Source organism: Nocardia sp. NPDC005745 (assembly GCF_040630775.1).
Classification (GTDB): domain Bacteria; phylum Actinomycetota; class Actinomycetes; order Mycobacteriales; family Mycobacteriaceae; genus Nocardia.
In genome coordinates, this window is the sequence record NZ_JBEXYF010000018.1 from 1 (window position 1) to 57,671 (window position 57,671).

25 protein-coding genes, 1 tRNA gene and 1 pseudogene (1 of these 27 running past the window's edge) are annotated in these 57,671 nt (G+C 68.7%); 15 read left to right on the forward strand and 12 right to left on the reverse strand.

The features are described 5' to 3' along the window. The 7 genes and pseudogenes from ABZ420_RS20000 to ABZ420_RS20030 form a co-directional block, all read right to left on the reverse strand. Nucleotides 1-328: pseudogene (locus ABZ420_RS20000) on the reverse strand (transposase); the annotation flags it as partial. 65 nt (nucleotides 329-393) lie between these two features. Next, nucleotides 394-1,425, reverse strand: coding sequence for a hypothetical protein (locus ABZ420_RS20005; protein ID WP_357124644.1), 1,032 nt, complete (start codon nucleotides 1,423-1,425; stop codon nucleotides 394-396). 198 nt (nucleotides 1,426-1,623) lie between these two features. Then, nucleotides 1,624-3,999 carry a hypothetical protein gene (locus ABZ420_RS20010; protein WP_357124647.1) on the reverse strand — a complete coding sequence of 792 codons (2,376 nt, stop codon included), beginning with the start codon at nucleotides 3,997-3,999 and terminating at the stop codon, nucleotides 1,624-1,626. Nucleotides 4,000-4,347: 348 nt separating this feature from the next. Further along, nucleotides 4,348-5,739 (reverse strand): hypothetical protein, encoded by a 1,392-nt coding sequence (locus ABZ420_RS20015; protein ID WP_357124650.1) that lies wholly within the window; start codon nucleotides 5,737-5,739, stop codon nucleotides 4,348-4,350. Then, nucleotides 5,736-6,821 carry a site-specific integrase gene (locus ABZ420_RS20020; RefSeq protein ID WP_357124653.1) on the reverse strand — a complete coding sequence of 362 codons (1,086 nt, stop codon included), beginning with the start codon at nucleotides 6,819-6,821 and terminating at the stop codon, nucleotides 5,736-5,738. Before ABZ420_RS20020 ends, ABZ420_RS20015 begins: the two co-directional genes overlap by 4 nt. Further along, the gene (locus ABZ420_RS20025) at nucleotides 6,818-7,276 is read right to left on the reverse strand and encodes a hypothetical protein (protein WP_357124656.1); all 459 of its coding nucleotides are present in this window, start codon (nucleotides 7,274-7,276) and stop codon (nucleotides 6,818-6,820) included. The genes ABZ420_RS20020 and ABZ420_RS20025 overlap by 4 nt, the downstream gene beginning before the upstream one ends. 109 nt (nucleotides 7,277-7,385) lie before the next feature. Further along, nucleotides 7,386-7,470, reverse strand: a tRNA-Leu gene (locus tag ABZ420_RS20030). Between the two features lie 1,003 nt (nucleotides 7,471-8,473). On the opposite strand from ABZ420_RS20030, the gene ABZ420_RS20035 reads away from it, so the two are divergent. The 3 genes from ABZ420_RS20035 to ABZ420_RS20045 all read left to right on the forward strand — a co-directional run bounded on the left by ABZ420_RS20035 (nucleotide 8,474) and on the right by ABZ420_RS20045 (nucleotide 11,743). Then, nucleotides 8,474-9,391 (forward strand): hypothetical protein, encoded by a 918-nt coding sequence (locus tag ABZ420_RS20035; protein ID WP_357124658.1) that lies wholly within the window; start codon nucleotides 8,474-8,476, stop codon nucleotides 9,389-9,391. Between the two features lie 1,342 nt (nucleotides 9,392-10,733). Then, nucleotides 10,734-11,096 (forward strand): hypothetical protein, encoded by a 363-nt coding sequence (locus tag ABZ420_RS20040; protein WP_357124661.1) that lies wholly within the window; start codon nucleotides 10,734-10,736, stop codon nucleotides 11,094-11,096. After that, the gene (locus ABZ420_RS20045; protein WP_357124664.1) at nucleotides 11,093-11,743 is read left to right on the forward strand and encodes a hypothetical protein; all 651 of its coding nucleotides are present in this window, start codon (nucleotides 11,093-11,095) and stop codon (nucleotides 11,741-11,743) included. The genes ABZ420_RS20040 and ABZ420_RS20045 overlap by 4 nt, the downstream gene beginning before the upstream one ends. A gap of 46 nt (nucleotides 11,744-11,789) precedes the next feature. On the opposite strand, the gene ABZ420_RS20050 is transcribed toward ABZ420_RS20045, so the two are convergent. After that, nucleotides 11,790-13,223, reverse strand: coding sequence for a hypothetical protein (locus ABZ420_RS20050; protein ID WP_357124667.1), 1,434 nt, complete (start codon nucleotides 13,221-13,223; stop codon nucleotides 11,790-11,792). 129 nt (nucleotides 13,224-13,352) lie between these two features. Here ABZ420_RS20050 and ABZ420_RS20055 point away from each other — a divergent pair, with 129 nt between their 5' ends. The 3 genes from ABZ420_RS20055 to ABZ420_RS20065 all read left to right on the forward strand — a co-directional run bounded on the left by ABZ420_RS20055 (nucleotide 13,353) and on the right by ABZ420_RS20065 (nucleotide 14,663). Continuing rightward, the gene (locus ABZ420_RS20055) at nucleotides 13,353-13,556 is read left to right on the forward strand and encodes a hypothetical protein (protein WP_357124670.1); all 204 of its coding nucleotides are present in this window, start codon (nucleotides 13,353-13,355) and stop codon (nucleotides 13,554-13,556) included. 435 nt (nucleotides 13,557-13,991) lie between these two features. Next, nucleotides 13,992-14,468 (forward strand): LysM peptidoglycan-binding domain-containing protein, encoded by a 477-nt coding sequence (locus ABZ420_RS20060; RefSeq protein WP_357124673.1) that lies wholly within the window; start codon nucleotides 13,992-13,994, stop codon nucleotides 14,466-14,468. 9 nt (nucleotides 14,469-14,477) lie between these two features. Continuing rightward, nucleotides 14,478-14,663 (forward strand): LysM domain-containing protein, encoded by a 186-nt coding sequence (locus ABZ420_RS20065; RefSeq protein ID WP_062970460.1) that lies wholly within the window; start codon nucleotides 14,478-14,480, stop codon nucleotides 14,661-14,663. 214 nt (nucleotides 14,664-14,877) lie between these two features. On the opposite strand, the gene ABZ420_RS20070 is transcribed toward ABZ420_RS20065, so the two are convergent. The 3 genes from ABZ420_RS20070 to ABZ420_RS20080 all read right to left on the reverse strand — a co-directional run bounded on the left by ABZ420_RS20070 (nucleotide 14,878) and on the right by ABZ420_RS20080 (nucleotide 16,441). Continuing rightward, a complete protein-coding gene (locus ABZ420_RS20070; RefSeq protein WP_357124676.1) occupies nucleotides 14,878-15,207 on the reverse strand; it encodes a DUF3140 domain-containing protein in 330 nt (109 codons plus the stop codon). A gap of 4 nt (nucleotides 15,208-15,211) precedes the next feature. Next, nucleotides 15,212-15,430, reverse strand: a complete 219-nt coding sequence (locus ABZ420_RS20075; protein ID WP_357124678.1) for a DUF2945 domain-containing protein — start codon at nucleotides 15,428-15,430, stop codon at nucleotides 15,212-15,214. 141 nt (nucleotides 15,431-15,571) lie between these two features. After that, entirely contained in the window at nucleotides 15,572-16,441 is an 870-nt protein-coding gene (locus ABZ420_RS20080) for an NAD(P)-binding domain-containing protein (RefSeq protein WP_357124681.1), read from the reverse strand. A gap of 140 nt (nucleotides 16,442-16,581) precedes the next feature. Between ABZ420_RS20080 and ABZ420_RS20085 the strand changes: the two genes are divergently transcribed. From ABZ420_RS20085 to ABZ420_RS20110, 6 genes are all read left to right on the forward strand, one after another. Further along, nucleotides 16,582-16,941, forward strand: a complete 360-nt coding sequence (locus ABZ420_RS20085) for a helix-turn-helix domain-containing protein (RefSeq protein WP_357124684.1) — start codon at nucleotides 16,582-16,584, stop codon at nucleotides 16,939-16,941. 172 nt (nucleotides 16,942-17,113) lie between these two features. Next, nucleotides 17,114-38,527: an SDR family NAD(P)-dependent oxidoreductase gene (locus ABZ420_RS20090; protein WP_357124687.1), complete on the forward strand. Its 21,414-nt coding sequence runs from the start codon at nucleotides 17,114-17,116 to the stop codon at nucleotides 38,525-38,527. Next, the gene (locus tag ABZ420_RS20095) at nucleotides 38,524-50,679 is read left to right on the forward strand and encodes a thioester reductase domain-containing protein (protein ID WP_357124690.1); all 12,156 of its coding nucleotides are present in this window, start codon (nucleotides 38,524-38,526) and stop codon (nucleotides 50,677-50,679) included. The genes ABZ420_RS20090 and ABZ420_RS20095 overlap by 4 nt, the downstream gene beginning before the upstream one ends. Continuing rightward, the gene (locus ABZ420_RS20100) at nucleotides 50,676-52,601 is read left to right on the forward strand and encodes a thioesterase domain-containing protein (RefSeq protein WP_357124693.1); all 1,926 of its coding nucleotides are present in this window, start codon (nucleotides 50,676-50,678) and stop codon (nucleotides 52,599-52,601) included. The genes ABZ420_RS20095 and ABZ420_RS20100 overlap by 4 nt, the downstream gene beginning before the upstream one ends. A gap of 15 nt (nucleotides 52,602-52,616) precedes the next feature. Next, a complete protein-coding gene (locus tag ABZ420_RS20105; protein ID WP_040867020.1) occupies nucleotides 52,617-53,033 on the forward strand; it encodes a hypothetical protein in 417 nt (138 codons plus the stop codon). An 88-nt stretch (nucleotides 53,034-53,121) separates the two neighbouring features. After that, the gene (locus tag ABZ420_RS20110) at nucleotides 53,122-53,847 is read left to right on the forward strand and encodes an NAD-dependent epimerase/dehydratase family protein (protein WP_357124696.1); all 726 of its coding nucleotides are present in this window, start codon (nucleotides 53,122-53,124) and stop codon (nucleotides 53,845-53,847) included. Here ABZ420_RS20110 and ABZ420_RS20115 read toward each other — a convergent pair. Next, the gene (locus ABZ420_RS20115) at nucleotides 53,825-54,553 is read right to left on the reverse strand and encodes a polyprenol monophosphomannose synthase (protein WP_357124699.1); all 729 of its coding nucleotides are present in this window, start codon (nucleotides 54,551-54,553) and stop codon (nucleotides 53,825-53,827) included. The genes ABZ420_RS20110 and ABZ420_RS20115 overlap by 23 nt on opposite strands. 113 nt (nucleotides 54,554-54,666) lie before the next feature. Between ABZ420_RS20115 and gmd the strand changes: the two genes are divergently transcribed. The 3 genes in view from gmd to ABZ420_RS20130 are tightly spaced (at most 1 nt apart) and all read left to right on the forward strand, a layout consistent with a single transcriptional unit that may run on beyond the window. Beyond that, complete coding sequence (gene gmd / locus ABZ420_RS20120) at nucleotides 54,667-55,692, forward strand: GDP-mannose 4,6-dehydratase (protein ID WP_357124702.1); 1,026 nt, start codon at nucleotides 54,667-54,669, stop codon at nucleotides 55,690-55,692. Continuing rightward, complete coding sequence (locus tag ABZ420_RS20125) at nucleotides 55,689-56,942, forward strand: class I SAM-dependent methyltransferase (RefSeq protein ID WP_357124705.1); 1,254 nt, start codon at nucleotides 55,689-55,691, stop codon at nucleotides 56,940-56,942. The genes gmd and ABZ420_RS20125 overlap by 4 nt, the downstream gene beginning before the upstream one ends. A 1-nt stretch (nucleotide 56,943) precedes the next feature. Beyond that, nucleotides 56,944-57,671: the 5' portion of a GDP-mannose 4,6-dehydratase gene (locus ABZ420_RS20130; protein WP_357124709.1), read on the forward strand. Its footprint extends 220 nt past the window's final position; 728 of the gene's 948 nt are visible here — the first part of the coding sequence; the start codon lies at nucleotides 56,944-56,946; its stop codon lies off the right edge, out of view.

Below are 57,671 nucleotides of genomic sequence, written 5' to 3' on the forward strand. Positions count from 1 at the left end.
TTGACCTGCAAAAGCATGCCCACCGCCCGCCGCTTGGCCGCCGGGCCTAGAAGTTTCCCCGAGCGATCTCCCGCAACGCGTCTTTCTCCAGCTCGGCATCAGCCAGCAACCGCTTGAGCCGGGCGTTCTGCTCCCGCAACTCCTTGAGCTCTTTGGCGGCGTCGGTGTCCATTCCGCCGTACTGGCGCCGCCAGTTATACAACGTGGCCGCAGAGATCCCCAGCTCAGCGGCGATCTCCTCGCCCGAAGCCCCGGCGGCAGCCAACTCGTCGGCACGGCGCAGCTTCCGTACGATCTCTTCCGCGGAATGCCGCTTACGTCCTGCCATGGTTCTCAGTGTCCCTTCTGGCCCCTCACCAGGGCCAACAGGACTCTAAATCCGGGCGGTCTCATTCACCTGGGACAGGCCACCACCAGTTGGTCGAATGGGTCGGTGGTGGTATCGAGCTGGCTGAACTTCCGGATGGCGACGGAAAGAGAGTTCTTCACGGCGCCTGGTCGTTTCACCTCGGTGTTCGCGAGGAGGTCGGTCAGCGCGTCGATCGCCGCGCCTTCAGTGCCGGTGAGCCGAACAACCCGGCGCACCACGGATGGTCTTTTGTCGTCGATAAGCATCGAAAGCCGGGCCGGCCAGCGGGTGATCGGTGTACTTGCCCCGGCGACTTCGTAGGTGGACTGCACGGTGGCGCCGGTCAGAAGGCAGATGGCAAGGACGAACCTGTCCAGTTTGGTGCGCAGCTCCCGGTCGGAGTGCGACTCGGAGCTGGTGACTGTAGCGGTGGCGACAAGTAGGGAGTTCGGTGGCCGGAAGACCCTCGGCGGGCGTCTTTTCCACGCGTGTTCGGCGTCGGGAATCAGTCGGCGAATCCGTGCGTCGAGCATGCGATTGTCCGGTTCGATGGTGATATCGCCGATCTGGATCTTCGCACTGTTCTCTGTCGTGAGGTGCGAGACTACGCGGGTCACCACGAAGTTGTAGGACGCGCCGGCGAGCACGGACACGAGCTCGTCGATCGCTTCGGCGACCGGGGAACCATGAGGGTCGTATGGCGTGCCGCCGTCGCCGCCGTAGGTCGCGTGCATCGAGCACAAGTAGATGCAGTGTTCCAGGAAGCTGTGGATCCACAGCGAGATGGTGAGCTGGTGCGCCCGGTTGTCATCTTCACCCGGTTCGAATGCTGCTGAGAACTCGGTGCCGATGGCATGAGTGAGCGCCGAGTACTGCGGCAGCTGCTCCAGGCGTCTGGCATCGAAGTCGATGTGCGCTTGCAAGCGTCGATGCCCGGAAGAGGTGGGGATCGCATTGTCGGCGAGGAGAACGTCGAATGCCGCGACAACAAAGCGGCGCGCGGCATCTCGCGTAAGGGGAGCGCTCACAACGACATTCGTACCAGCCTCCTTCGTGTCCGCCCGTCCCGCTGCCATAACCTCCTGTCGGTCGGACCGAGCCGGCCCGAAAGGGCCACGATTCGAAGACGCGCAACACCGCGGTGTCCGAGAGGTGGCAGCGGCGAACCTGCTCTGGGCTTACGGACGCGAATCCAATGTCGGGTACCGGCCAGAGGAGTGGTAACTCAAAAACACCCCGAACCCAGTTGGTATTCGTCGCCGCTACGCCGATCGTTACATGCCGACACACCGAAACCACTGGAGCCCGCGGTTTACGGAGGGCTCTTCCTCGGTCGTCATCCGCCACGAACCTGTGTCGGGAACGCGTTTCCACGATGGTGAGTTCCGAAGGAGGGCTGCGGGAACGGTGGAAGCCACCTGCATCCCGGTGGGGCGCTCGTAGATTACGGTCGAGCCTGTTTCGATCATCCAACGGCCACCAGCGATCGGCGGGTCGGATGTCTCTATGTAGATCTCGACTGGGACGCGCAGGTAGGTGGGGCCGGATTTCGCGTGAGCGCGTTTGCCGATGGTGCTGGCGGACGATCGCGCGCGCTGCGCGTACACCTCAGGCCATCTGCTGTGATCGCGGTCGCGGGTCTCGGGCATGGCGCGCATGCCGCGCGCGGATCTGCCCCGTGCTGTGGGCGCAACCGCCACGGCACCCGGCGTGGTCACGAGGGTCGGGCGGTCCGCCCCCTGGTCGTTCCCGGGTCGGGGTCCGTCGGACGCCGCGGTGGCTGTGCAGAGGTTGAGGTTTCTTCTTGCCTCGGCTCGGTGGAGCACGGTGGCTGTGCCGGTCGGCCGCTGCTGCACGGCCACGGCGCGGAGTTGAGGGTGGCAATGGTCGGGTCCGGTGTGCTGGTTGAGCCAGTGTTTCCAGGCTGCGCGGTGTTGGTGGTGGCGGGTGAGGCGTTCGATGCGCCGGTGGTGGAGGCCGTGCGCGTGCGTGATGTCGTCGAGGCTGGTTGTACCAGGATGTAGGCGTCCGTGGGTATGGGTGACCAGGCCGGCGGTGGTCAGGACGGCCAAGGCGTTGTACCCAGCGCTCGGGCTGACGCAGGCCGCGGCGAACACATCGGCTGGAGTGGTGAGCCCCGCGCGGGTGACGAGTTCGTACAGTCCTCGGCAGTGCAGGCCGAGGAATGACCAGGCGGGATGGACGGGTTCCACTCGTGCGCGGCTGATTTGAGCCTGGTCGGGGCGGATGGGGTGGACGCCGTGGTGTGGTGTGACCAAGGCGTAGCGGTCGGCGAGTAGTCCTTGGCCTGGGCGGATGCGGAAGATCGGTGCGCCGGGTAGTTCGCGCAGTTCCCGTAGCACGCCCCATACGGTGGATTCGGGCAGGTCGCCTGCGGCCAGGGACAGGGATCGGCCACCGAACTCGACGACGGGCACGCCACGTGCGATCTGCCCGCTGACCGCGGAAGCCCATGCCAATGCCTGCAGCACCGCCAGCACGGTCCACCGTCGCGGGGATCGCGGCCACTGCGCGTGCACCCACAGCGTCGCGGCCGCCAGCCACCGCTGCTGTAGGTGTGCCGCCGAGCGGGGCTCGGGTGAGCCCCCTGTGTCTTTTGTATTGTGCGCCACTGACAGGAATGCGGGGACGGTGCGTTCGGCCCACCGGCAGACGGAGATCCAATCACGGTGCATCGCTGCGTCGCCGCCGTGGCCGTAGCGGTGGTAGGCGTCGGCGAACCCGCGCCAGCTGCCACCAGCGCCGGGTAGCTGCGCGCGCACGTCGAGGTAGGAGTAGCCGCGCACGACCGCGGCGGCGAGCACGGATTGGCGTGCGGCGGAGCGATCCAGCCGGCCCGCGCGCGTGATCCAGCGGCCATCAGCGGGCGTAGCGCCGTCGCGCGCGAAGGCTTCGACGGTGGCGGAGATCGGGCCTTGGCGGCGGTATTCCGCGCGCAACCGCGCGCGCTCGCCTTCGCCCTCCCACAGCTGCATGGCGTGCGCGGTCCGGTCGGCTGCGCACGATGCGCGCGGTGTCGCGCGCGCATCGTGCGCGGTGTTCGCGTCGTGCGCGGTTCTGGCCAGCAGGTGGTGTAGTCGGGCGACGAAGCCGGGCGCGGATCGGGTGGTGAGGGTGTCGATGGCGTCGTCGAGGCTGCCGTCACTGCCGTCCAGGCGGCGGTATCCGCCTTGCTTGCAGCGTGATCCAGGCGGGGTGATGCAGCCAGTGACCGGGTTGAGCATCGGTGTGATGTCCAGGCTGGGCGGCCGCGCAGCGAGCAGCCGGACGAGGGATTCGGCCTGGACGAGGTCGAGGGTGACTCCGAGGGGTAGGGGGATGAGGATGTGGCGGCCGCCGCTGGTGGAGCAGTCGGTGATCGCGCGGCCGCCGGCTTCCCGAATCCAGCCCAGGCAGCGGTGGACGTCGCGTTCGACCGCAGCGGTGCCGTCGCGGGCGCTGTCGAAATCCAACGCCAGCAGTCGGGCGCGGCCGTCACGATAGATCGGCACCGCCGCAGGCTGGTCGGGCAGCTTTCGGGTCAGAGTCCGGGCGTGGTTGTTGTAGCGGCCGAGGGTGGGGTTCCACAGGCGCATCGAGCGGCGTGCGGCCAGCAGGGGCGCCAGCCGCATGAACACCGCACGCGCCACGGCGTCATCGGTGCGATCGTCAATGGTTGTGCACGTAGGTTTTTCGGGCGCAGCGGGTAGCTCGGCTTCAGTGGAGTGTGCGTGGTCGCCGCTGCGATCGGCAGCGGTTGATGACGTGCGCAGGTGTGAGCTACCTTGGGGGTGCTTGGCATCAGCAGCCTTCAGGGTTGTGTTGTTGGTAGTGCCCTCAGCCGCTAACTGGGGGCGCTACGCGTTTTTCGGGAGTTGTGAGTCGACTGGTCAAGCCGACTCCAGCGGCGAGTCTGTAGTGGCGTCCTTTCTGGTTCCGGAACTAGTGCGTGTTCAGGCGGGGTGTGGTGCCTGCGGGCACTGCTTGGAAACTTCGGGCTAGGCCGCAACCCCCTGGTCGGTGGTGGTGGGGTCGAAGCCCAGGGATTCAGCGCGGGCGATGATGCGGTCGACGGTGGAGCGCGCCCACGGCGAGGAGGTGATCGCGCTCATCTCGGTGGCGATCCGGTTGGCGTTGAGGCCTTGGGCAGCCAGCTGCAGAATGGCCACGATCTGCGGCGCGGGCTTCTGCACGAGTTTGCGCAGCACCAGCTGCTCGGCGATCTCACCGCACGAGCTGACCGTCACCGCTGTCGTGATGCCCCCGTCAGTTTGTGGTGTTGCTTCAGCGGGCGGTTGAGATGTCGACTGCTCAGCGAACCCGGGGGAGATAGCGACAGCGGTTGCCCCGCTCCGGCCTGGCGGTGTGAAACCCGCCGATTCGGATCCAGCGGCGGTCGTCGTGGTCGCCGACGCGGGATATGCCGGTCTCGCTGGCACGGCCATCGGCGACAGTGCCGGCCGATTAGAAGCTACGGCGCGATCCGCAGAGCCGACACCGCCGTCGGATGCAGAAGATTCGTGCGCGGATGTTTCGGTGCGGCGGGTGGCAAGCGTGGCGATCATCTCGGCGTTGCGGGCGGTGAGCCATGCGTGCAACCACATCAACACCACCACCATGATCGGGGCGACGGAGTATTCCGCGGCGCGACCGAGATCACCAGCAGCCAGGTGCGGGCCGCTGTTGAGTCCGACCGTCGCGGTCAGCAACACCGTCTCGATCACCACGATCTTGGTGCGCTGCACGGTGATGCCCAGGCGTGCAGCGGTGGCGGCCTGGGCCATGATCTCGAGGATCGGCACCGAAATCATCGCCTCGATACCGAAACTCAGCGCCCACAACAGCCACCAGCTCACCTCCCCGCTCGCGCCGTCGGGGGTCAGGTTGCGGCCGACGTTGACCGCCGACCAGAGCAACCCGATGGCCATGACCGCCCGCAGCCGCCACGACGAGCGGGTCGCGCGACGGTGCAGCATCCCCTCCAGCGCATCAGGATTGGTTTCGCGCCGCCGCTGTGCGCGAGCGCGCCGGTGCCAGCGTTGCTCGGCGGCGTCCTCACGCTCGATCGCAGCCGAGGTGCGGCGGTCACGCTCTGCATCGGCCAGTTCGGCACGGAACACGCGTTTGCGCTGGCGGCGCTGCTTGGCGCGCATCCACACACGCAGGGCCCGTTCGGCGGCGATCTCCCGTTCGCTGTGCACGTCATACAGCGCGCTGTGTCCCTGCCAGGGCAACTGTTCCTCAGCCAGCGCGACACGCCGTGCCAGATCCGTCGGCATCACCCGGTCGCCGCGGCGAGACCACCATCGTCCGGACTCGACCACGAATTCTTCCGGCCGATCGGATGACTCGTTGGACGCGGCCGCAGCGGAGTGGAGACTACTGGTCATCGTGCGCCCTCCAGAGCAGGGATGTTCGCCGAACCGCTCCTGGCCCGATCCGAGCTGGGTGGTGTTGTGGCCAAAGGATGGGGTTCGCCGGTGAGGTGAGCGATGGCGGCGGCGACTTCGTTGATGGTGGCGGTGGTGTAGATGCCGGTGGTGCCGCTGCCGTTGTGGGAGTGGCGGGCGAACTCGCTCGCTACGGCCGGGCCGTAGTGGCGTTCGACCCATGTGGTCGTGATGTGGCGTAGCCAGTGAATCGAGATGCCGTGAGAATGAACCCACGGCAGGTGGCGGCCGAGGCGTTCGAACAGGCCGTTGTATCGGCGGCGGGTGATCGGTTTCCCGTTGCGTGCGCGCAGCAGCTGCTCGTTCGGTGCCGCGCCACGCTGCTCGGCGTGACGGCACAACGCGCGCATCAGGGTGGGGGAGACCGGCTGCCACAACTGAGTGCCGCCCTTTTCCCGCAGCAAGATCAGCGACTGCACCGGGTCCAGGTCCTGCGGCCGCAACGCCAGCGCCCCACCACGGCGGCATCCGGTCTCGGTGTGCAGCCGCAGCAACAAGGTATCCAGCTCCGGATCGTTGCCCGTGGTCGCCGCGACATGAACGATCTGCGCGAGCAGATCGCTCTGCAACGCACGACGATTCGAGCGGGTGCGCTTCGGCTTGGTCAACCGGACCGCAGGGTTGTCGCGCGGGTCGATCACCTGGTTGTCCTCGGCGTGTTTGTACAGCCGCCGCAACGCATCGATCACGTGACGGACCACGTCACGGCCTCCGCGGTCGCTGCGGCGGATCACCCGTTGTGCGCGGATCGCCTCACACAACCCCTGCAGATCCGCGGTCGTCGGCTCGTCCAGGCGCCGCTGCGCCCACCCGGGCTGGGCGAGGATCTTGTTCCAATATGTTTGATAGTGGTTGCGGGTCAGCCCGGTGGGCATTGCCGCCAGCACCGTCGGGATGTACTCGGCGAAAGCCGGAACAGCTCGGGGAGATTCGGCGCGTGCGGTCAGGTCGTCGACGCTGAGCCCGAGACGGTCCATCATCATCTGCACCGTGGCGATGTCGGCGTCGGTGCGCGTGCTCATTGCCCGGCTCCTTCGCAGAAGCGGCGCGCCAGGATCTCATCCACCACGTGCGCGGGATACACCACCAGCAGCGCCTGCTCGGGGTCGGCGGCCAGCAGGACCCGGTCGTGGATGCGGATGCCCGCGCTTCGACGGATCGCTGCCGGCAGCGGAAGGTGGCCGTGTTTGGTGATGCCGCGGCGGCCGAAGCCGGGGCGGGTGATCACGATCAGCCCGCCGCAGATCCGCCACGACAACTGGTCACCGGGACGCCAGTCCAGCGCGGTGAGAACGGTCTTGTCCACGACGTGGCCGTTGGTGTCGACCGGGCGGATGCTGTGCACGGCCGTCCGCTGCGGCGGTTGCTCGACATTCCCCAGCGGCAGTCCCGGCACACCGGGCATGGTGTCGAGGCCACCGCCGACCGTGGCCAGTGCGAAGGAGGGTACGACCGGAATGAGTGTGTCATCGGTCACACTTTTCACCCCCCGAAGGGGTAAACTCGCAGGTCGCGGGGGTGATCCGAGGGTGGGTGTCCAGGCTGTGCCCGGACACGATTTCTGAGGCATATTTGCCACGTTTTTGTGTCCGGAGGGGGACTTGAACCCCCACGCCCGATAAAGGGCACTAGCACCTCAAGCTAGCGCGTCTGCCATTCCGCCACCCGGACCGGTGTGCTCAGCAAGATTATCGGATCGCTCCGCGTGGACCAAATCGCGGCTGGGCTTGCGGATTCTCGAACGAGTTGGGATGGGTTGGTCGGACCATCATCCGGTGACGGCGGGAGCTCCATGTGGCGCTGTTCGACTGGGTGCGTGATCGGCATGTCGGGCTATGTGACGGAGCGGCTGGCGTGCGGGGCTAGCGCTGCTCGATCGCACGGACTAGGGCACCGGGCGTGACGGGTATGTCGTCCGCGGGATCTCGCCGATCGGACCCTTGTGCTGCCGATCTGCGGCAGGCCGCGCTCGGCCGTGTGTGGCGGCAGTACGGAAGCGGCCGGAGAAATCTCGCCGGGATGCGGCATGGACGCTAATGGTCGAGGCTGTGGGAGACGGAGTTACCAACAGTAAGCGGACCGTAGTCCGATTGTCGAACCGCCCGATGACATAGACCGGCAGTGGCAGTGCCGCGTGTCGCCGGCATCATGGACTGACTTCAGTGGGGGACTGGCCGCGGTACGGGTGCACGAGGTGTCGCATCTGCTGCGCGACTACCACGGTTGGGACCGGCCACCCGCTCGGCGGTCCGCGTCGCCGGTGCGGGCAATCACTAGATCTATGGCAGGCCGGTTCGGCGCTCGGTCGGGGTGCCGGGGTGCCGGGGTGCCGGGGTGCCGGGGTGCCGGGAATGGTGTTGCCGAGTTTGTCGCGAACGCGACCTCGACGCTCATCGGCACATCGGTATCGGTCACCGACACCCAACTGGGCGGCGCGTGCCTGGAAGTGATGGCCCCATCCCGCGTCTCGGGCGGACGGCGCGCGGCCTCGAATAACACCGGAGAGTCGCGGAAATACCTAGGCCTGCAACATGGATGCGAGATCGACGGATCGCCGGCATTGGGCTCATGGCAAATCGGCATGAGTTATCCACACGCACACAACACGTTTCGGTGGCGTCGCGCATCATGGTGATGACCACGACCCAACACGAACGTGCGGAGCGGTGAGCACATGCCCACGACGGATAACCTGCTGTACGGCGGTACACGCTGGGACGAGCGCGGCCAGTGGTGGTATGAGCTGATCCGCGGTGACGGATCGGCCGAGCGCGTGCCCGGTCTCGGTACACGCTTGGCGTTCCGGGTCCGCGACACGGCGCGATATTGCCTGGGATATCTTGGATTCGGCAGTTTCCCGGGGCGGCGAGCGTGTCCGGATTCCGCACAACTTCCCAGCGGCCGGCGGTGCCCGCATTGCCGAGCGCGGGAAGGGTGGGCGGTGGTGCATACCCACCGCGGACCGATCTCTGCCCTGCCCGAGCAGATCCGTGATTACGTGTCGCAGCCCCACCATCTCTATATCGCCTATTTCGGTGACGGACTGGCCAAGGTGGGCACGGCGTCGGCGGTACGTCGGCATCGCCGCCTGTACGAACAGGGCGCGCTCGCCGCCCGATTCATCGCCGACTCACCGGATGGCTTGCATGTTCGCGAACTGGAGCGGGTGGTGTCGGCACAGGCCGGATTCCGGCAGGCCGTCGGCAGCGCGGCGAAGACTCGTGTACTGACCAAGCCGCTGGCTCCGTGGGCGGCAGTGGAGGCCGCAGTGGCCGCCGCAGCCTCCGACGCGCTCGCTGTGCTGCCCACCGGGACGATGCGCACCGGAACGACCTGGTCGGGTGGCGGCGAGTTCTATCGCACAGTGGCGGAGCGGGGCCGCTACGCGACCGTCGTGGATTTCGGCGGGGTGATGCCGGGGGAGTACGTCCTCGACGCGGTGACTGCGCACGGGCACACCATCGCTTGCCGCGACGGATCCGATTCCGGAGAATTATTGCTGGTCAACGACAGTCAGCTCATCGGGCGGCGTATCGAGCTCGACGAGTCGATCACGGTCGGGTCCGTTGCCGCGCAGACGAGCTTGTTCTGAGGCCTCCAGGACCTGACTCGAGCGAGTGGAGCGTTCCCCTCGATCACGGAGCTGTGGGAATGGATCAAGTCGAGGCGGGGTGGGTGAACCACGGGTGCTCGATCATCGGCCCTGCCTCGCGACCGTGGGGGAGAGCCGGGCAGCCCCATGGTCTCGTTGTCGCAAGGCACATCCTGCACACGACCTCGGCAGCGTCGCGAACACAGCTTGATCGCCGCATCGAAGCCCTGATGGCGCGGATCGCGCACCGTCGATCGTGCCGGTCAGGAACGGCAATGAACGGGTCGCGGCTGGGCCCGCCGCTGCCGGGGATGTCCACCACCACGGCGTTGTCGGCGAGGGGTGTGAGGTGCAGATGAGTAGCCGGTACTCGATCTCTCAAAGCCATGGGTCACACGCTCGCCTCAGCGGACGGCGCGTCAGCCGACCCGGACCGATGGCGAACTAGCACCGCGCGTGTACACGAGCGAACGGCGAATGCCAGCCAGTTGCCCGCCGTGATCGGTCAGCCCGAGACGGGCCGGGGAGAGTGCTGGCGTACCGAGTTACGGGGCTGCACTACGACCCAGAAATCCTCCTGTGCTGGCCAATCGGTGTGAGGCGATCCTCGCTGGAGCGGCCATCGAAGGGCAAGCCGTAGAGGATCGCAGGGAGACAGGTAGGTAGCTACTCGCGTCGCGAGGAAGATGTGCGCCCACACTCGACTGGATCCTCGAGGGCATACCGGCCTCGGGGGGAGGTGATCATGAGAAACGGCTCGCAAGCACTTCTCGTCGCGGTGGCCATAGCTGGCCTGTTCGGCGCCGTGCCGGTATCCGTCGCGGCACCGGAGCCGATTCCCACCGTGCCCGTCCCGCCCAGCACGGCGGGACCGGTGTGGCCGGTGAGCACGCCGACAGATAGCGCGCCGCCTTCGACTGGGGAAACGCAGACGCAGACCACCACCAAGACGCCCGATCCCACGGCCACGACGACGAGTCCTGAGCCGACAACCACTACGACCAAGCCGAATCCGCCGACCACAACAACCGAACCGCTCCGGACAACTGTGCGAACACCGAGTGCCGGCCCGACCCCCGGACCGTCCGAGAATTCCGCGCCCACGCTCGTCGCTCCGGCCACCGCGGAACTCGGCACCACTATCACCGTTCGGGGCGAGCGCTGGCCTTGTGACCTGGCGCGCGCCTTTCCGGACTGGTCCGAATCGGTGCCTGCCCAGGTACGAGGTGGTGTGTTCGATGTTCGCGTCGATGTGCCCGAAGGGGTCCGACTGGGTTCGCACTCCATTTCCGCCGCATGCGTCGGAGCCTCCCAGGGCCTTGCAGCGAGGACATCCATCGAGATGATCCCCGCGCGGCTGGTCACCACTACCGGCGACCGCGCGAACACGGAACCGCCCGGCGAGCGTCCACCGTCGCCGGGACAAGCCGAGGACAGTGATCGGAACACCGGCGTCGGCGACATACTCGGTCTCGGAGGGTTCCTACTCCTCCTCGGCGCCGCGGCGCTGGTTGTTCGCGGTCGCCGGAAACGCCCGAATGAGGCGTCGCGCAACAAGGATCCGCGTCTTCCGCAGGTACACGTGCGGGTGGTCGCGGATGTCCCCCCGATGATCCACGTTCGCCAGGTCACCCGTGCTCCGGACGTGCGGATACGGCTGCGGGCCTGCGAGCCGTGGCTGAACGTCAAGGAGGTGCTCGGATGACGAGTCCAGCGTCGATGAGTGCTCGGTCGGTTCTGTTCCACAACGCCCCGCACGATGTCGAGGTGGGTGAGCTGGCCGAGCGCCTGCACGAAAGGGGCGCCGAACGCTTGGCGCTGCGCCGGGCGCCGGGCGTGGCCCGGACACTGGGGGCGGTGGCGCTGCACGAGGTGGCCGAGACCGTCGATGGGCTGCTCGAGGTCGACCTGGGCAGTGTCGCGATCGGGGGTTGGCGCCGCTACGACCGGTTGCGCTCGGCGGCGATGCGTACCCGCGCCGGTGGAACCGAACAGGTCACGCTGTTCGAACACGAGATCACGCAAACCTACCGTCCGGGCTTGGAGGTCACCGTCGACGGAAATTCGGTCGGGGAGTTCACGATAGAACTCTGCGTCGCGATACTGCTCCAGCCGCTCGCCGCCACCGTCCGCAACGGAATGCTGGCGGCACTGGGCCCCGGTGACTGCACCGTGACGGTGTCGATCGGCGCGCCGGAACTCGGGCCGATCATGCGGCGCGAACGCAGACTGCACACGGCGACGATGATCGACCTTCGACGGCCCGTACCCCTCGTCGAGCTGCCTCCGACCTTGCCCGCCGGGCGCCTACCCACGGCGCGACCACCGCAAGCTCGGTGGGCCGGTGGGTGAATTCGACCGACTCCTCGCGGTGAGGATCTGCGCAGTGTGGCGGTGGCTAGGGCCGTGCACTCGCAGTTGTTTCCGGCCGTGAGGAACCGAGCCCGTTCACGCGTCTTCTACCCGAGGTTTGCTGCGGGGCGCGGATACGAGCGCCTCTACGTTGCCAGTTCCAGACGGGTACAAGCTCGGTATTCCCATCGAGAACGCGAACGAGAATGCGTATTTGATCGAGATCGATGCCCACGGGCGCCAGATGTTGGAAATACTGACCACCGGCCGATCCTGCCGGAGTGCGCGGGTCGACTTGGCTGGGCGGGAAGGCGATGAGCAGGTCGGTCGCCGTCCGGATACCGAGTTGACGCAGTTTCACCCGGGTTCTGGTGCCGGCGCGAACGCCGGGGCCGAGACTACCGCCGAGTTGCGCGGTCCAGCTGGGATCTTCGGTGGAAGGGTGGGACGACGGCTTGTCACCGAAGCGCAGGGAGCGCCGGCGTTCGTGCCGTGTCACCTCGCTGTGATCGAGGTGGAAGTAGAGCTGAGCCTGATCGATCCAATCCACCAGACGGCCCAGCGGGACACGCGTGTGGAGCATGACATCGATGAGATTCGCCGTCACCAGACTCTGCATGTCTTCGATGCCTTCTTCGATGAGCCGCGATTCGTACCACACGTTCAGGCCATCGAGCTGATTGAGCGGATAGTGCGGTGTGAGCTGGGGGACTGCGGCGCGGAGGGCGACCGCGGCGGTCCTGTGGAGAGCATAGACGCCGACGATCGGAAAGGAGCCGACGACGAAGGCTACCGCCGATCGAACGCCGGGTTCCAAGCTGTCGATCAACTGGTGCAGCGGCACCAAGGTGGTGAAGACGACGATTATTCGCAAGAGCGCGGAGGCATACGCACTCGGCCTGAGGTCGCTTTGGAAGAAACGCCGGACGAGGCTCTGGACGGTGAACGCGTAAGCGCCGAGAAAGCCGAACTTGAGGATGTCCCACACCGTGGTGGGGTTCTCGACGAAGTCCAGATCCCAGAGGGTCGCGGTCCAGCAGGTCGCGAAGCCGATCGTGGCGAGGAAGACCGGGAACAGAGTTTCGGTCTTCACCGCGAAATCGGATCCACCCGCGGAGGACACCGCACGCCCGTAGTAGGCGTTGAATTTCTGTCGGTAGATATTGTAATCGTCTTCTTGGAGGTAGCCGCCGTCGGCGATCCATTCCTCGTAGAACTCGGAGGATCGCGGTGGCCGGGGCAAGTATTTCGGCTCGTCCACTGCGAGCCGGTGAAGGTTGAGGACGTACTCGTTCCACAAGGCACTCGCGCGCTGGCCCAGAAATCGGATATACAGCCAGCTGGGCAGGAAGGAAAGCACCCAGACGATGAATATCTTCAGCACTCCGGTGGACAGATCGTCTGCCGAACTATGACGGTGGAATCCGCCCCACACGGTGAGGAAAGCGAAAACGATCGGGACGACGATCAGAACATTCATCCACACGAGGACGACCTCGCGGCTGAACCACCCCCACGACCGGCTCCGCGACGGCACACGACCGATGGGCGTGCGGCCCGCGAGGGGGTCGGCGATACCTCGGGTCAACGAAAGCAGGGATTCTCGCGCGTGCGGGTGCTCGTGCAGCGCTCGATACAAGTGCTCGGTGAGGCGTTTGCGGCCACCCCTGCTGCCTGTGGCCTCGACAAGAGGGCTGAGCGCGGGGTCACTGCGGAACAATTCGCCGAGCTCTGTGTCGATGGCGTGGGCTACTCGATCATTCTCGGTGAGAAATCCCGCGGCCCGGAGGCGGTAGCTCTGGCTGGCCGGTGATCGAGGTTCGGCACACCTCGATGCCATCGTCAGCGCTTCGGAGAGGTCCTTTGCCAGGACATACGTTGGCGCTGTGGCGTCCATAACTTCTCCCGACGACGGTTCCGGCATTCGAATGGTGTGGCGGCTCTTCGCGGAATCCACGCTAAGCCCGCCCCGTCGGCGGGTGACGCGTAGCCCACTACTCATTTGGGCCCTTGCGCCTCGCGTCGCGCCGTGCGGAAAACGCTTACCGAATCGGACGGGCACCGCCGCCGCGCAGAATGACTCGATGAGCGAGTAGTGAACTACCCGAATTCGAAATAATCCGACCGAGCACTTCGATGATCGTCGTGCCGACTGTACGCTGAGATCGTCGATCCGGAGTCCGGCATCATTCGCCCCGGGTTCTCGACATTCCTATGAAATCCCATAGTTCGACGAGAGGGTCAATCGATGATCAATACACACACGGTAGCCGCAGGAGACACTCTCTCTGCGATTGCGAAGAGATTTTACGGTCAGGCCGCGCTTTTCCAACTCATCGCCGTGGCCAGTGGCGTTCCGGATCCCGATTCGATACGCGTCGGGACGGTGCTGATCATCCCCGAGGTGAACCGCAAGCACACGGTGGTGCGAGGCGAAACACTGTCCGGATTGGCAGGGCATTTCTATCGCCCGCAGAACTCGCATCTGTTCCCGCTGATCGCCGCGGCGAACGGAATCGACGATCCCGACCAGATCCACGCTGGTCAGGTACTGATCATTCCCGGCATCTCGTACAAAGTCGTTTCCGGCGACACACTGTCCAAGCTCGCCAAGCGCTTCTACGGTGATGCCACACTGTTCCCGCTGATCGCCGACGCGAACGAGATCCTGGACCCCGACGTCATTCACGTCGGCCGAGAATTGATTATTCCCCCGAAGAACTAGGAGATAACCATGGCAGCCGAATGGCATACGGTCGTCGCAGGCGAGACCCTGTCGGGAATCGTCAAGAAGAAGTACGGCGATCTGAAATTCTTGCAGAGGATTGCCGACATCAACGGTATCGAGAACCCGGACTTCATCAGAGTCGGCCAGCAGATCATGCTCCCCTTGCGGTCCATCCTCGCCTCGGCGGGCTAGACCGGATGCCGAGTCGTCCTCGCAATTGCGGCGGCCTCCGATCGCTCACCTCGGGACAGCAAGGGCCGACGGTATTGCTGTTGCCCTCCCAGCAGCGGATGCTCCACTCCTGGGAGGGCAACGTTCTCGCCGCCCGACAGGATCGCGCAGGCGACCCGCGACCCGATCGGTCACCCAGCACGAGAGCGGCGACCGGTGGAATCGTGGGCCTCAGTCAGGGCTTGAGCGGATCGTGGCCCCAGTTCATCAGCGAGTACCGCCACTTGCTGTCGACGATGTCCCCGGAAGGTCGTTGCTCGAGATGGCGGTGCGCGTAGCCGACGACTTTGCGCATGTGCGCGTAGTCGTCGTCGGTCAGGTCGTTCTTCTCGAGGATGTCCACGATGCGGCGTCCGCTCCGGTGCCCGGTCGACTCGCCGCCGCCTTCCGATTTCTGTCCCACCGATTTCGACTCGTCGGTGTCGAGCCAACGACGTAGTTCTTTCGCCGTCATATTGACGATGTTGTCGAATTCCGCACGTGTGTCCTTCTTATCTGTCGTCATGATTTCAGTCGTCCTGCCGATGAAGAGCGTCGGGTTTGTGTACCGCGTCACGGCCGCTTTTCGCACTGCGCACCCGGTACTGCGGATCTTCCTCGGATGCCCGGACGGTCCGACCGGCGGCTTCGGTGTCGGATGTGATCACCTCTTCCACCTCACCTTCGGCGGTACCGCCGTGGCTCTTCCATTCCACTTTGTCGCCTTTGCTGAAGGATCGCTTGCTCATGGCAGATTCCTTACCTGATCCCGTTTCCGACGTGCACGTGGTACCCCGGCCGGTACGCCGCAAACCGATAGCTGAAGCGATGTTGCATCGTTTGGGCATCAGTGCGGGAGGGATCGCGGGATTGAAAGCGTGACGTGCGGGTCAGAGGAGTTCTTCAAATGTTCGTTCGAATCCCAGCGCGCCGCGACCGTCGGCGACCTGACGGTCGAGCAGGTTTTTCAAGGGGGCGACGAAGTCGAGGGTGACGTTCGCGTCGCGGCTGGCGCGGTTTATCGCGTCCAGTGCGGCTTTGTGGAACGCGATGGATTGGACCGGGTCGGCGTATGCGGCGGTGTCGATGACGGCCCCCTGATGTGGCAACGACTGGGTCATGGCGCCGACCCACGCGGCGGCTCGTCGGCCGAATTCGGCGGCGGAGACGCCGACCGAGCGCATCATGGCCGCGCCGTGCAGGAAGCCGCCGAACATGGCGTACATGGTGGCGAGCAGGGCGAAGTCGTAGGTCGAGGCGAAGCCCGCGTCTTCGCCGAAGTATTCCGCGGCAGCGAGCAATTCGAGGGTTTCGCGGTGTGTGTCGAAGACCGTCCGGGAGCCGCTGTAGAGGATGGAGGCGCCGGGTCGGCCGATCATGGGCGGCACCGCCATGATTCCGCCGTCGAGGTAGTCGCAGTCGTGACCGGCAGCCCAGGCGGCGAGTTCGCGAGCTTCGTCGGGGGCGGTGCTGGTCAGGTTGATCAGTTGTCGTCCGGCCAGTCGGGCAGCGACCGGGTCGAGGGTGGCGTGCACCGAGGCGTGGTCGAGCAGTACGGCGACGATCGGGCCGTCGGCGCCGATCGCCTCGGCGACGGTCGCGGCGGTGACGGCTCCGGCCGCGAGGAGTTCGGCGTCCTTGCCCCGGGTGCGGTTCCAGAGGGTTGTCGGCACGCCGGCCTTCAGGAATGTCGCGGCCAGCGCCTGGCCCATCGCACCGAGTCCCAGGATGGTCACCGGGGTCTTCGTGGTCTCCGCCATTGCGGGTTCAACTCCTTGGGTTCGAGAAACGTTCTGGTCAGCGCGCCGTGACCAAGAGTGCTCGTTGCCCGACGGAGCGGCAAGTACCTACTATTTTGTCCGGTACTTACCAATTGGTTTGTGAGCAGGTAGCGAGGTGTATGGTGGGCGCGAAGCGATCGGGGCCGTATTTCTGCGGTATCGACGCCGCGATGGATGTGGTCGGCGGCAAGTGGAAGGCGCTGATTCTCTGGGAACTGGAGAACCACGGCGTGCGGCGCTTCGGCGAGTTGCGCAAGGGGCTGCCGGGGGTCTCGGAGAAGATGCTGATCCAGCAGCTGCGGGAGCTGGAGGAGGACGGGATCGTGAGCAGGACCGTCTACCGCGAAGTGCCGCCGCGCGTGGAGTACCGGCTGACCGAGATCGGCGTGGCGCTCAACGCCGCACTGGAGCCGTTGGGCGCCTGGGGACGGGACCGGATCGATCGGATCGGGGCGCCGCGGGTGCATCAGCTGCCCTGAGGTGAATCCTTCAAAAGTGAATGTTTCACTCGGGCAACATCGTTCAGCGGAAGATCAAGCTACTAGTTGGTAACTATAGTTACTTTTGTGCACACCCTGTGTAATTGACGCATAACCGGGCCCGTCGTATGTTCCACGTCACAACTTTTGCAAGATGTGGGTGGCAGCGCAGATGTCGGATGATGGGTATGACCTACGGGTCTTGCTGACGCGGGCGCTCCGCCGGATACAGGAGTTGGAGGCGCGGCCGCAGCGCGAGCCGATCGCCATCGTGGGTATCGGCTGCCGTTTTCCCGGCGGTGCGGAAACGCCGCGGCAGTACTGGGAACTGCTGTCCTCGGGCCGCGACGCGATCGTCGATGCGCCGCAAAGCCGTTGGGCGGTAGCGGATTCCGCTCCTCGGCGGGCGCGTCGGCGGGCGGGCCTGCTGACCGGTCCCATCGATGCCATCGATGCCGAGTTCCTCGGCATCGCGCCGCGCGAAGCGGCGTCGATGGATCCGCAGCAGCGGCTGGCGCTCGAAGTCGCCTGGGAGGCAATGGAAGACGCGGCACTGGCACCGGACACCCCGGCAGCGGCCCGCACCGGTGTCTTCCTTGGCGTCAGCTGGCAGGAGTATCAGCGCACGATCACACCGGATTGGGTGAGTTCGGTGGACGCGCACACGCTCACCGGGACGATGTCGAGCATCGTCGCCGGGCGGGTGTCCTATGTGCTGGGGTTGCGCGGTCCCGCCGTGGCGATCGACACGGCGTGTTCGTCATCGCTGGTGGCGGTGCATCAGGCATGTCGCAGCCTGCGGGCGGGGGAGTGCGACGTCGCGTTGGCGGGCGGGGTTAATCTGCTGCAATCCGAACTCACCTCGGAGGCGCTGGCCCGGATGGGTGCGCTTTCACCGGACGGGCACTGTCGTCCTTTCGACGCTCGCGCCAACGGGTATGTGCGCGGCGAGGGCGCGGGAATTGTTGTCCTGAAGACACTTTCGCGAGCGATCGCCGACGGCGACGCGATCAGGGCGCTCATCCGCGGCTCGAGTGTGAACCACGACGGTCGTTCCATGGGGCTGACCGCGCCGAACCCGACGGCCCAGCGCGAACTGCTGCGCGACGCGCTGACCGACGCCGGATGCGCCGCCGACGAGATCGGTTACGTGGAGACGCACGGCACCGGCACGCCGCTGGGCGATCCGATCGAGATCGAGGCGCTGTCCCAGGTTCTCGGTGCGCCGCGGGCGGATGGGTCGGTGTGCCTGCTGGGGTCGGTGAAGTCGCAGATCGGTCACCTCGAAGCGGCCGCGGGTATCGCCGGGCTGATCAAGGTGGTGCTGCAACTCGAGCACGAACGCGTTCCGCGCCAGCACGATTTCGCCACGATGAACCCCAAAATCACGCTCGACGGCACGGCGCTGGCGCTGCCGACCCGCGATGTCGTCTGGCCGCGCACGGAGCGGACGCGGCTGGCGGGCGTGAGCTCATTCGGTTTCGCGGGCACCAACGCGCATGTGGTGCTGGAGCAGGCGCCCGCACCGCAGCCGCGTGCGGACCCGGAAGGACCGGCGCTGCTCGCTCTTTCGGCACGCACACCGTCCGCGCTCGACATCCTGTCTCACCGCTACGCCGGGCAGTTGGCGCGACCGGAGGTGCCGCTCGCCGATGCCGCCGCCACCGCCGCGCTGGGACGCATGCATTTCGTGCACCGTCGCGCGGTCGTGGCGCGAACGGCCGAGGAGGCCGCGCGCCGGCTCGCAGAACCTTCACCTCGATCAATGAACTCGATTCCGGGCAAACCGCGGATCGCAATGCTGTTCACCGGACAAGGCGCACAGTATGCGGGGATGGGTGCGGCACTCGACCGCAGATATCCGGCTTTCCGCGCGGCGCTCGACCGCTGTGACGAGTTGCTCGGACCGCTTCCGGGCGGAATCCGTCTGCGGTCGCTGCTGTTCGAGGCGAACGAGGAGTCGCTGACCCGCACCGACTACGCGCAACCGGCTCTTTTCGCGATCGAATGGGCGTGCACCGAACTGTGGGCGGCGTTCGGCATTCGACCCGACGTCGTGCTGGGACACAGCCTGGGTGAACTGGTCGCGGCGACGGTCGCGGGCGTGTTCGACCTCGACGCCGGGTTGCGACTGGCCGCCGAACGCGGCCGGTTGATGCAAGCGGTGCCCCAGCGCGGGGCGATGGCGGCGGTCTTCTCCGCACCCGAGGAATTCGGAACGCTGTGGGAGGACCTCGCGGCGAGTGTGTCGGTGGCCGCGGTCAACAGCCCCGGACAATTCGTCGTCTCCGGAGCGGTGGACGCGGTGGAGCAGGTGATGCGAGCCGCCGAGAAACGGTCGATCCGCACGGTGCGGTTGCCCGGCACGACGGCGTTCCACTCGCCTCTGTTGGATCCGATGCTGGCGGACTTCGAGGCCCGGGTCGCCGAGTTGGTGCCCGCCCCGCGCGTGGCGGCGATTCCGCTGGTGTCGAACGTGACCGGCGCGCGGCTCGAAGGCCCCGTGGATGCCGCGTACTTGCGTGCGCATGCTCGCGGCACCGTCCGTTTCGCCGAGGGCGTGCGCGCGGCCGCCGAGTCGGGCGTGGACGCCTACCTCGAGGTGGGACCGCATCCGGTGCTGCTGGAATTCGGGCGGCACGCCGATCCTGATGCCTTGTGGCTGCCGAGTATGCGCCGGACCGCCACCGACGATGAGGTGCTGCTGACCGGTCTCGGCGCGCTGTATTGCGCCGGCGCGGAGATCGAGTGGACCTCGGTGGTGCACCCGGACGCGCGGCGGCGCAACGGTCTGCCCACCTATCCTTTCGAGCGAGAGCGGGTCACTGTGCCGATCGCTGGCACCTCTGCGCGCACCGGATACCTTGCCGAGCACCGGTTTCGGGACCGGGCGGTGGTGCCCGCGGCGGAACTCGCGCTGCGCGCGTTGCGTGCGGCCGGAGGCGCCGACGACGAGCTGATCGATTTCGTGGCCGCGCGGCCGGTGCCGCTGGAGGAACTGGCCGAGCCGCACGTGTCCGTCGCGGGTGACCGCACCGAAGTGCGGTTTCACGTCGACAACGGCAGTGTCACCGCGGTATCCGCAGCGGTTCGCGCCGCCGCGGGTGGGACGCGCGACTCCGGCGAACTGTCCGCGGCGCGGCTCGCGCCGACCACCGAATGGGATGTCGAAGACTTCTATCGTCGCTGTGCGGACGCCGGATTGACGTTCGGTCCACGATTCCGCTGGCTTTCGCGGTTGCAGCTGGGCGAGGGCAGCGTGCTGGCCGAATTGAGACGCCCGGCGGAGCTGGCCGACGAACCAGACGCCTGGCTGCCCTGTCTGCTGGATGCCGCGGTGCAGACCGGTCTCGCGTTGGTGTCCAGGGACAGCGACACGGCTCGACTGCCGATTGGTATCGGCCGTTTGCGTTTGTCCAGCGTGAACGCGGTTGCCACTGGGTGGGCGCTGGCCGAGCGCACCGGCCGCACGGTTCGTATCACTGTTTTCGATACCGCCGGGGCGGTGGTCTGCGATATCGAAGACGTATGGTTCGCCGAGTCCGGCACTGCCGGGCAGTCGCAGGATCGGGATCGCATGTCCGGCCTCACTCACCGCCCCCTCTGGGAACTCGCCGTGGTGTCGCCGAGCGGACGGGGCCCGGCCGCCGTGTTGGTGATCGGCGTCGGGCAACAGGCCGACCGGCTCGCCGCCGCCTTGCGTGCTGCGGGCACCGATGCGGTGGCAGTGGAGCGCACGACCGATCCGGCCCGCTGGCCCGGCGAGGAGCGGGCAGTGATCTATCTGTCCGATGCCGAAGCGGACGACACTGCCGAAGCGGCGCGTGTGGAAACACGATTCGCTTCGAATGCTGTGCAACGGATGGCTCGGGCAGTCACCGACGCGCCGCTGTACCTGGTGACCATCGGGGCAACCGGAGCACTGTCCGGCGAACCCGTGCGCCCGGCCGCCGCAACCCTGTGGGGACTGGGGGCGGTGGTGCGCACCGAGTTTCCCGAGTTGCGCTGTCGCCTGATCGATCTGCCCGACGGCGCGCGCTGCGACGACCACCGCCTGGTGAGCGAAATCCGTTCCGATGCGGCGAACTTCGCGATCGCTTTGCGCGGACGCCACCGCTACACGCTGCGGATGCAGCCCTCCGATGAATTCTGGGGAGTGCCTCAGCTGGACCGTGGCGCGGCGTATCTGATCACGGGCGGTCGCGGAGCGCTGGGGTTGACCGCCGCGCGCATCCTGGCGGAGGCCGGTGCCGGCATGGTCGTGCTCGCCGGTCGCAGCGCCCCTGGTCCGGAAGACGAGCAGGAGATGGCGCGGATCTCCGCCTCGGGGGCGGATGTCGAGACCGCGGTGGTCGACGTAGAAGACCGGGAGGCGTTGTCCCGGCTGCTCGCTCGCTTCGGTCGCGAGCTTCCGAGGCTGGCCGGGGTGGTGCATTGCGCGGGTGTTCTGGACGACGCCCTGCTGATCGAGCAGACTCCGGGCCACATCGATCGGGTGTTCGCGGGAAAGGTCGGCGGCGCTTGGCACCTGCACGAGCTGACCGCGGGCAGATCGCTGGATCTGTTCGTGCTGTTCTCGTCGGTCAGCGCCGTGGTGGGCACGGCCGGGCAGGGCAACTACGCCGCGGCGAACGCGTATCTCGATGGCCTCGCCCGCCTGCGTGCGGCGCAAGGGCTGCCTGCGGTGAGCATCGCGTGGGGCCCGTGGGCGGGCACCGGCATGGCCGCGGGACTGAGCGACACGGCCCGCCGAGCGTGGGCACGCCACGGCGTCGCCGAACTGGCCGCCGAGGACGGTGTTCGAGCGCTGCGCTCGCTGCTGTCGGCCGAGGGAGTCGTCGCGGTATTCCCCACCTTCACCGACGTACCGGCGGAGCAGGAGGCGATCGATCAGGGTGACTCGCAGGATGTTCGAACCTTGCGTGGGCTCGGGGAACTGCTCGATCTGGTGCGTGCCCACGCCATGACCGCCCTCGGCCGCACGACAGCCGTTTCCGACCGCACGCCCCTGCGGGAACTCGGGCTGGATTCGATGATGGCCGTCGAGCTGCGCAACGCGCTCTCCGCTGATCTGGGAGTACGACTTCCGGCGACCCTGCTGTTCGATCATCCGACCGTCGCCGCGGTGTCCGAGGAGATCGCCCGGCTCGATGCGAAGTCAGCGCCCGGTCGCACAAGTCGAGCGCAAGCCGCACAGCGACCGACCACGCGCACCTCCGAGCAGCTCACGCCCTCGGTATACCCCCCCGAACTCCCGGTTACACCTAGTACACCGAACGTGGCGCAGCTCACAGGGCGCGAAACGAGCGCTGCCGCCGACGATTACGCCGACGCCATCGCGATCGTCGGCATGGGTTGCCGCTATCCCGGTGGCGTGCGCAGCCCTGGCGACCTGTGGCACCTGCTCACCACCGAGACCGACGCGGTGACCGAGGTACCCGCGCAGCGCTGGGATGTGAACGCCGTCTTCGATCCGGACCCGGACGCCGAAGGCAAGACCTACACGCGTTGGGGCGGCTTCGTCGACGGTGTCGAGGATTTCGATGCCGGGTTCTTCGACATCTCCGTCGGGGAGGCGCGGATGCTCGACCCGCAGCAGCGGCTGCTGCTGGAAACGTCGTGGGAGGCCCTGGAACATGCCGGTTATCCCGCGAGCCGCCTGGAAGGCAGCCGGACCGGCGTCTTCGTCGGTCTGATGTCCAATGACTATGCCGAACGGATGGCGCGGGCCGGTGTCGCGCCCGACGCCTGGTTCGGCACCGGCAATCTGTCCAGCGTCGCCTCCGGGCGGCTGTCGTACTTCCTCGGCGTGAACGGTCCGAGCCTCACCATCGACACCGCGTGCTCCTCGTCGCTGGTGACGGTGCATGCGGCGGTGCGCAGTCTGCGCAGCGGCGAATGCGATCTGGCGTTGGCAGGCGGTGCGACGGTGGTGCTCACGCCCTCGCTCGACATCTACTTCGCGCGGGCGCGCGGCCTGGCCGCCGACGGCCGGTGCAAGACCTTCGACGCGCGTGCCGACGGCGTGGTCTGGAGTGACGGGGCGGGGGTGCTCGTGCTCAAGCGGCTGGCCGACGCCCAGCTCGACGGCGATCGGGTGCTGGGGCTGGTGCGCGGATCGGCGGTCAATTCCGACGGTCGTAGTCAGGGATTGAGCGCGCCGAATGGTCCGGCGCAGGAACGAGTCATCCGTGCGGCGCTGGCGGACGCGTCGGTCGAGGCGGGCGACATCGAGTACATCGAAGCGCACGGCACCGGCACCGCGCTGGGCGACCCGATCGAGGTTCACGCCCTCGCCTCGGTGCTGGGCGAGAACCGCACCGAGGCCGCGCCGCTGTGGATCGGGTCGGTGAAGTCGAATCTCGGCCACACCCAGGCGGCGGCGGGCATCGCCAACATCATCAAGGTGATCGAGTCGATGCGGCACGAGCGCATTCCCGCCTCGCTGCACTTCCGTTCGGGCAATCAGCACATCGATTGGGATTCGATCGCGGTCCGCGTCGTCGCCGAGGAGCGCCCGTGGCGGCGTTCGCGGCGACCGCGGCGGGCGGGGGTGAGCGCGTTCGGGATCAGCGGGACGAACGCGCACGTGGTGATCGAAGAAGCGCCTCAGGTCTCCGAAACCGGTGCGGTGACCGATTCCGGGCCCTACCTGCTGGTGCTGTCGGCGAAGAGCGCCGAGGCCCTGCGTGCGCTGGCGGCTCGCTACCGCGATTTGCTGGCTGCCCATCCGGAGACGGCATTGCTGGATGTGTGCGCGTCCGCCGCCGTCGGCCGTACACATTTCGGTGAGCGCGTCGCGATCGGCTTCGATACCGCCGCGCAGTTGCGCGCCGCGCTCGAGGATGTCGCCTCGGGAGTAACCGCGAGCGGTTCGGTCGTCGAGGTGACGGGTGGTTCGGTCGAGCTGGGTCGCCGGTATGTCGCGGGGGACGAGATCGACTGGGCGGCGGAATATTCCGGTCGCCGGTGGCGCCGTGTCGACCTGCCGACGTATCCGTTCCAGCGGAAACGGCACTGGCTGGAGCTCGAGCCGCGCTCGGAGGACACCAGCTCGTCGCACACCCTGCGGCTGGCACCGGAGATGTTCGACGGACACCGGCTGCGTGGCGTGCCGACGGTACCCGCGGCGTGGTTGTGCGTTCGGTTGAACGAGATCGCCGCTCGGTTGCCCGGGGCGTGGGAGGTCGCCGGGCTGCGATTGATCAAGCCGCTGGAAGTCACCGCCGAATCGGTGGTGCGGGTCCTGCTCGAACCCGGCACGGACGGCTACGACGTGCGCTTCGTCGGCCCCGGCGATGCTCGGACCAGCTTTGCGACAGCCACTCTCATTGCCGCAGCCGATGATTCGGCCGAATCGCACGATGGTGTGACGAGTGATTCGGACGCGCGGGTCTGGCCCGCCTACTACGACACCGTGGCTGGGCTGGGCCTCGAACTGGGCCCCGACTACCGCTGCGCCCTCGACTTCCGGCGGATCAGTGACACCGGGTCCGAGGCCGTGTTCCGCCTGCCGGGTAACGGCGCACCCGTGCTCGACCCGATCGTGCTCGATGCCTGCCTGCACAGCCTCGTGGTGACCGCCAATGGAGGCGAAGGGATGTTCTTGCCCTCCGAGATCGGTCGTGCTCGATTCTTCGGCGGTCCGGAGCTCGGAGAATCGATCGTCCGATGCCGGGTGCGGGTGACCGAACGCAGTGCGCGCGTCATCGTCGGTGACGCCACGCTGCACTCGGCGTCCGGGCGAACGCTCGCCGCTTTGCGGGGGGTGAGCCTGCTCAGCGCGAAACCAGATGCCGTATCGAAAGCCGTCGCAGCCGACTCGTCCAGGCTCGGACGTCTGCTGCACCACCTGGAATGGATTCCCGTCGAGAGTGGAGCGTCGGCGAGGGAGCAGCCGGCAGGTCGCTGGTTGATCTTCGGTGACGGGCCGGTCGGTGCTGCCGTCACCGCAGGATTGGGCGCGCGCGGCATCGAAACCGTGGTTGTTCGCCCGGAGGACGAGCACGCGGACGAGACCGTTTCGTCGGCGACCACGCACCCGTTCCGAGGCGTCGTGTTCGCGTGGACGGCGGCGTCCGCGCAGACTCGTATCGAAGCCGCCTTGCGGTTGACCCGCGCGCTGGATTCGGGTGCGCACCGTCCTGCCGCGCTGTGGTTACTGACGGTGAACGCCCAGCGCGTCGCACCGGCCGACCGGCCGGATCCCGATCAGGCACTGTTGTGGGGCTTCGGACGCACACTGGCCACCGAGCACCCCGAGTTCGGATGTCGCTTGCTGGATCTGACCGCCGGATCGTCCGTCGACAGCGCACCGATTGTCGACGGCTTGCTCAGCGGTCGCACCGGAGAGTTCGCGATTCGGGACGGCCGTTGGCTGACAGCTCGTCTCGCCGACGGCCTCGCGTCCACCGACGACTACCGATTGGTCGCGGACCGCTCCGGCGACTTCGACCGGATGCGGTTGACGTCCGCAACGCGGCGCGCACCGGCGTCCGATGAGGTCGAAATCGGCGTCGCCGCGACCGGTCTCAACGCCCACGACCTGTGGGTGGCCTCGGGCATCCATCCGGAAGGTGTGCTGCCGTTGGGCTCGGAATGCGCGGGCCGGGTCACCGCGGTCGGCGCCGACGTCGAGGGAATCGCGATAGGTGACCGAGTTGTCGCCTTGGTGACCGGCGGTTTCGCTTGTCACGTGACGGTGAATGAGGGGATGGTGGCCCGCCTGCCGGATCACCTCTCCTTCGCCGAAGGCGCGACCGTGCCGTACTCCTTCACCGCCGCCTGGCACGCGCTGTTCGACCTGGGCGAGCTGCGCGCGGGGGACCTTGTGCTCGTCAACGCCTCCGCCGACGGCATCGGCATGGCCGCGGTCCAGCTGGCCGCGCACGCCGGCGCGCAGGTGCTCGCGACCGCCGCGCTGTGTCGCTGGGCTGAGAGCGCGGGTCTGCCGGTCACGCGGATCGATACCTGGCGCGGCGACGAGGTGGGCGAACGCGTCCGGGCGGCGACCGAGGGGCGCGGGGTGGATGTCGTCGTCGACAGCTTGGGGGACGGCTTTTCCGCGCACGCCCCCGAGATCCTCCGCACAGGCGGTCGATTCGTCGAGGTCATCGATCCGGTGCAGACCGGCGCGGTTCACCGGCGCGACGATGTCGACCACCGGCCGTTCGATCCGGCCGCTGTCGGCGCGCGGCGGCTCGGCGCGATCCTGCGCGGCGTGATGGACCTGTTCGACCAGCGTGCACTGACTGCGCTGCCGCACGCGGTGCACGGTATCGACCGTGCCGCCGAGGCGTTCCGCGCCATGTCGCAACGAAATCATCCGGGTCGCGTCGTCCTGCTCGCCAGGGATAGCCCCGCCGCGCGCGGGGACCGGTTGCCCGATGGCACCTACCTGGTGACCGGAGGATTCGGCGGCCTCGGTGCGGCGGCCGCACGGTGGCTGGCCGACCGTGGCGCCCGGCACTTGGTGCTGGTCGGCAGACGCGCACCGGACGCGGCCGGGGAGCGGCTGCTGGAATCGCTGCGCGCCGTCGGAGTCGGTGTGACGGCGCGGCAGGCGGATGTCAGCGAGCGCGCGGCGGTCGCGGCACTGTTGCGCGGCATCGCGGAATCCGAGTTCCCACCGCTGCGCGGCGTCATCCACTGCGCGGGAGTGCTCGACGACGGCGTGGTGACCGAGCAGACCTGGTCGAGGTTCGAGACCGTGCTCGGGCCCAAATATCACGCGGCGCGTCACCTCGACGAGCTCACCCGAGATAAGCAATTGGAACTTTTCGTCACCTACTCCTCGGTAGCGGGCCTGCTCGGCACCCCGGGCCAGGCGAACTACGCCGCGGCCAACGCCGCCTTGGACGCGCTGGCCTGGCGGCGGCGGGCCGAGGGACTGCCCGCGCTGAGCATCGGGTGGGGACCGTTCGCGGATGTGGGTATGGCCGCCGATCGGTCCGATGTCACCGCGCGGCTCGTGCGGCGCGGTCTGCCGCCGCTGTATCAGGACGATGCGGCCGCGGCGCTCGAGCATCTCCTTCGGCACGACAGCACTGCTCCGGGCGTCTTCGAATTCGTGCCGGAACGGTGGTATGCGCACCGGGCGCCGCACGTGGCAGCGCCGCTGCGAACCCGACCGGAGACCACTCGGGCATCGGCGCCGCCGGTCGCGTCGAACGACAGCGCCCCCATGGAGGCGCTGGTGCAGCGCGTCGCGAAGCGCGTACTGGACAGGGCTGGAGAACTCGATCCGGATGTGCCATTGCACGACACCGGGGTCGACTCCCTCACGGGGATGGAGTTGCGCGCCGCGCTCGCCACCGAGGTGGGGATGCCGTTGCCGGCCGGGCTCGTCTTCGACTACCCGACCGTGCGTGACATCGCGCGGTTCCTGCACCGAAAGGGTGCGCTCGCCTCCACTGGAGGCGAACACGAAACCGCCGATCACGTGCCTCCGGTCGCGCCCATGGCGGACTCTGCGGTTCCGCCCGCGCCGCAACCTCCGGTTCCGCCCGCGACACACTCTGCGGTTCCGCCCACACCGCAACCTCTGATCGCGCCCGCGACACTCTCTCCGGTCGCGCCCACACCGCAACCTTCGGTCACGCCCACGACACCCTCCGCGGTCGCCTCCACGCACCAACTTCCGGTGCCGCGGCCGCGAGAACAGCCAGTGGAGGGGAACATTTCGGCCGAACGGGAGCCCAGAAGCGACCAGCCCACCGACGACCCGATCGTCATCGTCGGCATGAGCTGCCGTTTCCCCGGCGGAGTGCGCACACCGGAAGACTTCTGGGACCTGCTGTGGCACGGACGTGACGCGATCACCGAGGTGCCGCCGCAGCGCTGGGACATCGACGCCTACTACGACCCCGACCAGGCGGCCCTGGGCACGATGTACACCCGATGGGGCGGTTTCGTCGACGGCGCCGACGAATTCGACCCCGCGTTCTTCGGTATCGGCGCGGCGGAGGCGCGCGCGATGGACCCGCAGCAACGCTTGCTGCTCGAGACCAGCTGGGAGGCGCTGGAGCGCTCGGGCCGCGCACCCGGCACGCTGGCGGGCAGCCGCACCGGCGTGTTCGTCGGACTGTGCTTCAGCGAGTATCCGGCAACACCGACGCGCGCCGCCCAGCCGACCGCGATCGGCGCCTACTCGGTGATCGGTTCGGCGCCGAGCGTGGCGGCCGGGCGCTTGGCCTACGTCCTCGGACTACAAGGCCCGGCGATGACATTGGATACGGCATGCTCCTCGTCGTTGGTGGCGCTGCAAGCCGCCTCCGACGGATTGCGCGCGGGCCGTTGCGATCTGGCGCTGGTAGGTGGAGTCAACCTCCAACTGGCTCCGGAGACCACCATCGGTTTCTGCCGTCTGGCCTCGCTCTCGCCCGACGGACGGTCGCGCGCGTTCGACACCGACGCCAACGGCTACGTCCGCGCCGACGGTTGTGGCGTGCTGGTGCTGACCCGGCTGTCGCAGGCCCGCCGCAACGGCGATCGGGTGCTGGCCGTGGTGCGTGGCGTCGCGGTGAACCACGATGGCCGATCCAACGGTCTCACCGCGCCCAACGGCCCGGCCCAGCAACGCGTCATCACCGACGCTCTGGAGAGGGCGGGCGTGCGGCCTGCCACGGTGGACTATGTCGAGACACACGGCACCGGCACCCCGCTCGGTGATCCGATCGAGGCCACCGCGCTGGCCGAGGTGTACGGGGCGGGCCGCACGCAGCCGCTGCTCATCGGGTCGGTCAAGACCAATATCGGGCACGCCGAGGCGGCGGCCGGTGTCGCGGGGGTCATCAAAGCGGTGCTGATGTTGCAGCACCACCGGATACCGCCGAGCCTGCACTTCCACACACCCAATCCGCTGATCGACTGGGCCGCACTGCCGCTGGAAGTCGTGCGTGAAGGGCGGGACTGGCCGCGCACCGGCAACGAACCGGCGATCGGGATCAGCTCCTTCGGGATGAGCGGCACCAACGCGCACGTCGTTCTGGCGCAGGGTGACCCGGCACAGGCGCCGCGACCGGAATCGCCGGCCCCGGAGGTACTCGTCCTGTCCGCACGCGACGAAACAGCCCTCGCCGACAGCGCCCGGCGTTGGGCCGACGAAATCGACTCGGCGGGTTCGTCATTCGGCGATCTGGCCTATACCGCCGCGACCGGCCGCACCCATTTCGAAGAGCGGCTCGCGGTGGTCGCCGAGACCGGCGACGCCGCGGCGCGAGAGCTGCGGAGCCGGTCCGACCTGATTCGCGGCCGGGTGGAGCGAACAGCGCGCGCGAAGGTGGCGCTGCTGTTCACCGGGCAGGGATCGCAGTACCCCGGCATGGCACGTGCGTTGTTCGATTCCGAGCCGGTCTTCCGCGACGCCCTGCGGCGCTGCGACACGGTGCTGGGACCGATCGCGGACGGAATCGGGCTTGTCGAAGCCGTGTACGGAGATCACGGGCCGGAGTTGCTGCGGAGCACGATGTTCACTCAACCGGTGTTGTTCGCCGTCGAGTGGGCGCTGTGGGAACTGTGGCGGGCTTGGGGGGTCACGCCGGCGGCGGTGCTCGGGCACAGCGTCGGGGAGTACGTCGCCGCTTGCGCGGCGGGCGCGATGACCATGGAGGACGCCCTGCGCCTGGTCGCCGCACGGGGGCGGCTGATGCAGCGCCTACCGGACGGCGGCGGGATGGTGGCCGTCGACGCTCCGGCCGAGCAGGTTTCCCCGCTCGTAGCACGGCATGAACCCACGGTGTCGATCGCCGGCTACAACGGACCGGCACAGGTGGTGGTCGCCGGGCCACGAGCCGCACTCGGTCTGCTGCAGGAGGAGTTGTCGGCGGGCGGTATCCGGACCGCCGAACTCGCCGTCTCGCATGCCTTCCACTCCGCGGCCATGGATCCGATCCTCGACGACCTCGCCGCGGCAGCCGCCGGCGCGACGATGACCGACCCCGCGATCCCGCTGATCTCGAACCTCACCGGTGCGCCGCTGCGCGCGGGGGAACTCACGCCGGAGTACTGGGCGCGGCATGCGCGTCAGCCGGTGCGATTCGCCCAGGGCATGCGGGCCATGGCCGAGCTGGGCATCGGCGACTTCCTCGAAATCGGTCCGCAGCCGACGTTGTCCGCGCTCGGCGAGCGAGCCCAAGGCTCGGCACGGTTCGCCGCGTCGCTGCGCCGCGGACGCGGTGACCGCGAGACGATGATGACGGCGCTCGGGCAGCTGTTTGTGGCGGGCGTGCCGGTGGACTGGGAGCAGGTGCACCGGCCGCGCGATCGGCGGCGTGTGCTCGCCCCGACATATCCGTTTCAGCGGCAACGTTATTGGATCGACTCTCGATCCGAGACAGCCGCCTCGACGCCACCGGGTAACTCCGGGCATAGGTCGGATCTCGCGGTGCGATCCGGAGGCGCACTCGCGGAGCGAGACACCACGCCGGTGCGATTCGCGGGCCGCTCATCACGACCCGACAACGCGCCGCTTCCGGATCCGAACCCAACTGCCCCTGAGTACTCGAAGAGTGCGTCGGCCGATGCCGCCGCTACGCGGAACGCCTCGAACGGTGCTGCCACACCGCAAACGAACCCGGTACGGCCGGAAAGCGCTCCGGTGCGGACTCCCACTCGACAGAAAGACCGTGCCGGGTATCCGAATTCGCGCGGGGCGGCGTCTTTCGATCTGGTGCTCGGGCCGGAGTCTCCGCGCTATCTGGCCGATCACGTCGTCGATCGGGCTGTCGTCGTACCGGGAGCGTGGTTCGTCGCGACGATCGCCGACGCCGCGCGTGAACTCGTCGCCGGTGACCTCGTCGCGATCGAGGACCTCGTGATCGCCCGCGGTCTCACGCTGAGCGGCCCGCAGCCGGTGCGGGTGGACGTCGAGCCGACCGGCGACGGGTGGGCGGTGCAGGTGTCGAGCGAAGGTTCCGGCACGCACGCACGCGCTCACGTCCACACCGGAACACGCCGGATTCCGGGCGGTCCCGGCCTGGCGGAGATCCTCGGCGACTGTCCGGAACACCTCGCCGCGGCGAACTTCTACGAGCTGCTGGCCCGAGCGGGCCTGCCCTACGGCCCTGCGTTCCGCCGTGTCACCGGCGTGCGCTTCGGCCGCGGCGAAGCCCTGGTCACGTTGTCGGATCCCGACATCGACAGCGGCGTGGGCATGGTGCATCCGGTTCTGCTGGACGCGGCGTTCCAAGCCACCTACGCGGCGATGTCGCCGAGGGCCGAGGAGCAGACGTGGGTGCCGTTCGCGATCGACCAGGCACTCGTCTCGGTCGCGGCGGGCACCGTTCGATTCGGCCATGTGCGCGTCGTCGAGCAGACGCCACAGCTGTGTGTCGCCGATGTTCGACTGCTCGATGAGGAGGGTCGCCCGGTGCTGGTCGCGAACGGATTGCGCGTGATGCCGACACCCACGCCGAACGCGGGCGGGCAGCCGCCCCTTGTGCCGCACGACCGGACCGTCACGGACGCCTACCGCATCGACTGGCAGGAAACCGGCACGGCACTTCCCGCCTCGGCGGCCGGGCGCTGGCTGATCATCGGCGCGCCCGGAGACTTCACCGAGGGACTCGCCGACGCTTTGCGGGCGCGCGGCGCGGAGTGCGTCCTGGCCCGGCCCGGCAATGGGTTCGCGTTCCGTGCCGAAAACGAGTTCGAGGTCGACCTGGGCGTCCCCGCGGCGGTGCGTGCGCTGCTCGGCGCGGTGAGCGACGGACGGACGTCGTTGCGCGGGATCGTCTCGGCGCTCGCCCTCTCCGCCGACGATGCCCCGGCGCCGGTCGCCGCGGAACGTCTGGTGGTGGGCGCTCTGCATCTCGTGCAGGCCGCGGCGCTGGCCGGAGAGCCCGCGGTGTGGCTGCTCACCCGCCACGGTCAACGGGTCGATCCCACCGATCAGGTGGCTCCCGAGCAGTCCGCGCTGTGGGGCTTCGCCCGCAGTGCGCAGCTCGAGCATCGCGAAATCGGGTGTCGGATCGTCGATCTCGATCAGCTGGGCGACATCCGCTCGGTGGTCGACGCGCTCGTCACGCCGCAGGCGCCGCGCCAGCTCGCGCTGCGCCGGGGACGTCGGAGTGTGCCGCGGCTGGTGCCGTTGGAAGTCATGCAGGGCGAGTCGGCGGTGGCGTCCGCGGCGGGGGGGACGGTGCTGATCACCGGTGGTCTCGGCGGAGTCGGCTTGCGGCTGGCTCGCTGGTTCGTCGACCAGGGTTGGCCGGAGCTGGTGCTCGCGGGGCGGTCGGCACCCGATGCCCGAGCGGAGTCGGTCATCGCGGAGTTGCGGGGACGGGGGGCGCGGATCGTGGTGCGGTCGCTCGACGTCGCCGATCGCGACACCGTGGCGGCAACGCTGGACTGGATCGACCGCGAGCTGCCGCCGCTGGCGGGCGTGGTGCATCTGGCCGGGGTGCTCGATGACGGCGTGGTCGCCGAGCAGACGGCAACACGCGTCGGGCGGGTTCTCGCGCCGAAGACGTTCGGGGCATGGCATCTGCACGAGTTGACCGCGGCTCGTTCTCTGCGTTTCTTCCTGCTGTTCTCCTCGGCCGCGGCGGTGGTCGGTTTGCCTGGGCAGTCCAGCTACGCCGCCGCCAACGCCTTCCTCGACGGTGTGGCCGAGTCGCGCAGTGCGGCGGGCTCGCCCGCGCTGTCGATCGCGTGGGGTCCGTGGGCGGACACCGGGATGGTCGAGCGACTCGGCAGCGGCGCCGTGCAGCGGCTGGCCCGGCGTGGCTACGGCATGCTGCGCCCTGAACAGGCCTTCGACACACTCGCCCACCTGCTCGGTTCGGTACTACCGGCGGCGGTCACCGTGCTGCCGCTCGCGCGGCCGGAGGTAGGCGGAGCCGACGTGCCGGACGTGCTGCGGGATTCGGTCACACCCACTATCGCGGATGTCGACCACGTCCCCGCCGCAAGCGATCCGACGGCCGAGATGGAGGCTCTGGTTCGGCGCTGCCTCGGCCTGGCGCCCGGTGACGACCTCGATCGTCCGCTGCACGAACTCGGGCTGGATTCGGTCGCGGCCCTCGAGATCCGCGACGAACTGTCCCGCCGCAGCGGTCACCGCCTGCCCGCGACGCTGGCGTTCGAGTACCCCACCCCGCGCGCGGTGGTCGGCCTGCTGGTGCGGCTCGGATCCGCTGCCGAGCCGTTCGTGCCGCCGTCGATCGAGAGCCATGGCGATTCCTCCGATCGAACGGTGGCGCGAACGCCCGCTCCGACAAGGCACAACGCGGATACTTCGATCACACCGAACGGCGACGCTCGGCCGCAGACGGTCGACATCGAATCAGCAGCACACACCAACGAGCCCGGCACCAACGGCCGCTCATTCGCGCACGACCGGCAGCTCACACACCAGCCGCTCGACCAACGTGCCGCGGCCGACTCGTTCGCGATACCGACCGCAGTCGACCCGGCCACCGCCTCTGATGCCGGCCGCGACACCGGCGCGGTAGGGGATATCGCGATCGTGGGTGTCAGCGGCCGCTACCCGGGCGCCGATGGACTCGACGCGTATTGGCGGGTGCTGGTCGAGGGACGCGACTGCGTCACCGAGATCCCGCCGCAGCGCTGGAACCACAGCCGCTATTTCGTTCCCGATCGGCACAACCCGTTCACCTCCTACACCAAGTGGGGCGGATTCCTCGACGACGTCGACTGTTTCGATCCGCTGTTCTTCGCCATCTCCCCGCGCGAGGCGGAAATCCTGGACCCGCAAGAGCGGCTGTTCCTGCAAACCGCCTGGGCCGCATTGGAAGACGCCGGGCATACCCGCGCAGACCTGGCCCGTGGCGGCTTGCGCCCGGAGCAGGCCGGGGTGTTCGTCGGCGTCATGTGGGGGACCTACCAGATGTTCGGGGCCGAGGAGTCCCGCCTCGGGCGCGGCACGCTGCCCGGGTCGACGTTCTGGAGCATCCCCAACCGCGTCTCGCACGCCTTGGACTTCCAAGGGCCGAGCATGGCGGTGGACACGGCGTGCTCGTCCTCGCTCACCGCGCTGCACCTGGCCTGCCAGAGCATCCGCACCGGCGAATGCAGGCTGGCGGTGGTCGGCGGCGTCAATCTGTCCTTGCATCCCTACAAGTTCGTCGCGCTCAGCCAGGGGCAGTTCGCCTCCACCGATGGCCGCTGCCGCTCCTTCGGCGCGGGCGGCGACGGGTATGTGGCCAGTGAGGGCGTCGGGGCGATGGTGCTGCGGCCGCTGGCCGACGCCGAAGCCGACGGTGACACCATCTACGGCGTCATCAAAGGCACCGCGATCAATCACGGCGGTCGCGTCAACGGGTTCACGGTGCCCAATCCCGACGTACAGGCGGCGGTGATCCGCTCGGCGCTGCGCGCCGGTGGGGTCGACCCGGCATCGGTGTCCTACATCGAAGCGCACGGCACCGGCACCGCACTGGGTGATCCGATCGAAATCGCGGGTCTGTCCAAGGTTTTCGGCGGCTCCGGTGTGTCCGAGCTACCGATCGGCTCGGTGAAGTCCAATGTCGGCCACCTCGAGGCGGCGGCCGGTGTCGCGGCCATGACGAAGGTGCTGCTGCAACTGCGTCACCGGACCATCGTGCCGTCGTTGCACGCCACTCCGGCCAACCCGAACATCGACTTCGCGGCGACGCCGTTCCGGATTCCGGCCGAGCCGCTGCCGTGGCCCGGCGGGGATCCGGCGCGCCCGCGCCGGGCGACGGTGAGTTCGTTCGGAGCGGGCGGAGCCAACGCCAACGTGGTGATCGAAGAGTACGTCGACCGCAGGCCGCCGACCCGGTTCAGCGGCGGGCAGGTCGTTCCGGTCTCGGCTCGCGACCGCGACCGGCTGGTGGAGTACGTCGCCGCGCTGGACCGTTTCCTCGCCGCGCAACAACCGAACCTCGCCGATCTGGCCTACACGATGCAGGTTGGTCGTCAGGCGGGCAGCGCGCGCGCCGCGTTCGTCGCCCGCGACATCGACCAGTTGCGCGCCGCCGTACGCGCCTGGGTCGACGACGCGCCCGGCGCCAGGTCGTGCCGGGATGCGGGGGAGGACTCCCGGATCGCGCGCTGGCTCGACGGCGGTGAGATCGATTGGGCCACCGTCCGCGATCCCGGACCTCGCCGTCGCATTCCCGCGCCCACCTATCCGTTCGCCCGGGAGCGATACTGGATTCCGGATGTCGCGCCGGTGCCCGGCTCCGCTTCCGCGCCGAGCCCGCAGACCGTGCCGGGCTCCGATTTCGCCACGAAGCCCACGCCCGGCCGGCAGTCGGCGTCCGGACCGGACAGCGTCGGCCAACCCGCGGCGATTCCGCAATCCACGTCAGCGGAACGCCGATTGCTGGTTCCGGTATGGCGAGAAGCTCCGCTCCCCAGCGGTGACCTGCGCGCCCGCCGTAGCTTGATCGTGTACGACGCACGTACTCCCCACCCTCTGGTGGAGGCTCTCGCCGCCGCAGCGGGCGATCGGGGCCGTCTGGTGCGGTTGTCGGACCTGCCAGGCGACCTGAATCGCGACGACTTCGACGCGGGTGCGGCTCTGGGCCGGGCGCTCGCGGCGCGCTACCCCGATACCGACTGCGTGCTCGACGTGTGCGATCTCGCTCCCGCGGCGGCAGGTAGGCCCGCGGGTGATCTCGGCCGGATGGGGCTGTATCAGGGTGTGCTCGAGGCGCGCGCCGGTTCGCTCGCGCTGGTGCATGTTTGCGGCGGCAACGTCGGTGCCGAGGGCCCGGAAGCCGCGCCGCTGGGCGGTCTGGTCGCCGCGCTCGCCGCGGAAATCCGTGACGTGCGCACGCGCAGCGTCCATGTGGTCGCCCAGCGAGAGGCGGTGTGCGCCGATCCCGCGCGATTGCTGGCCATCCTGGGCGCGGAGTGCGCCGCCACCGAGGACAGCTGCCCGCGGGTGCGGTATCGCGACGGAATCCGCGAAGCCGTCGAACTGGCGGACGCGTCCGCACGCGAGAATCTCGTCGTCGATCCCGCACGCACCTACGTGGTGACCGGCGGGACGCGCGGACTCGGCGCGGAGTTCGCGGCGGCGCTGGTCGAGCGTGGGGCGCGCCGCTTGGCCGTGCTCGGCCGGGATCCGCTGCCGCCGGAACCGGAATGGGACCGCGCGGCCGCCGGATCCGGGTCGGTGGCGGAGAAGGTGCGGCGATTGGTGGCGTTGCGTGACCGCGGCGTCGCGGTGCGGACCTACTTCGGCAGCCTCACCGACGCGACAGCGCTGTCGGGGTTCTTCGACCGGGTGCGGCGCGAGTTGGGTCCCATCGGTGGCGTGCTGCACTGCGCGGGAAGCGTTTCCGGCGAGAGTCCGGCGTTCGTGCGCAAGACCGGCCCCGCCATCGCGACCGTGCTCGAACCCAAGCTGGCGGGTACGGCGGTCCTCGCCGACGTGCTCGCCGCCGACCGTCCGGATTTCTTCGTGTTGTTCTCGTCGGTGTCGGCCGTGCTGCCCGGCTTGGCGGTGGGTCTGTCGGATTACGCGATGGCCAACGCGCATCTGGACCGCTTCGCCGAAGCCCAGCACGCGCTGGGAAAACCCTATTTCCGGTCGGTGGAGTGGCCGTCGTTCCGCGGCACCGGGTTCGGTGAGGTGACCAGCGCGGCCTATCGGGCCACCGGCCTTCCGGCGCCGAGCGCCGCGGAGGGGTTCGAGCTGCTCCACGCGGTGCTCGGACTGCCTGCTCCGGTCGTATTGCCATATCACGGTGCGGCAGCCGATCTTTCGACGCGCACCGGTCGGCCCGCGCCGGAAACGGCGGCCGCACCGGCTGCGCGGCCCGCGGCCGCGACCGGGTCCGCGGAGGCGTATCAGGAGTTGCTGCGGATCTTCTCCGACGAGTTGAAGCTGGCCCCGGCCCGTTTCGAGGGCGACAAACGGTTCGAGGAGTACGGCGCGGACTCGGTGCTGATCGCCTCGGCGGTGCGCCGGATCGAGCAGGTCGTCGGTCAGCCCTTCGACCCGGCACTGGTGCTGGAATTCCCGACGCTCGACGAGCTGGCGAGTCTGTTGACCGAGCAGTATCCGGAACGCTTCGCGCCCGCACCGCCACCGGATTCGCCTGCCGATCCGCAGCGTGCGTCGAGTGCCCCGCCGCAGACGGAGCAGCGCGGAAAGTCACGCCCCACCGCTGCCACCTGGGCTGCCGACACACGCCGCGGCCGGGCAGCCGAGCCCATCGCCGTGATCGGCATCGGCTGCCGGCTGCCCGGCGGCGACACTCCGGCGGCGTTCTGGCGGCTGCTGGCCGCCGGTGCGTCCGGCATCCGCGAGGTCGACCCGGCTCGCTGGGATCCCGCCCGGTTCTACCGCCCCACCGGCGGGCCCGGGCTGACCAACAGCAAGTGGGGCGGGTTCGTCGACGGTGTGGATCTGTTCGATCCGGAGTATTTCGCGGTCACCGACGAACTCGCCTGGCAGATGGACCCGTTGCAGCGGCTGCTGCTCGAGACCTCGGTGCTGGCCACCACCGATGCCGGTTACCGGCGTGACGAGCTGGCCGGCAAGCGGGTCGGCGTCTACGCCGGCAGCCGGGCGGCGAACTACTTCAACCGGATTCCGGTGCCCGACCGGCACACCGTGATCGGTATCGGGCAGAACTTCATCGCCGCGCGCATCTCCGACTTCTTCGACTGGCACGCGGGCAATGTCGTGCTCGACAGCGCGTGCTCGTCGTCGCTGTTGTCGGTGCATCTGGCCTGCCAGGCGCTGCGGTCGGGCGAGGTCGACGCGGCGCTGGCCGGCGGCGTGGAGGTGCTGCTCGACGAGATGCCGTTCGTCACCCTGTCGGCGGCGGGTGTGCTCTCGCCGCACGGGCGGTGCGCGACGTTCTCCGAGGACGCCGACGGTTTCGTGCCGGGCGAAGGTGCGGCGCTGCTGCTGCTCAAACGGCTCGACGACGCCCTCGCCGACGGCGATCGGGTCTACGCGGTGCTGCGCGGCTCGGCGATCGGCAACGACGGGCACACCATGGGCATCACCACCCCGAACATGCGCGCGCAGATCGAAGTGGTCACCGCGGCGCTGGAGGCGGCGGGCATGTCGCCGGACGCGCTGTCGTATCTCGAGGCGCACGGCACCGGCACAATGATCGGCGACCCCATCGAACTGAAGGGGTTGGCGACCGTGCTGGGCGACCGCTCGCGGGGCCCGGAGCCGTGCGCGGTCGGCAGCGTGAAAACCAATATCGGCCATCTGCTGTCCGCGGCGGGCATCGCCGGGGCGGTCAAGACGATCCTCGCCGTGCACCACGCGGCGCTGCCGCCGTCGCTGCACTGCGACAACCTCAATCCGCGTTTCAAGTTCACCGGTTCGCCGCTTCAGGTCAACCGGGAACTGCGCCCGTGGCGGCCGGCCGACGGCAGGCCACGCGCGGCGGGCGTCAGCTCGTTCGGCTTCGGCGGCACCAATGCCCACCTCGTCATCGAACAGGCGCCCGACGGGCACCGGCCGACGCGCCACCCCCTGGATCCACCCGCCTTCCGCAAGAGGAGCTTCATGCTGCCGAAAACGGTTCCCAGCACATCGACGGAGCCCGCGCCGCGGATCGTGGTCCCGATGACGGCGAGCGCACCCGCGCCGTCGTTCCTGCGGGTGGAGCCGCTGCGATGAGCGGGATCGACCTGGACAGCTTCGCCACCACCCTGCGCGCCGAGGACCCGGTGGTCCGTGATCACCGGGTGCACGGTGTCCGCATCCTGCCGGGCGTGGTGTATCTCGACATGATCCTGCGTGCGGCGATGGCCGCGGGGTACCGGCCCGGCGACCTGACGATCCGGGAGGCGTTGTTCCAGCGTCCGGTGGCCCTCGGTGACGACGGCGCGGTGCGTATCGCGTTCCGGGTCGATCGCCCGACCGGCCGCATCGCCATCGACGTGCAACGCTTGGACGCGGCGGGCCAGCCCGTCGGGCCGAACGAGCCGGTCGCGGAATGTGTTGTGCTGCTCGCTGATTCGTCCGCCGAACCGCCCGGAATCGATGTCGCCGGGTTCCGGGCGGCGGCGCAGGCGCGCGGTATGGCCGAGATGTACGCCCAGAGCGGCAGCCGGGGTATCGAGCATCGCGACTTCATGCGCGCCACAGGACATTTCGACCGCCGCGACGACCTGGTCACCGCGACACTCGGTCTCGGCCCCGAGGCGGCCGCGCATCTGCCCGGATTCCTGCTGCATCCCACGTTCCTGGATGCCTCCACGATCGTGCCGTTCATCGACCCGCATCGCCTAGGCGTGGACGACGACAGCGCGTTCATCCCGATCTACTTCGGTGACGTGCGCGCTTGGCGGGCCACTCCCGAGGAGGTCTTCGTGCGGGCCACGGTCCGCGGCGGCGGGCACCGCGGAGACCTGCTCGAAGCCGAGGTAGCCGTCTACGACCGGGACGGATCGCCGGTGGTCGGCTATCGGCTGACGTCCAAGCGGGTGCGGGGCAGCGCGGACATTCAGCGGTTGCTGACCCCACCGGAGTCGACATCCCCGCCGCGACCGATTGCTTCCACCCATGTGGCTGCCGCCGGTGATCCGCGTGCGGTGATCACCGCCGACTTGGCTGCTCTCGTCGCGAGCGAACTCGGTGCCGATCCCGCCGGCATCGCGACGGATGTGGGGTTCTACGAGCTCGGCCTGGATTCCGGGCGCCTGCTGCGGTTGACCGCGGAGTTGGAGGCGCGGGTCGGCGAGCCGCTCTATCCGACGCTGCTGTTCGAGTACCAGACCATCGAGGCGCTCGCCGGACATCTCGCCGACACCGTCGGCACGAATTACCGGCCCCATGACGCCACAGCGCATCCCGCCCCCGGTACTGCCTTCGACGAGCCGGTCGTGACCGCGACAGATTCCGTCGCGGACGTGCGCACCGCCGAGCCGCCAACGGAAGCGGTCACAGCCGTCCCCCCCGCCGCGGTTCCCGCAGGGGCGGACGACCTGATCACCTTCGGATTCGACTGGGAACCCGATGCCACCACGCATCCGCGTCACGAACCGGAGGGGCTGCTCGTCTTCGACACCGCCGAGCACCCTTACCCGCACGACGAGGCCGCCACCGTCATGCGGGTCCGGCCGGGTATCGAATTCGTCTCCGGTGCAAACACTTTCGTCGTCGACCCGGCGAACTCGCAGCACATGCAGCTGCTGGTCGCACAGCTGACAGCACGGCGGCTGCGCTTCGACGCCGCGGTGTATCTGTGGCCCGAAGCGGCCACGGATCCGCAGACGTTGATCGAGCGGGTGTATCTGCCGCTGCGCGATCTACTGCGCGCGGCGGCGGTGCCGGAGTCGCCGGTGCGCCGGGTGCTCGCTTTCACGCCTGCTACCCCCGCGGGTGAATCGAGTTGCGCACTCCTGGGCGGCTTGGCGCGCACGCTGCAGCTCGAGCAGCCGCAACCGCTGCTGCGTGCCGTGCAGCGCGACCCCGCCGAGGCGATCGGCGACCTCGTGGCCGCCGAACTGGGCATCGATGAACGCGATCCCGACACCGAGATCCGCTACCACGGCGGACGACGCCAGGTCCGCCGGGCACGCCTGCTCACCGACCCCATGCCGAGTTCCGGCGACGCGGCGCTGCGCCCGGGATCGGTGGTCGTCGTCACCGGAGGTTTCGGTGGAATCGGGCAGCAGCTGTCTCGCCGCCTCGCCGGCGAGTACGGCGCCCGCCTGGTCCTGGTGTCGCGCCGTCCGCTCGACGCGGCGGCCGCCGGACTGCTCGGCGAACTCGCCGGCCTCGGCGCGGAAGCCGTTCATGTGCGCGCCGACGTGTCGGTGGCCGCGGACGCCGAACGCGTCGCCGCGATAGCCCACGCCACCTTCGGACCGGTCGATGTGCTCTACCACGGTGCGGGACAGTTGCGCGACGGGCTGCTGTCGAGCACCGGCCGCGACGACGCGCAATCCGTTCTGGCGCCGAAGGTCTACGGCGTCGAGCACCTGACGCGGGCGCTACCGGAGGCCCGGCTGACCGTGTTGTTCTCCTCGGTCTCTGCGGTGCTGGGCAATCCCGGGCAAGCCGATTACGCGGCGGCCAACCGCTATCTGGACGTCTTCGCCGAACAGCGCGATCGGGCCGGAAGCCGGACGATCAGCGTCGGCTGGCCGCTGTGGGCCGAGGGCGGCATGCGCCCGCCCGCCGAGCAGATCGCCGCTCTGCGGCGGGCCGGTGCCGGATTGCTGCCCACCGCGACCGGAATCGATCTGCTGTTGTCGTGTGGCACGCTCGACCGCGCTCACCTCGCGGCGATTTGGGGCGAGCCCGATGCGTTGCGGGCACGACTGCAACCGGCAGCCGCGTCCACCGCCGCTGCCGCCGTGCCGGTACCGGGCGACGAGCGCGGCGCGCCTGTCGAGGAGCCCATCGCGATCGTCGGCATCAGCGGCCGTTATCCGGACGCCGACGACATCGAGGAGTTCTGGCGCAATCTGCGCGACGGGCATGACGCGGTGCGCCCGGTTCCCGCCGAACGCTGGTGGCTCACCGCCGTCCAGGGCACTCCGGGCGCGCCGCCGATGATCGGCGGATTCGTGCGCGATGTGGGGGGTTTCGACCCTCAGTTCTTCCGGATCCCGCCCGTCCAGGCGCCGCTGCTGGACCCGCAGGAGCGTTTGTTCCTGCAGCAGGCGTACGCGGCGCTGGAGCACGCCGGCTACCACCACACCGATCCGGCCGTGCGGGCACGCCGCGTCGGTGTGTTCGTGGGCGCCACCTGGAGCGACTACCGGCTGCTCGGGGTCGCGGCCACCCGCGACGGCGATCCCGTCGCGGTGGCCTCCATCCCGTCGTCCATCGCCAACCGCACCTCCTACACCCTCGGCCTGCGCGGCCCGAGCCTCACCGTGGACACCGCGTGCTCGGCGTCGCTGACCGCGCTGCATCTGGCGCGGCGCAGTCTGCTGGACGGTGAATGCGACGCGGCGATCGTGGGCGGGGTGAATCTGCTGCTGCACGAGGACAAATTCCTGCTGCTGCACAGCCTGGGCATGATGTCCGACAGCGGCCGGTGCCGGCCCTTCTCCGCCGGCGCCGACGGCTATGTCCCCGGCGAAGGCGTCGGCGCGCTGTATCTGAAGCCGCTGTCGGCAGCCCGCGCCGACGGCGACACCATCCACGGCTTGATTCTCGGCAGCGCGGTCAACCACGGCGGGCAGACCTCGGGATACAGCGTGCCGCACCCCGGGGCGCAAGCCGAGGTGATCGGCGAGGCCCTGCGCGCGGCCGGGGTCGACCCCGCCGCGATCGACTACCTCGAGGCGCACGGCACCGGGACACCGCTCGGCGATCCGATCGAAATCGCCGGGCTGGCAACGGTATTCGGCAAATCCGGGGGCAGCGGCCGCTCCCGCGCACTCGGGTCCACGAAGTCGAACGTCGGCCATTTGGAAGCGGCCGCGGGCGTCGCGGGCCTGACACGCGTGCTGTTGCAGATGCGCCACGGCCGGATCGCGCCGACACTGCATGCCGAACAGGCTGGTCCGGCCATCGCGTTCGACTCGGTGCCGTTCCACCTGCCACGGGAATTGGAGGATTGGCCACGCCGCACCGTCGACGGCGTCGCGGTGGCGCGGCACGCGGGCATCAGCGCGTTCGGCGCGGGCGGCGCCAACGCCCATGTGGTGCTCGCCGAATTCGCCGACGACCGGATTGCCCCGGCCGGGACGGGGGAACCCGAGATCTTCGTGCTCTCGGCGCGCACCCCGGAGCGGCTGCACCGCTACGCCGAGACCATGGCGCGGCACTTCCGCACCCTCGATCCCGCGGACTTCCTCGACGCGTTGCGCACCTTGCAGGTGGGCAGGCCCGCGCTGGCACACCGTCTCGCGGTGGTCGCATCCTCCCCGGTGGAGGTGGCCGACGCACTCGACCGGTTCCGCACCGACCAACTCGGTCCGGTGGTCACCGGAACCGTCGACGCACAAACCCAGCCGCTGCTCGCACCGGCGACCGACGACCAGGAACTGGCCCGCCGGTGGGTCTCGGGCGCCGACATCGATTGGCGCGGGCGCGGCGGCCCGCGGCGTCGGATCCCGTTGCCCGGCTACCCGTTCGAACGCGCCGACTACTGGATAATCGCGCCGCCGCGCTCGGGCTTCGACACCGCGGTGCGGCGATTCGAGGCGGCGCTGCAGCCCACCGGCATCGTGGAGCCCGGTCGAGCCGAACTCGGCCGTTACGCGGCGATGCTGCTGTTCGCCACGCTCGCGGGCATGGGACTCACTGCGGGGGAGTGGACTCAGGAATCCTTGGACGCGCGCCTGGGAGTGCGACCGGGGTTCGGTCGGCTGCGCACCAGCTGCCTGGACATCCTGCAACGACACGGGCTCGTGCGCCGGCACGACGACCGGTTCGAGGTCCCCGGCCCGCCACCCGGCACCGGCGGGATGCGCGCCGACTTGCTGGCCCGCTTCCCGGAAACCGCGCCCTACGTGGCATTGCTGAATGCCTGCCTCGCGGCGTATCCGCGCGTGCTGCGCGGGGAGCTGTCCGCGACGGAGGTGCTGTTCCCCGGCGGCGACCTCGCATTGGTGGGCGCGATCTATCGAGGCAACGCCGCCTACGACTTCACCAACGGCTTGCTCGCCGAATTGGTGGCGGCGGTCGCGCAGCGGCCCGGTGACACGCGGCCGCTGCGGATCGTGGAAATCGGGGCGGGGACGGGCGGTTCCACGCACGCGGTGCTCGACGCGCTCACCGCGCGCGGGATCGCGTTCGACTATCACTACACCGACGTCTCGCACAGTTTCCTCACGCACGGACGGCGCACCTTCGGCACGCGCGAGAACCTGCGTTTCGCGGTGCTGGATATCGACGCCGATCCGGTCGCGCAGGGATTCTCCGCGCACCAGGCCGACCTGGTGCTGTGCGCCAACGTTCTGCATGCCACGCGGTCGATCGACGCGACCCTGCGCAACATCCGGCGGTTGCTGGCGTCCGGCGGTGTGCTCGCGTTCACCGAGGCGACCACGGACCTCGAGGTGCTCGCGCTGACCTTCGGGCTGCTGGAGGGTTGGCATGCCTACCGCGATCCGGAGGCGCGTATCCCGCACTCACCGTTGCTGTCCGAGTCACAATGGCAGGCCGCGTTGTCCGCGGCGGGATTCTCCGGAGTCCGTTCGTGGGGGCCCGGGCTGTCGGCGGACGAGGAGCCGAGTTTCCGGCTGCTGGCCGCGGTCAGCGCCACCGCGCCCGCCGCTGCGCAGGCCGCTCCCGTTGCCGCCGCACCGGCCACGATCGCGCAGCCCTCTCTCGCGGTCACCGCCGAACCCACCGCCCGTGCGCCGCTCCCCCCGGGGATGGCAGCCGAGCCGGCGGCCGCCGCGCAACAGCTCGCCGCGGTGAGCGCATCCCCGCAGCCCGGCAATGCCGCGGCGCTGGAGGCCGAACTCGTCGCCATCGTCGCCGACGGGCTGGGTGTGGCGCGCGGTGAGGTGCGCGCGGACTTGCCTTTGTCGGAGTACGGGGTCGATTCCATTCTGGCGGTGAAGATCATCGACCGGGTCAACGCCCGCTACGGCTCGGCGCTGCGCCCCACGGTGGTGTTCGACCATCCGTCAATACGACTGCTCAGCGCTCACCTGGCCGGACAAGGAGCCACGGCGGCGAGCGCGTCGGCGGCACAGAGGCCCGCCCGGACATCTCCCGTCTCGAACACGGCGCCGTCGGGCGCCCGAACCGTCGCTGCGCACGCCGCGCAGTCCAGCGAGAGGTCGGCATCGATGGACGTCGCCATCATCGGCATGTCCGGGCAGTTCCCGGGAGCGGCGAACCTCGAGCAGTTCTGGCGCAATCTCGCCGATGGCCGCGACTCGGTGACCGAGGTTCCCGCCACGCGCTGGCCGATCGCGGACTACTTCCGGGCGGGGCAGGTGACCCCGGGCAAGACCTACTCCAAGTGGGGCGGATTCCTCGACGGTGTCGAGGAGTTCGATCCGGCGTTCTTCGACCTGGTGCCCGCCGAAGCCGACTACATGGACCCGCAGCAGCGGCTGTTCCTGGAGCACAGCTGGCTGGCGCTGGAAGACGCCGCCATCGACCCGAAGTCGTTGCGGCGCACCCGGTGCGGGGTGTTCGCCGGGTCGCCGGGGTCGGACTACGCCAACCTGCTGCGCAACCGTGGAGCGGCCGGTTCCCACCACATGTTCACCGGCAACAGTCCGGCCATCCTGCCCGCCCGGGTGGCCTATCACCTCGATCTCACCGGTCCGTGTCTGGGGCTGGACACCGCCTGCTCCTCGGCGCTGGTCGCGTTGCACCAGGCGTGCCGCAGCCTCGCCGCGGACGAGTCGGAGCTCGCGCTGGCCGGGGGCGTCGCGGTGTTCGTGACGCCCGAGTACCACCTGCTCGCCTCCTCGATGGGCATGCTGTCGCCGCGTGGCCGGTGCGCGAGCTTCGACGCGGGCGCCGATGGTTTCGTGATCGCCGAGGGTGTCGGCGTGGTGGTGCTCAAGCCGCTGGCCGCCGCCGAACGCGACGGCGACCCCATCCACGGGGTGATTCGCGGGATCGGCATCAATCACGACGGCCGCACCAATGGCATCACCGCCCCGAGCGTGCGTTCGCAGACCGAACTGGAACTGGCGGTGTATCGCGACGGCGGGATCGATCCGTCCACCATCGGTTACGTCGAAACGCACGGCACCGGAACGCGTTTGGGTGATCCGATCGAGATCGAGGCGCTCACCGCCGCCTTCCGGCGTTACACCGGCGCGATCGGCGCCGTGGCGGTGGGATCGGTGAAATCGAACATCGGGCACGCTTCGCACGCCGCGGGCATGGCGAGCCTGTTCAAGGTGCTGCTGGCCATGCGCGCCGGACAGCTGCCGCCCTCGCTGCATGTCGATTCGGTGAACCCGCTGCTCGGATTGGACGAGTCGCCGTTCTTCGTCAACACCGAGCTGCGCGCGTGGAGCAGCGCACCACGGCGGGCCGCGATCAGTTCCTTCGGTTTCAGCGGCACCAACGCGCACGTGGTGGTGGACGGCGCACCGGAGCAGGTGACGGCCCGCCGTGACCTACCGGGCGGCCCGCAGCTGGTGGTGCTCTCGGCCCGCAGCGCGACGAGCTTGACCCGGATGGCACGGTCGCTGCGCAGGCACCTGGCCGCGCATCCGGAGCCGGCACCCGCGGACATCGCGCGCACGCTGGCATTCGGGCGCGCCGGTTTCGAGCATCGGCTCGCCGTGGTCGGAGACTCGGTGGACGCGATCGCGGCGCGGCTGGCCGCTTTCGCCGAGGGCAACCGTCCGGCAGGCGTCTTCACCGGAATCATCGACACCCCGTCCACGGACCAGGCCGGAGCCATCGTGCTGGACGACCCGGTAGCAGCGGCACGGCAATGGGTCGAGGGTGGACATGTCGAACACGCGGGCTGGATCGACCCGGCCGCGCGCCGTATTCATCTGCCCGGTTACGAGTTCGACCGAGAAAGGTGCTGGGCGCCGGAGGCGAGTGGTCCACCCTCGTACGCGGTCGACGCTGGGCGCTTCCACGAGGTTTCCGGACCGGTGAGTGTCTCGAAGCCGGCGGTCGCCGCCGCTTTCGCAGGCGCCTCCGAGCCGGCAGGGGCTTCCCACCCAGCCGGCGTCCACGAATCCCAGCGCATCGGTGAGCCTCGGGGCGTTGCCGAGCCCCGGACAGGTGCGCCAACGCACCGCGCCGCGTTGCCGTCGACCGACGCGGTGCCACAAGCGCTGCGTGTAGGCGAGACTGCCCCCACACCAGCGGCGCCCGAGACGAGGGCACTCGATGGCACTTCGGCACCGCGACAGGCCGCCGGAGGCTCCGCGGTACCTGCGGCCGCACCCCTGGGCAACAGCGGCCTCCAGAATGTCGCCCACGACCCAGCGCGCGGATCTGTGGCGTCTGCTGCCGACCAGCAGCCGCATGGACTCGTGAGCCCTGCCACCGAGGTCCCGCCGTTGCGACAGGCCGCCGAAACCTACCTCAAAGGTCTACTCGCCCAGTACTGCCGACTCGACCCGGAGCGGATCCGCACCCGCCTTCCGTTGCAGGACTACGGCATCGATTCGGTGCTGATCAGCAAGATGAACGACCGGCTGGAATCCGATTTCGGTCCGCTGCCGAGCACCCTGTTCTTCGAATATCAGACCGTCCGCGACCTCGCGGGCTATCTCGCCGACGAGCACTCGCCGCGCGTGGCCGCCCTCACCGCCGTAACGCCGTCACCCGCCGGCGTACCCGGGGCAGCGCACATGGTTGCTCCAGAAAACGTTGCTGACGAATCCGCCGAGCCGATCCTCGACGATGCGCACGATTCCGAGGACATCGCCGTCATCGGCATGGCGGGCAAGTTCCCGATGGCGGGCACCGTCGAGGAGTTCTGGGCCAACCTGAGCGCAGGTCGCGACTGCATCGTCGAGGTGCCGCCGCAACGCTGGGATCACCGCGAATACCTGTCCGAGGATCCCGACGAGCCGGGAACAACCTACGCCCGCTGGGGTGGGTTCCTCGACGACGTGGACAAGTTCGACGCCCGCTTCTTCGGCATCACCCCCAAAGACGCCGAGGAGATGGACCCGCAGCAACGGCTGTTCCTCGAAACCTCCTGGGCCGCGCTGGAAGACGCGGGTTACTCGCCGGAGCGGGTGCGCCGCAGCGCCGCGGCCCGCGGCCTGCCCGATGCCGGGGTCTTCGCCGGCGTGGGCTACGCCGAGTATCAGGCATTCGTCGGTGTGCCGATCTCCGGCTATTTCGCGGTGGCGAACCGGGTCTCCTACCACTTCGGCTTCAACGGCCCGAGTCTCGCGGTCGACACGGCGTGCTCGGCATCGCTGACCGCGCTGCATCTGGCTTGTGCGAGCCTGCGCCGCGGCGAAGCGGCCTACGCGCTGGCCGGCGGGGTGAACGTGTCGATCCACCCCGGCAAGTACCTGCTGCTCGGCTACGGCCGCTGGGCCTCCACCGACGGCCGCTGCCGGTCGTTCGGCGCTGGCGGTGACGGCTACGTGCCGGGCGAGGGTGTGGTCACTCTCGTGCTCAAACCGTTGCGGCACGCGCGCGCCGACGGTGACCGCGTCTACGGCGTGATCCGCGGCAGCACCCTCAACCACGGCGGGCGCACCAACGGGTTCACCGTCCCCAACCCGGTCGCTCAGGCCGACCTCATCGGCCGGGCCCTCGACGCGGCGCGCGTCGACGCGGGCGACATCGGCTACGTGGAAGCCCACGGCACCGGTACCGCGCTGGGTGATCCCATCGAGATCGCGGCGCTGACGAAGGCGTATCGCCGCTCGACGTCCGCGAGTGGCTATTGCGGCATCGGCTCGGCGAAATCCAGTGTGGGGCATCTGGAAGCGGCGGCGGGTGCGGCGGGCGTGGTGAAGGCGCTGTTGCAGCTGCGCCACGACACCATCGCGCCGAATCTGCACAGCGACCCGCCGAACCCGGGAATCGACTTCACCAAGACTCCGTTCCGCGTCATCGACCGGCCCACGCCATGGCCGCGGCCCGCCGACGGCAAGCCCCGCGTCACCGCCGTCAGCTCGTTCGGTGCGGGCGGCTCGAACGCCCATGTGATCCTCACCGACGCCGAATCCGTCGCGCCGACTGCCGAAGACGGGCGACCGAGGATCGTGGTGTTGTCCGCGCGCGACGCCGACCGGCTCGCCGAACTGGCCGCACGCACCGCCGACCGGCTGCGCGAGCATCCGCTTGCGCTGCCCGACGTGGCGTGGACGCTCGCTGTCGGGAGGGCCACATTCGAGCATCGCCTCGCGGTGGTGGCCACCTCCACGGCCGAACTCGTGGAATTACTCGACAGCACAGCCGATTCGAGCGCACCGGCACCGGCCGAGGGCCTGCTGGTCTTCCGCGGGGTGGCCCGCACCCATCGCGACCTCGACGAGTTGCCCGGCGAGTCGGATGCCGAGCGCGCCGAGGTGGGCGCACTGCTGCGTTCCGGCAATCTGCCGCGGGTCGCCGAGTTGTGGGCCGGCGGGTGGACCGTGAACTGGGAACACGGTTACGGGCGGCCGTTCGGCCGGATCGTGAGCCTGCCCGGTTATCCGTTCGCGCGGCGCAGGTACTGGATCGTGCCCGAGGACTACCAGCGGCGCACCGACCCGGCGCCGCAGGGGGTCGCGAAGACGGTGGTCGCGCGGGAGACCGAGCCGCCATCGGCGGATCGGCGCAACGGACACTCCACGAACGGCGCAGCGCACCGAGACACACCGGTGCCCGCCGAACCGGTGCAGACACCCCTCGAATCGGTCGCCACCGAGCTGCCCGGCGACGAATTCGACAGCGCGTTGCGCGATCGGCTCGCCGAGCACATCCGCGACATCTTCGCCGATCTGACCAAGACCGATCCGGCCGATCTCGACCTCGACGCGGATTTCACCGACTTCGGATTCGACTCGGTGGCCACCGTCCGGATGCTCAACCGGCTGATGAAGCACTACGACGTCAAGATCCCGGCGGAATCGACCGAGCTGTATCCGACCATCGCGTCGCTGTCGCACCATCTGGTGGCCGAGGGCATCATCACCGTCGCGGCGCAAGACGCCCCGCGCCCCACCGCCGTCAGCGCGGCCACCGCGACCCAGCAGGACATCCCCGCGGTGACCATGGACGCCCCGATCCCGGTGCGATCGGTCTTCATCACCGGCGTGACCGGTGTGCTGGGCGGCAAGCTGCTGCACGATCTGCTCACGCGCACCGACGTGCGAGTGACCTGCCTGGTGCGCGGCAAGACCGTGGCCGTGGCCGAGCAGCGGATCAAGCACTTCCTGGCCACCTACGATCCGGACGCGACCCTCGAGCGGGCATTCGCCGAGCGCGTCACCACCCTGCTCGGCGACGTCTCCAGCGAACGGCTCGGCCTGGACGAGGACACCTGGCACAAGCTCGCCGACGAGGTGGACCTGACCATCCACGCCGCGGGCCGCACCACCCTGGTCACCTTCTACGACGCGCTGGCCCCGATCAACGTCGAAGGCACCCGCCGCGCGGTGGACTTCGCGCTGCGCTCACGCGGCAAGTACCTGATGTACGTGTCGAGCTTCAGCGCGCTGGGCGATCGGCTCAACTTCAACAACCCGCCGTTCACCGAGCGCGATCTCGAACTGGGCCAAGGCTACGACCATCTGCCCTACCAGCAGACGAAGTACGAGTCCGAGAAGCTGATCCGGGCGGCGAGCGAGCGCGGACTGCTGTGGGACATCGTGCGCCCCGGCAACATCATGGGCGACAGCCGCACCGGCCGGTACCCGTTCTCCGAGGTCAGCGTCAAAGGCGCGTACTACGACATCCTCAAGACGATGATCGAGACCGGCGAGACGATGCTGACGCCGGTGCACTGGGACATCACCCCGGTCGACTACGTCAGCGCCGCGATCGTGCACATCGCCCTGCACCGCCCCACCTACCGGGAGACCTACCACCTGACCAACCCCGATATCCGGCGCTACTACGACGTGGTCCGCTATGTCCAGCGCGCAGGCTACGAAGTGGATCTGGTGCCGCTCGAGGAATTCCATCGCCGCGCCACCGACCGGCAGATCTACCGGCTGGGCAGCGACGAGGTCTACGACAGCCAGACCCTGGAGATGTTCAAGTACGGCATCGAGCTGTTCGGCACGATCCACTACGAAGAAAGCTCCTACGCCGACTGCGCCTACACCCGGCGGGTGCTCGGCGCCGCGGGCATCGACTGTCCGCCGACCGAGGATCTGGTGCGGGTGTATCTGGCGCACTGCGCCGAGGTGGGATACATCCCGGCGCCGCGCGGGGCCGAGCCAGCCGCGGAGGTGCTGCGATGAGCGCCGAGTGCACGATCGTCTTCCCCGGCCAGGGCGCCCAGCGCACGGGGATGGGCGCGGACTTCTGCGCCGAATACCCCCTCGCACGGGAGACTTTCGCCGAAGCGAGCGCCGCGGTGGGCGAGGACCTGCTGCGGATCTGCGCCGAGCGCGATCCGCGGTTGCATCGCACGGAGTACACCCAGCCGTGCGTGCTGACCATGGAGATCGCCGCGTACCGGGTGCTGGTGACCGAATTCGGTTTCCGGCCGGTCGCTTTCGGCGGGCACAGTCTGGGCGAGTACGCCGCGCTGGTCGCGGCGGGCGTGTTCGAACTCGCCGACGGCGTTCGCTTGGTGCGCGCGCGTGGCGCGCTGATGCAGCGTGCCGCGCCGGAGGGGGCGGGCGCGATGGCCGCACTGATCCTGCCGGATATCGCCGGCTCCGGCGTGGCGGAGCTGGTGGCCGAGGCGGGCGCGGAGGTTGCCAACGACAATTCGACCGATCAGCTGGTCATCAGCGGTGCGCGCGAGGCGGTCGCGGCCGCGCGCGCCGTCCTCGCCGAACGTCATCCGGAGTTGCGTTTCGTCCCGTTGCGGGTGAGCGCGCCGTTCCACTCCCGGTGGATGCGCGGCATCGAGGCCGAGTTCGCCGGACATCTCACCGACTGCGCGCCGCGCATCCGCACCGAGCGTGCGGTCGCGGTGACCTCGAACTACACCGGGGAGTTCCACCGGCCCGAAACCCTCGCCGAGCATCTGGTGCGCCAGATCTCCGCTCCGGTGCGCTGGACGGCGAACATGCGCGCGCTGCTGCGCTCGGGCAGCTCCCGCTACGAAGTCGGCCCCTCGGCGCCGCTGTCGAAGTTCTTCGCCACGCTGGGCGCGCCGGTGACCCGGATCGCGACGGTTGGTGATCTGCGGTCCCTCCGCGGCGAAGCGGGATCGCAACATGCCGCCGTCGAACCTGCTATGGCTACGATGGCAGCGTCGGCCCCTGAGCGGGAACGCATCGCCCCTGACACGATTTCCGTGTCGGTGGCAGCGTCGGCCGTCCCCGAACCGGACAGCATCACGCCCGAGATCATTGCGACGTCGCCGGTAGAGTCGACCATCCCTCAACCGGCTGTGGCAGATATCGATCCGACGTCGGGAGCAACTTCGGCCGCCCGCGGATCGACGCGACCGGCCGAGACGGATGGGCTGACCATCCACCGCAAGACCGCGGGTACTGCCGGCCTGCGGTTGTTCTGCTGGCCGTTCGCAGGCGGAAAAGCCGCCGCCTACACACCGTGGCGGCGCGAGCTGCCCGACTGGGTGGAGCTGTGCGTGGTCGAACTGCCCGCCCGGCAGCGTCATCTGGCGCAGAGGCCCATCCGCCGCTTCACCGACCTCGTCGACGCCGCGCTGGCCCAGGTCCTGCCCCTGACCGATCTCCCGTTCGCTTTCTTCGGTCACAGCCTCGGCGCGCTGACCGCCTACGAGGTGGCCCGCCGCCTGCCCGATCCGATCGCGCCGCGAGCGCTGTTCCTCGGTGGCGCGGTGGCCCCGCACCTGCCCAGGCCGGGGCGCTTGTCGGACCTGCCGGATCACGAGTTCGTCGCCGCGGTCGGTCATTACGGCGGCATCCCGCCCGAGGTGCGCGAGACCCCGGAGGTGATGGCGTTGTTCCTGCCCGCCTTACGCAGCGACTTCGAGATCTTCGACGACTACCGGTTCACTCCCGCCGCCGCGCCGTCGTGCCCGGCCCACCTGTTCGGTGGCCGGGACGACCGACAGGTGGCGGTCACGCAGTTGGAGGCCTGGCGTGACGTCCTGCCGGGACTGCGCTCCACCGAGCTGCTGCCCGGCGGTCACTTCTTCCTCGTCGAGCAGCGGGCAGCGCTGCTCGGCTCGCTCGCGGACAAGCTCGCCGCTGTCCGCCCCCACGCGGTATCCGCCTGATGAAGGGATGCAGTAATGAAGGTCGAAGTCCTCACCCCCTCGTGCAACCTCGACACCGTCCGCGACGGGCGCGGCGGCATTTTCACCTGGGTCCCGCCCGAACCCCTGCTGGAGTTCAACCTGATCTACATGCACCCCGGCAAAGTGCGCGGCCTGCACTACCACCCGCACTTCGTGGAGTATCTGCTGTTCGTGGAGGGCAACGGCGTGCTGGTGACCAAGGACGACCACGAGGATCCGGACTGCCCGGAGGAGTTCATCCACGTGTCCAAGGGCATCTGCACGCGCACGCCGATCGGGGTGATGCACACCGTGTACTCGATCACCCCGCTGACGTTCATCGCCATGCTGACCAAGCCGTGGGACGAGTGCGATCCGCCGATCGTGCAGGTGGCGCCGCTGCCGCACACCTTGGAAGGCAACGGCGCGTGAGCAGGCCCGAGCGCCGAAGCGGACGCGGCCTACAGGCGCGGTGGCGCCGTCCCGCGGCGACCGGCGCGTACACCGGAAAGGACTGCGTGTGAGCCGATTACGTGTGGCCGTGGTCGGCGCCACCGGATACGTGGGCGCCGCGCTGGTCGACGCGCTCGCGAGAAGCGGACGGTGGGAGGTGGTGCCGGTGGTACGCGCCGACCATGAACGTCACCGCGCGGCCGGTCGCTACGACGTGCTGATCAATACCGCCTGCCCGTCGAAAAGGTTCTGGGCCGAGCATCATCCCGACGCCGATCGCCAGGAGACGGTGGACAAGACGCGCCTGCTGCGCGAGCGGTGGGACTGGGACCGGTTCGTGCAGATCAGCAGCATCTCCGCGCGCACTCAGCTGGACACCGTCTACGGCCGCCATCGCGCGGAAGCCGAGCAGATGTGCTGCACGCCGGACAGTCTCGTCGTGCGGCTCGGTCCGATGTACGGCGGGGACTACCGAAAGGGCGTGCTGGCGGACATGGCCGCCGACCGTCCGGTGTTCGCCAGCGGCCGCTCGCGCCAGAGCTTCGCCCCGGTGGAGTGGTGCGCCGACTGGATCGCCGCCCACCTCGCGGACACCGGCCTGCGTGAGGTCGGCGCACGCACCACCGTCACGCTGGCCGAGGTGCGCGACGCGGTGGGCTCACGCTCGGAGTTCGCCAAAGATCATGTCGACGACCAGTTCCCGATCACCGCCACCGGCCCGGACTGGCCGGAGGCGGCGGCGGTGATCGACTGGCTGGCCGGGCGGAGGGTCAGCGGTGCGCGGGCGAACTGAGGCGATGCCTGCTGGGGCGCAGATACTTCTCCGCGCACAGCACCAGCAGGAAACGCACGCTGGTCGCGACGTCGCGGGTGCGCATCTTGGACGCGCCCGCGGTGCGGTTGAGGACGTGGATCGGCACCTGCTCGATCCGGAACCCATTGGCGGCGAGAATGTAGAGACTTTCGAAGAAGAAGGAGTATCCGGTCGAACGGACACGATCGAAAGCCGCCACCGGAACGGAGTCCAGCCGGTAGTATCGGAACGCACCGGTGGCATCGTAGGGCATCCGCAGCAGTGTCACGGTGAGGAAATGCCCGACCCGGGTGAGGACCTTGCGGAAGGGAGTCCAGTCGGCGAGGCTGTCCTCTTTCAGATACCGCGATCCGACCACGACGTCGAAACCGGCCGCAGCGGCGCGCAGTGCCGGAAGATACGACGGCGGATGCGCGAAATCGGAATCCATCGTGATGATGTGCCGATATTCTCGCGCGTAGGCCCAGCGAATTCCGGCCTGGTGTGCGGAGCCGACGCCTCGGCGCCCGGGCCTGTGCAGCACGTGGATGCGGGGCGCGTGCTGTCGGGCCAGCTCATCGAGCAGATCTCCGGTCCCGTCCGGGGAGTTGTCGTCGACGAACAGGACATCGAAATCGGTGCCTTGATCCAGGATCTGAGCGAGCAACGGGCCTACGTTGCGACGCTCGTTGTACGTCGGAATCATTACCAGAGTTTTTTCGGAGGCCGCGCTCATGCAATCGAATTCTAATACCGGCAGCGGCCGAAAGATAGGTATTGCCCGCTTTTTGGCTACCCGTTAGTCTCGGGGTTGGAGGTTTGATGAGAAAGGCGCTGATAACCGGCATCACCGGCCAGGACGGGTCTTATCTGACAGAATTCCTGTTGCAGCAAGGATATGAGGTGCACGGGATTATCCGGCGTGCGTCGAATTTCAATACCGACCGGATAGATCACCTGTATTCCGATACGCATTCCCAACGCCGGCTGTTCCTGCACTACGGGGACCTGATGGATTCCAGCAGCCTCAACCGGATCCTGGAGGACGTGCGCCCGGCGGAGATCTACAACCTGGGCGCGCAGTCGCACGTGCACATCTCGTTCCAGATCCCGGAGTTCACCGCCGAGACCAACGCGATCGGCACGCTGCGCATCCTGGACGCCATCCGCAAGACCGGCATCGCCACCCGGTTCTACCAGGCTTCGTCCTCGGAGCTGTACGGCGGACTGCACGATGTGGCCCTCAGCGAGGACACCCCGTTCCATCCGCGTTCGCCGTATGCCGTGGCGAAGCTGTACGCGTACTGGATCACGGTCAACCATCGCGAGGCCTACGGGATGTACACGGTCAACGGCACCTTGTTCAATCACGAATCACCCCGGCGTGGCGAGGTTTTCGTCACCCGCAAGGTGACCCGCGGCGCGGTGCGCATCGCGCAGGGCAAACAGGACAAGCTGTTCATCGGCAACCTGGACGCCCGCCGGGACTGGGGATACGCCAAGGAGTACGTCGAGGCGATGTGGCTGATGCTGCAACAGCCCGAACCCGACGACTACGTGATCGCCACGGGCGAGACGCACAGCGTGCGCGAGTTGTGCGAGACCGCCTTCTCCGCCACGGGAGTCGAATTGATCTGGGAAGGAACAGGTTTGGCGGAGAAGGGAATCGACCGGCGCACCTCGCGGGTGCTGGTCGAGGTGGATCCGGCCTATTTCCGGCCCGCCGAGGTGCATCATCTCACCGGAGATCCGAGCAAGGCGCGCGAGAAGCTCGGGTGGGCGCCCCGCACGAGTTTCACCGAACTGGTCGAGTTGATGGTCGCCCACGATATGGAGAACGTGTGACGCAAGCAGTGGCGGTGCAGGGTTGCCGGGTGTGCGGGAACACCCGGCTCGAGACGGTGGTCGACCTCGGCACGATGGCGCTGACCGGGGTGTTCCCGGCCACCGACCCGACCGAGGTGCCGCGCTACCCGTTGGAGTTGGTGCGCTGCGTGCCCACCGGCAGCGAGGAATGCGGGCTGGTGCAGTTGCGCCACACCGCCGACTTCGACGAAATGTATTCCCCCGGATACGGATACCGCTCCGGACTGAACAAATCGATGATCGACCACCTCGCCCACCGGGTGGCGCGGATCCGGCAGCGGGTGCCGTTGTCGCCGGAGGACGTGGTGATCGACATCGGCAGCAACGACGCGACGCTGCTGCGCGCCTACCCCGAAGGGTCGGCGACGATCGTGGGCATCGACCCGCTGGGGGAGAAGTTCCGCCGGTTCTATCCGCCGCACGTGCGGCTGGTGACCGGGTACTTCACCCGCGAGCTGGTCGAATCGGCGTTGGCGGGGCGACGGGCCAAGGTGATCACCTCGATCGCCATGTTCTACGACGTCCCCGCGCCGCTGGAGTTCATGCGCGCGGTGTACGACAGCCTCACCGACGACGGCATCTGGGTGCTGGAGCAGAGTTATCTGCCCGCGATGCTGGCCACCACCTCCTACGACACGATCTGTCACGAGCACCTGGAGTACTACACCCTCGACCAGATCGAATGGATGGCGCGGCGGTGCGGCTTCGTGGTGCTCGAGGTGGAACGCAATGCCGTCAACGGCGGCAGCTTCGCGCTCACCTTGGGCAAGCGGGGCGAGCCCTCGCCTGCCGATGCCGCCGCGCTGGATCGCATGCGCCAGGAGGAGTCCACGCTGGGGTTGCACACCGCGCAGCCGTACGCGGACTTCGCCGAACGAGTCGAGCGGCATCGCGAACGGGTCCGCGACTTCTTCGACCGCTCCCGCAAGGCGGGCCTGCGCACGCTCGGTTACGGAGCCTCCACCAAAGGCAACGTGGTGCTGCAGCACTGCGGGATCGGCCCGGAGGACCTGACGTGCATCGCGGAGGTCAACGACGACAAATTCGGCAAGTTCACCCCGGGCAGCGCGATCCCGATCGTGTCGGAGGCACGAGCCCGCGAGCTGGCCCCCGACCAGTTCTTCGTACTGCCCTGGCATTTCCGCACGATGATGCTGGAGCGCGAAAGCGCCTTCCGCGCGGCGGGCGGGCGGCTGGTGTTCCCGCTGCCGGAGCTGGACGTGGTGTGAGATGACCATCGTCGTCACGGGCGCGGCCGGGCAGGACGGCACCCTGCTGTCGGACCTGCTCACCGCGCGCGGTGAGCGCGTGCTGGGGATCGGCCGCGACGGCCCGGTCGACATCACCGACGCCGCCGCGGTCGAGGAGCTGATCGCCGCCGAGCGCCCCGCGCAGGTGTATCTGCTCTCAGCGGTGCAGCACTCCTCGCAGGACGACCACGGCGACCCGCGTGAGCTGGCCCGCGCCTCGCACCGGGTGAACACGCTGCCGGTGCAGCATTTCGCGGAGGCGATCGACCGTCACCGGACGGGCACGCGGCTGTTCTACGCGGCCTCCTCGCATGTCTTCGGCTCCGACGGCGCCGCGGTGTGCGACGAGAACAGCGGGCTGCGACCGGACTCGATCTACGGGGTGACCAAAGCGGCGGGCCTGCTGGCCTGCCGCGCCTACCGCGCCCGCGGCGTCTTCGCGGCCGCGGGCATCATGTTCAACCACGAATCACCGTTGCGGGCCGAGAATTTCGTCACCCGCAAGATCGTGCGCGCCGTCGCCCGGATCCAGCGCGGTGAGACCACCACGGTGGAGGTGGGCAGGTTGGACGCCGGCGCCGACTGGGGGTACGCGCCGGACTACGTCGAGGCGATGACGCGCATCATGGCCCTCGACGAGCCGGACGAGTTCGTCGTCGCCACCGGCGAACACCACACGGTCGCGCAGTTCTGCGCGGCGGCGTTCGG

Bases quoted from the DNA above. Each gene is read 5' to 3' on its own strand.
- ABZ420_RS20005 (WP_357124644.1), bottom strand. From the start codon at position 1,425: ATGGCAGCGGGACGGGCGGACACGAAGGAGGCTGGTACGAATGTCGTT.
- ABZ420_RS20015 (WP_357124650.1), bottom strand. From the start codon at position 5,739: ATGACCAGTAGTCTCCACTCCGCTGCGGCCGCGTCCAACGAGTCATCC.
- ABZ420_RS20020 (WP_357124653.1), bottom strand. From the start codon at position 6,821: ATGAGCACGCGCACCGACGCCGACATCGCCACGGTGCAGATGATGATG.
- ABZ420_RS20035 (WP_357124658.1), top strand. From the start codon at position 8,474: ATGCCCACGACGGATAACCTGCTGTACGGCGGTACACGCTGGGACGAG.
- ABZ420_RS20040 (WP_357124661.1), top strand. From the start codon at position 10,734: ATGATCCCCGCGCGGCTGGTCACCACTACCGGCGACCGCGCGAACACG.
- ABZ420_RS20045 (WP_357124664.1), top strand. From the start codon at position 11,093: ATGACGAGTCCAGCGTCGATGAGTGCTCGGTCGGTTCTGTTCCACAAC.
- ABZ420_RS20050 (WP_357124667.1), bottom strand. From the start codon at position 13,223: ATGAATGTTCTGATCGTCGTCCCGATCGTTTTCGCTTTCCTCACCGTG.
- ABZ420_RS20060 (WP_357124673.1), top strand. From the start codon at position 13,992: ATGATCAATACACACACGGTAGCCGCAGGAGACACTCTCTCTGCGATT.
- ABZ420_RS20065 (WP_062970460.1), top strand. From the start codon at position 14,478: ATGGCAGCCGAATGGCATACGGTCGTCGCAGGCGAGACCCTGTCGGGA.
- ABZ420_RS20070 (WP_357124676.1), bottom strand. From the start codon at position 15,207: ATGACGACAGATAAGAAGGACACACGTGCGGAATTCGACAACATCGTC.
- ABZ420_RS20075 (WP_357124678.1), bottom strand. From the start codon at position 15,430: ATGAGCAAGCGATCCTTCAGCAAAGGCGACAAAGTGGAATGGAAGAGC.
- ABZ420_RS20080 (WP_357124681.1), bottom strand. From the start codon at position 16,441: ATGGCGGAGACCACGAAGACCCCGGTGACCATCCTGGGACTCGGTGCG.
- ABZ420_RS20085 (WP_357124684.1), top strand. From the start codon at position 16,582: ATGGTGGGCGCGAAGCGATCGGGGCCGTATTTCTGCGGTATCGACGCC.
- ABZ420_RS20090 (WP_357124687.1), top strand. From the start codon at position 17,114: ATGTCGGATGATGGGTATGACCTACGGGTCTTGCTGACGCGGGCGCTC.
- ABZ420_RS20095 (WP_357124690.1), top strand. From the start codon at position 38,524: ATGAGCGGGATCGACCTGGACAGCTTCGCCACCACCCTGCGCGCCGAG.
- ABZ420_RS20100 (WP_357124693.1), top strand. From the start codon at position 50,676: ATGAGCGCCGAGTGCACGATCGTCTTCCCCGGCCAGGGCGCCCAGCGC.
- ABZ420_RS20105 (WP_040867020.1), top strand. From the start codon at position 52,617: ATGAAGGTCGAAGTCCTCACCCCCTCGTGCAACCTCGACACCGTCCGC.
- ABZ420_RS20115 (WP_357124699.1), bottom strand. From the start codon at position 54,553: ATGATTCCGACGTACAACGAGCGTCGCAACGTAGGCCCGTTGCTCGCT.